Origin of the sequence: Glutamicibacter sp. MCAF14, from assembly GCF_052114325.1 — a bacterium.
GTDB lineage: Bacteria > Actinomycetota > Actinomycetes > Actinomycetales > Micrococcaceae > Glutamicibacter > Glutamicibacter arilaitensis.
The window spans coordinates 341,125-398,795 of the sequence record NZ_JBFREO010000003.1; the positions used below are offsets into that span (position 1 = coordinate 341,125).

48 protein-coding genes and 1 tRNA gene (2 of these 49 only partly in view) are annotated in these 57,671 nt (G+C 59.4%); 18 read left to right on the plus strand and 31 right to left on the minus strand.

The window, feature by feature from the left end:
* The 4 genes from AB4Y71_RS07000 to AB4Y71_RS07015 all read right to left on the minus strand — a co-directional run.
* Positions 1 to 481, minus strand: the 5' portion of a protein-coding gene (locus tag AB4Y71_RS07000) for a 4-(cytidine 5'-diphospho)-2-C-methyl-D-erythritol kinase (protein WP_102598244.1). Its footprint begins 452 nt before the window's first position; the window shows 481 of its 933 coding nt (coding positions 1-481); its start codon is at positions 479 to 481; its stop codon lies off the left edge, out of view.
* 2 nt (positions 482 to 483) lie between these two features.
* Entirely contained in the window at positions 484 to 1,368 is an 885-nt protein-coding gene (rsmA, locus tag AB4Y71_RS07005; protein ID WP_441719059.1) for a 16S rRNA (adenine(1518)-N(6)/adenine(1519)-N(6))-dimethyltransferase RsmA, read from the minus strand.
* Positions 1,369 to 1,468: 100 nt separating this feature from the next.
* Positions 1,469 to 2,632 carry a transglycosylase family protein gene (locus AB4Y71_RS07010; protein WP_441719062.1) on the minus strand — a complete coding sequence of 388 codons (1,164 nt, stop codon included), beginning with the start codon at positions 2,630 to 2,632 and terminating at the stop codon, positions 1,469 to 1,471.
* A gap of 258 nt (positions 2,633 to 2,890) precedes the next feature.
* The gene (locus AB4Y71_RS07015) at positions 2,891 to 3,847 is read right to left on the minus strand and encodes a TatD family hydrolase (RefSeq protein WP_441679588.1); all 957 of its coding nucleotides are present in this window, start codon (positions 3,845 to 3,847) and stop codon (positions 2,891 to 2,893) included.
* A gap of 208 nt (positions 3,848 to 4,055) precedes the next feature.
* On the opposite strand from AB4Y71_RS07015, the gene AB4Y71_RS07020 reads away from it, so the two are divergent.
* Genes AB4Y71_RS07020 through AB4Y71_RS07030 form a run of 3 tightly spaced genes read left to right on the plus strand, consistent with a single transcriptional unit; the run spans position 4,056 to position 8,761 of the window.
* Positions 4,056 to 5,018, plus strand: a complete 963-nt coding sequence (locus AB4Y71_RS07020) for an AAA family ATPase (protein WP_441719065.1) — start codon at positions 4,056 to 4,058, stop codon at positions 5,016 to 5,018.
* 10 nt (positions 5,019 to 5,028) lie between these two features.
* Positions 5,029 to 6,354: a DUF58 domain-containing protein gene (locus tag AB4Y71_RS07025; protein WP_441719067.1), complete on the plus strand. Its 1,326-nt coding sequence runs from the start codon at positions 5,029 to 5,031 to the stop codon at positions 6,352 to 6,354.
* Complete coding sequence (locus AB4Y71_RS07030) at positions 6,344 to 8,761, plus strand: transglutaminaseTgpA domain-containing protein (protein ID WP_441719070.1); 2,418 nt, start codon at positions 6,344 to 6,346, stop codon at positions 8,759 to 8,761. Before AB4Y71_RS07025 ends, AB4Y71_RS07030 begins: the two co-directional genes overlap by 11 nt.
* A gap of 68 nt (positions 8,762 to 8,829) precedes the next feature.
* On the opposite strand, the gene AB4Y71_RS07035 is transcribed toward AB4Y71_RS07030, so the two are convergent.
* Together AB4Y71_RS07035 and rsmI are read right to left on the minus strand one after the other, a co-directional pair.
* Positions 8,830 to 10,317, minus strand: coding sequence for an NAD-dependent succinate-semialdehyde dehydrogenase (locus AB4Y71_RS07035; protein WP_441719072.1), 1,488 nt, complete (start codon positions 10,315 to 10,317; stop codon positions 8,830 to 8,832).
* Between the two features lie 138 nt (positions 10,318 to 10,455).
* On the minus strand, positions 10,456 to 11,316 hold the full coding sequence (gene rsmI / locus AB4Y71_RS07040; protein ID WP_134780783.1) for a 16S rRNA (cytidine(1402)-2'-O)-methyltransferase: 861 nt from the start codon (positions 11,314 to 11,316) through the stop codon (positions 10,456 to 10,458).
* Between the two features lie 68 nt (positions 11,317 to 11,384).
* On the opposite strand from rsmI, the gene AB4Y71_RS07045 reads away from it, so the two are divergent.
* Both AB4Y71_RS07045 and AB4Y71_RS07050 read left to right on the plus strand, forming a co-directional pair.
* The gene (locus AB4Y71_RS07045) at positions 11,385 to 12,995 is read left to right on the plus strand and encodes a dolichyl-phosphate-mannose--protein mannosyltransferase (RefSeq protein WP_441719076.1); all 1,611 of its coding nucleotides are present in this window, start codon (positions 11,385 to 11,387) and stop codon (positions 12,993 to 12,995) included.
* Positions 12,996 to 13,073: 78 nt separating this feature from the next.
* A complete protein-coding gene (locus tag AB4Y71_RS07050; RefSeq protein WP_441719079.1) occupies positions 13,074 to 14,915 on the plus strand; it encodes an AMP-dependent synthetase/ligase in 1,842 nt (613 codons plus the stop codon).
* A 62-nt stretch (positions 14,916 to 14,977) separates the two neighbouring features.
* Here AB4Y71_RS07050 and AB4Y71_RS07055 read toward each other — a convergent pair whose 3' ends face one another.
* Positions 14,978 to 16,501, minus strand: a complete 1,524-nt coding sequence (locus tag AB4Y71_RS07055; RefSeq protein WP_441719082.1) for a TIGR01906 family membrane protein — start codon at positions 16,499 to 16,501, stop codon at positions 14,978 to 14,980.
* A 210-nt stretch (positions 16,502 to 16,711) separates the two neighbouring features.
* Positions 16,712 to 17,113: a DUF3499 domain-containing protein gene (locus AB4Y71_RS07060; protein ID WP_081461091.1), complete on the minus strand. Its 402-nt coding sequence runs from the start codon at positions 17,111 to 17,113 to the stop codon at positions 16,712 to 16,714.
* A gap of 91 nt (positions 17,114 to 17,204) precedes the next feature.
* Between AB4Y71_RS07060 and AB4Y71_RS07065 the strand changes: the two genes are divergently transcribed.
* Positions 17,205 to 17,663: a metallopeptidase family protein gene (locus tag AB4Y71_RS07065; RefSeq protein WP_134780778.1), complete on the plus strand. Its 459-nt coding sequence runs from the start codon at positions 17,205 to 17,207 to the stop codon at positions 17,661 to 17,663.
* A 12-nt stretch (positions 17,664 to 17,675) separates the two neighbouring features.
* On the opposite strand, the gene AB4Y71_RS07070 is transcribed toward AB4Y71_RS07065, so the two are convergent.
* From AB4Y71_RS07070 to AB4Y71_RS07085, 4 genes are all read right to left on the minus strand, one after another.
* Positions 17,676 to 18,566, minus strand: a complete 891-nt coding sequence (locus AB4Y71_RS07070; RefSeq protein WP_441719086.1) for a COX15/CtaA family protein — start codon at positions 18,564 to 18,566, stop codon at positions 17,676 to 17,678.
* Between the two features lie 65 nt (positions 18,567 to 18,631).
* A complete protein-coding gene (locus AB4Y71_RS07075; RefSeq protein WP_441719089.1) occupies positions 18,632 to 21,229 on the minus strand; it encodes a DUF5719 family protein in 2,598 nt (865 codons plus the stop codon).
* The gene (locus AB4Y71_RS07080; protein ID WP_441719231.1) at positions 21,229 to 24,753 is read right to left on the minus strand and encodes a glycosyltransferase family 2 protein; all 3,525 of its coding nucleotides are present in this window, start codon (positions 24,751 to 24,753) and stop codon (positions 21,229 to 21,231) included. Before AB4Y71_RS07080 ends, AB4Y71_RS07075 begins: the two co-directional genes overlap by 1 nt.
* Positions 24,699 to 25,223, minus strand: a complete 525-nt coding sequence (locus AB4Y71_RS07085; RefSeq protein WP_134780774.1) for a WhiB family transcriptional regulator — start codon at positions 25,221 to 25,223, stop codon at positions 24,699 to 24,701. The genes AB4Y71_RS07080 and AB4Y71_RS07085 overlap by 55 nt, the downstream gene beginning before the upstream one ends.
* Positions 25,224 to 25,511: 288 nt before the next feature.
* On the opposite strand from AB4Y71_RS07085, the gene AB4Y71_RS07090 reads away from it, so the two are divergent.
* Positions 25,512 to 26,240, plus strand: a complete 729-nt coding sequence (locus AB4Y71_RS07090) for a TIGR03089 family protein (RefSeq protein ID WP_441719092.1) — start codon at positions 25,512 to 25,514, stop codon at positions 26,238 to 26,240.
* On the opposite strand, the gene AB4Y71_RS07095 is transcribed toward AB4Y71_RS07090, so the two are convergent.
* Positions 26,237 to 26,806: a GtrA family protein gene (locus tag AB4Y71_RS07095; protein ID WP_134780772.1), complete on the minus strand. Its 570-nt coding sequence runs from the start codon at positions 26,804 to 26,806 to the stop codon at positions 26,237 to 26,239. The two genes, AB4Y71_RS07090 and AB4Y71_RS07095, sit on opposite strands and share 4 nt — an antisense overlap.
* Positions 26,807 to 26,982: 176 nt before the next feature.
* Here AB4Y71_RS07095 and AB4Y71_RS07100 point away from each other — a divergent pair, with 176 nt between their 5' ends.
* The 4 genes from AB4Y71_RS07100 (at position 26,983) to manA (ending at position 31,648) form a co-directional block, all read left to right on the plus strand.
* Complete coding sequence (locus AB4Y71_RS07100) at positions 26,983 to 28,143, plus strand: 5-(carboxyamino)imidazole ribonucleotide synthase (RefSeq protein ID WP_441719095.1); 1,161 nt, start codon at positions 26,983 to 26,985, stop codon at positions 28,141 to 28,143.
* Between the two features lie 73 nt (positions 28,144 to 28,216).
* Complete coding sequence (gene purE, locus AB4Y71_RS07105) at positions 28,217 to 28,747, plus strand: 5-(carboxyamino)imidazole ribonucleotide mutase (RefSeq protein WP_102598256.1); 531 nt, start codon at positions 28,217 to 28,219, stop codon at positions 28,745 to 28,747.
* Positions 28,748 to 28,764: 17 nt separating this feature from the next.
* Positions 28,765 to 30,372 (plus strand): LCP family glycopolymer transferase, encoded by a 1,608-nt coding sequence (locus tag AB4Y71_RS07110; protein WP_441719098.1) that lies wholly within the window; start codon positions 28,765 to 28,767, stop codon positions 30,370 to 30,372.
* A gap of 67 nt (positions 30,373 to 30,439) precedes the next feature.
* A complete protein-coding gene (manA, locus tag AB4Y71_RS07115; RefSeq protein WP_134780769.1) occupies positions 30,440 to 31,648 on the plus strand; it encodes a mannose-6-phosphate isomerase, class I in 1,209 nt (402 codons plus the stop codon).
* A gap of 104 nt (positions 31,649 to 31,752) precedes the next feature.
* Here manA and glpX read toward each other — a convergent pair whose 3' ends face one another.
* Entirely contained in the window at positions 31,753 to 32,787 is a 1,035-nt protein-coding gene (glpX, locus tag AB4Y71_RS07120) for a class II fructose-bisphosphatase (RefSeq protein WP_441719234.1), read from the minus strand.
* A 156-nt stretch (positions 32,788 to 32,943) separates the two neighbouring features.
* Between glpX and AB4Y71_RS07125 the strand changes: the two genes are divergently transcribed.
* The 4 genes from AB4Y71_RS07125 to AB4Y71_RS07140 all read left to right on the plus strand — a co-directional run bounded on the left by AB4Y71_RS07125 (position 32,944) and on the right by AB4Y71_RS07140 (position 37,170).
* On the plus strand, positions 32,944 to 33,618 hold the full coding sequence (locus AB4Y71_RS07125; protein WP_189638456.1) for a DUF4245 domain-containing protein: 675 nt from the start codon (positions 32,944 to 32,946) through the stop codon (positions 33,616 to 33,618).
* Positions 33,619 to 33,684: 66 nt separating this feature from the next.
* Complete coding sequence (locus AB4Y71_RS07130; RefSeq protein WP_013348131.1) at positions 33,685 to 34,314, plus strand: carbonic anhydrase; 630 nt, start codon at positions 33,685 to 33,687, stop codon at positions 34,312 to 34,314.
* Positions 34,315 to 34,444: 130 nt separating this feature from the next.
* Positions 34,445 to 35,857: a class II fumarate hydratase gene (locus tag AB4Y71_RS07135; protein ID WP_441719101.1), complete on the plus strand. Its 1,413-nt coding sequence runs from the start codon at positions 34,445 to 34,447 to the stop codon at positions 35,855 to 35,857.
* 122 nt (positions 35,858 to 35,979) lie between these two features.
* Entirely contained in the window at positions 35,980 to 37,170 is a 1,191-nt protein-coding gene (locus AB4Y71_RS07140) for a dipeptidase (RefSeq protein ID WP_441719104.1), read from the plus strand.
* Positions 37,171 to 37,182: 12 nt separating this feature from the next.
* Here the strand turns inward: AB4Y71_RS07140 and AB4Y71_RS07145 are convergent, their stop codons facing one another.
* Together AB4Y71_RS07145 and AB4Y71_RS07150 are read right to left on the minus strand one after the other, a co-directional pair.
* On the minus strand, positions 37,183 to 37,650 hold the full coding sequence (locus tag AB4Y71_RS07145) for an NUDIX hydrolase (protein ID WP_441719107.1): 468 nt from the start codon (positions 37,648 to 37,650) through the stop codon (positions 37,183 to 37,185).
* Between the two features lie 4 nt (positions 37,651 to 37,654).
* Entirely contained in the window at positions 37,655 to 38,158 is a 504-nt protein-coding gene (locus tag AB4Y71_RS07150; protein ID WP_441719110.1) for a prepilin peptidase, read from the minus strand.
* A gap of 83 nt (positions 38,159 to 38,241) precedes the next feature.
* Between AB4Y71_RS07150 and AB4Y71_RS07155 the strand changes: the two genes are divergently transcribed.
* Positions 38,242 to 39,060, plus strand: coding sequence for a hypothetical protein (locus AB4Y71_RS07155; protein ID WP_441719112.1), 819 nt, complete (start codon positions 38,242 to 38,244; stop codon positions 39,058 to 39,060).
* Here AB4Y71_RS07155 and AB4Y71_RS07160 read toward each other — a convergent pair.
* The 5 genes from AB4Y71_RS07160 to mca all read right to left on the minus strand — a co-directional run bounded on the left by AB4Y71_RS07160 (position 39,057) and on the right by mca (position 44,850).
* The gene (locus AB4Y71_RS07160) at positions 39,057 to 40,373 is read right to left on the minus strand and encodes a PhoH family protein (RefSeq protein ID WP_013348126.1); all 1,317 of its coding nucleotides are present in this window, start codon (positions 40,371 to 40,373) and stop codon (positions 39,057 to 39,059) included. The two genes, AB4Y71_RS07155 and AB4Y71_RS07160, sit on opposite strands and share 4 nt — an antisense overlap.
* A gap of 256 nt (positions 40,374 to 40,629) precedes the next feature.
* Positions 40,630 to 41,391: an isoprenyl transferase gene (locus tag AB4Y71_RS07165; RefSeq protein WP_013348125.1), complete on the minus strand. Its 762-nt coding sequence runs from the start codon at positions 41,389 to 41,391 to the stop codon at positions 40,630 to 40,632.
* 117 nt (positions 41,392 to 41,508) lie between these two features.
* Positions 41,509 to 43,623 carry a thioredoxin domain-containing protein gene (locus tag AB4Y71_RS07170; RefSeq protein ID WP_441719116.1) on the minus strand — a complete coding sequence of 705 codons (2,115 nt, stop codon included), beginning with the start codon at positions 43,621 to 43,623 and terminating at the stop codon, positions 41,509 to 41,511.
* 32 nt (positions 43,624 to 43,655) lie between these two features.
* Positions 43,656 to 43,937, minus strand: a complete 282-nt coding sequence (locus AB4Y71_RS07175; protein WP_441719119.1) for a hypothetical protein — start codon at positions 43,935 to 43,937, stop codon at positions 43,656 to 43,658.
* Between the two features lie 46 nt (positions 43,938 to 43,983).
* Positions 43,984 to 44,850, minus strand: a complete 867-nt coding sequence (gene mca, locus AB4Y71_RS07180) for a mycothiol conjugate amidase Mca (RefSeq protein ID WP_441719237.1) — start codon at positions 44,848 to 44,850, stop codon at positions 43,984 to 43,986.
* 241 nt (positions 44,851 to 45,091) lie between these two features.
* Between mca and AB4Y71_RS07185 the strand changes: the two genes are divergently transcribed.
* Together AB4Y71_RS07185 and greA are read left to right on the plus strand one after the other, a co-directional pair.
* Positions 45,092 to 45,511, plus strand: a complete 420-nt coding sequence (locus tag AB4Y71_RS07185; RefSeq protein ID WP_417367196.1) for a DUF4307 domain-containing protein — start codon at positions 45,092 to 45,094, stop codon at positions 45,509 to 45,511.
* A gap of 289 nt (positions 45,512 to 45,800) precedes the next feature.
* Positions 45,801 to 46,298: a transcription elongation factor GreA gene (greA, locus tag AB4Y71_RS07190; RefSeq protein WP_204720858.1), complete on the plus strand. Its 498-nt coding sequence runs from the start codon at positions 45,801 to 45,803 to the stop codon at positions 46,296 to 46,298.
* Between the two features lie 92 nt (positions 46,299 to 46,390).
* On the opposite strand, the gene AB4Y71_RS07195 is transcribed toward greA, so the two are convergent.
* The 10 genes from AB4Y71_RS07195 to AB4Y71_RS07240 all read right to left on the minus strand — a co-directional run.
* The gene (locus tag AB4Y71_RS07195) at positions 46,391 to 47,392 is read right to left on the minus strand and encodes an S-layer homology domain-containing protein (RefSeq protein ID WP_441719123.1); all 1,002 of its coding nucleotides are present in this window, start codon (positions 47,390 to 47,392) and stop codon (positions 46,391 to 46,393) included.
* Positions 47,393 to 47,543: 151 nt separating this feature from the next.
* On the minus strand, positions 47,544 to 48,815 hold the full coding sequence (gene ilvA, locus AB4Y71_RS07200) for a threonine ammonia-lyase (RefSeq protein WP_441719126.1): 1,272 nt from the start codon (positions 48,813 to 48,815) through the stop codon (positions 47,544 to 47,546).
* 3 nt (positions 48,816 to 48,818) lie between these two features.
* Positions 48,819 to 50,150 carry an AI-2E family transporter gene (locus AB4Y71_RS07205; RefSeq protein WP_013348118.1) on the minus strand — a complete coding sequence of 444 codons (1,332 nt, stop codon included), beginning with the start codon at positions 50,148 to 50,150 and terminating at the stop codon, positions 48,819 to 48,821.
* A 179-nt stretch (positions 50,151 to 50,329) separates the two neighbouring features.
* Positions 50,330 to 51,769, minus strand: a complete 1,440-nt coding sequence (locus tag AB4Y71_RS07210) for an APC family permease (RefSeq protein WP_013348117.1) — start codon at positions 51,767 to 51,769, stop codon at positions 50,330 to 50,332.
* 212 nt (positions 51,770 to 51,981) lie between these two features.
* The gene (locus AB4Y71_RS07215; RefSeq protein WP_441719128.1) at positions 51,982 to 52,788 is read right to left on the minus strand and encodes a Bax inhibitor-1/YccA family protein; all 807 of its coding nucleotides are present in this window, start codon (positions 52,786 to 52,788) and stop codon (positions 51,982 to 51,984) included.
* Between the two features lie 299 nt (positions 52,789 to 53,087).
* Positions 53,088 to 53,169: transfer RNA gene (locus tag AB4Y71_RS07220), tRNA-Leu, on the minus strand.
* Positions 53,170 to 53,285: 116 nt separating this feature from the next.
* On the minus strand, positions 53,286 to 54,653 hold the full coding sequence (locus tag AB4Y71_RS07225) for an NAD(P)/FAD-dependent oxidoreductase (RefSeq protein WP_013348115.1): 1,368 nt from the start codon (positions 54,651 to 54,653) through the stop codon (positions 53,286 to 53,288).
* Between the two features lie 190 nt (positions 54,654 to 54,843).
* Positions 54,844 to 56,349: a S8 family serine peptidase gene (locus AB4Y71_RS07230; RefSeq protein ID WP_013348114.1), complete on the minus strand. Its 1,506-nt coding sequence runs from the start codon at positions 56,347 to 56,349 to the stop codon at positions 54,844 to 54,846.
* A 34-nt stretch (positions 56,350 to 56,383) separates the two neighbouring features.
* On the minus strand, positions 56,384 to 57,310 hold the full coding sequence (locus AB4Y71_RS07235) for a Ppx/GppA phosphatase family protein (RefSeq protein WP_441719131.1): 927 nt from the start codon (positions 57,308 to 57,310) through the stop codon (positions 56,384 to 56,386).
* Positions 57,310 to 57,671, minus strand: the 3' portion of a protein-coding gene (locus AB4Y71_RS07240) for a DUF501 domain-containing protein (RefSeq protein WP_441719134.1). The gene runs 340 nt beyond the window's last position; the window shows 362 of its 702 coding nt (coding positions 341-702); its start codon lies beyond the right edge, outside the window; it ends in the stop codon at positions 57,310 to 57,312. The genes AB4Y71_RS07235 and AB4Y71_RS07240 overlap by 1 nt, the downstream gene beginning before the upstream one ends.

Here is a 57,671-nt window from a genome sequence, read left to right on the forward strand (position 1 = left end):
CCAGGCCGATGGCCGCTCCACCCATCAAGGCAAAGGGTACGTCAGCCCCTAGGCGTGCGCCCAAGCGGCCCAGTTCCTCGCGGTCCAGCCCGGTTCCCCACAGCTCATTGCACGCCACCAGGGTGGCTGCTGCATCAGCGGAGCCGCCGCCCATGCCACCGGCAATCGGCACCCGCTTGGTGATGTGCAGGTCCGCTCCGAGAGTACAGCCGGTATGCTCCCGCAGCAGTTCTGCTGCTTGATGCACCAGGTTATTGGACCCCAGCGGAAAGTTCTCCGGTTCCGAGACCACCGGAGAATCAGGCTCCAAGCTCAGCAGCAGTTCCCCATCGGTGCGCAGGGTCGCCTCGATCTGTTCGGTCAGGGAAACCGCCACGTAGAGGCTGGCGACTTCATGGTAGCCATCCTCACGCGGAGGGCCTACCTTGAAATAGCAGTTGATCTTGCCCGGTGCGGTGGCAATGACATGCTGCTTGGACATGCTTATGCCTCGCTCGACGGGGCTTGCGCCGGAACAGCCTGTGCAGCTCGGGCAATGTCAATGTACTGCTCGATATCCAGCTTCTCTCCGCGTTCCTTCGGATCGATGCCGGCGGCAACCAGGATCCGCTCAGCACGAGCACCGGAACCGGCCCAGCCGGAGAGGGCCGCGCGCAGGGTCTTGCGACGCTGTGCGAAGGCCGCGTCGATAATGGCAAAGACTTCCCTGCGATCCGGGGCATCGCTGCGATCCTTGTCGCGGGTGAATCCCACCAGGCCGGAATGGATCTTTGGAGCGGGCCAGAAGACGTTCATGCCGATGACGCCGGCTTTGCGCATGGTTCCGTACCAGGCGCCCTTGACCGATGGGACACCGTAGATCTTATTGCCCGGGGTGGCTGCCATCCGGTCGGCCACTTCATCCTGCACCATGACCAGGCCATTGCGGATGGATGGGAAGTGCTCCAGCAGGTGCAGCACGACGGGCACAGCTACGTTATATGGAAGGTTTGCAACCAAAGAGGTCGGCTCTCCGGGAAGTTCGGTGACCTTCATGGCATCGGAAAGGATCACTGTCAGGTCATCTTCACGGCCAGGGCGGAACTCGGCCATGGTCTGCGGAAGGCGTTTGGCCAGCGGCGGGTCGATTTCCACGGCCACGACTTTGGCGGCGGCATCCATGATGCCCAAGGTCAGGGATCCTAGTCCCGGGCCCACCTCCAGCACCGTTTCAGATGGGTCGACTTTGGCGGCGGCGACGATGCGGCGGATGGTGTTCCCATCGATCACAAAGTTCTGCCCCAGCGTCTTGGTAGGACGGATTCCCAGCTCTTCAGCCAGACGACGGATTTCGGTGGCCCCAAGCAGCGGCAAAGATTCCTTAGACATCACAAATCCAATTCTAGTTCAGCCAGATTGATCCAAACATAACAACGCGACGCATCCACCGTGATGGTGGACGCGTCGCGTTGTTATTCAGCTTTTGTGTTTAGCGCAGACCCAGCTTGGCTGAGCAGTGTGGCCAGTGGCCCCATCCGCCGTTGGCACGCAGCTTTTCAGCGGTCGCAATCTGCTCTGCAGGGCTTGCCTGGTGCGGCAGCGGTGCGTACTGGGTGCCACCTGCTGCGCGCCACGAAGATGCGGAGAACTGCAGGCCGCCGTAGTAGCCGTTGCCGGTGTTGATCGACCAATTGCCACCGGACTCGCACTTAGCCAGTGCAGCCCAGGTTGAGGAAATGTTGCTCGGGGTTGGAGTCTTCTTGGAAGTAGTTTCCTTCTCTTCTTCCTTGGTACCAACCTTGATGACTTCAGCAACCGGTTTCTTGGTGATCTTGGACTTGAGGACTTCTTCCTCGCCCTTCTTGCCATTGCGGGATTCCTGGCGCAGGGTGAGCTCACGCTCGCCCTTTTCGCCTTCGGTCTTGACCTTGGTCTCGCCCTTGTCCATCGAGCTGTCCTTGACCTTCTTGGTCTCGAAGTCGATGTCGCGGGTTTCATCCCAGGTCTTGACGGTTACGTCGATGACCTCGACGGTCGCGTCGGCAGCCAGCTTGACGCTGTCCTTGGCGTTCTTATCGGTTTCACCCTTGATCTTTACGTTGATTTCATCGTTGCCGTCGACTTCGATCTTCTGCTCTGCGAGCAGTTCCTTGACGGTCAATGCGGTCGATGCGATCTTTTTCTTCTTGTCCTTGACAATCAGGGTCATGTCCTTGGGAGTGATGACTTCCAGTTCGTCGCTCAAGGCAGCAAGCTCCATGTCTCCATCGAGGGAAATCTCGGAATCCTTGTCAATATCGAGCTGTGCAACAACGTCGGCAACGGTCATGCCGGTGGTGTGCACGACGCGCTCGGTGCCATCGACGGTTACGTCGATGGACTTGTTGCGCTTGATATCCACCAGCTGCTCATCGGCAAGATCGGAATCCAGTGCGGCGGAGATCTCGTCGCGCTTGGCCAAGTTGATGTCCTGCTGTTCGAGCAGTGCGCCAACGGTAGCTGCACGGGTGGTGATTTCTTCGCGCTGCCCGTCAACGGAAACGACGACCGACTTCTGGCCGGAGATGTAGAAAACTGCACCGGCGATAACCACGGCTACGGCGAGCGCCTGAGCCAGGTATTTCACCCATGTTTTCTTGAGCAAGTGAGTCACGGTAGTAAGATCCCCATCGTTTGTAGGCCCGACGCCGGATGGTCTTTCCGGTTCATTGGTTGAGCCCGGCAGCTTTCGCTGCCTGTTCTTCAATCAAAATTGCGCCGTGTTTCCGTTTGCATCGAGGCGAGAGGATCAGGCTGCCTTGGACGCACCATGCCATTTTCTGGCAGGAACATCTTCGGACATCTCATCCACCGTAACCGAATTGTTATAATTCTTGCAAGTGTCCTGTAACGAGACCCACACCGTCCCGGTCTAGAATTCTCCGTACACTTCGCGGGTATTGGCATCAATCTGGGTGCAGAATTCGGCCAGTTCAATCCCCTTGGTTTCCGCCAAGAACCTAGTGGTGTAGGGAATCATGTAGCTCGCGTTAGGGCGTCCGCGGAATGGGTGCGGCGTCAAGAACGGGGCATCGGTTTCCACCAAAAGCAATTTCGGATCAGCCAGTTCCAGAGCTTCGCGAAGATCATGGGAATTCTTGAACGTCACCGTTCCCGAGAACGACATGTACCAGCCATTGTCGTTGCAGATGCGTGCCAGCTGCGCATCGCCTGAGAAGCAGTGGAAGACCACTTTCTTCGGCAACTGCGCATCCTGCAGCACCCGAACGACGTCGTCATGGGCATCGCGATCATGGATTTGCAGGGCCTTGCCTTGTTCTACGGCTATGCGCAAGTGCTCGCGGAAGGAATGCTCCTGCGCCCCACGCCCCTCTTCACCGGTCCGGTAGTAGTCCAACCCCGTCTCCCCGATGGCACGCACCCGCGGATCCGAGGCCAGCTTTTCGATCCGCCCGATCGCCTGGTCCAGCTGCGCACGCTCAGCAAGGCGGGCCGCATCGTTGGGATGAATGGCTACGGCTGCCAGAATATTCGCATGCTCGTTGGCGACCTGAACAGCATATTCAGATGACTGCACATCGCAGCCAACTTGGATCAGCCCTTTAACACCGACGGCAGCTGCCGCAGCTAGCGCCTCGGAGGCCGATACCTTCACGGTTCCGTCAAGGAAGTCCAAGTGCGTGTGGTTATCGACCACGGGAACTGGCAGCGCCTCGGGCGCTTCCGGGTAGTGCAAATTGCGCTTGCTTCCACCTTTTTCGCTGTCTGCAGCGCGCGCCCGCTCCCCCTGCTGAGCCTGCGGCGCTTCGTCCACAGGGCGGTAAGCTGCTGGAACCAGCGTGAGATCGGTATGTTTCTTCTTGGACACGGTAATCCTTTGCGCATCAGTACTGAGGTCAACCCTGCGGTTAATTGTGGCACCACCTCGTGCATTGGCAATAATCCTGCGCTCACTCCCCGGCAATAAGAGTCTGTTGCTGGATAAAAGAACCCCATATGATGTGATGCAAGACGCAATCGAATGCAGTAACTGCGAATGATCTCGCAGGTGATTCATTCTTCAGAAGGAGCCGCGCATGAGTGCGAACCAAACAGTGCCGTCGCTCGATTCAGCATTCCAGTCGAATTGCCAGCGGATATTCGATGCGGTCCAAAGCGTCATCACTGGCAAGCCAGAGGCCGTAACCAGCGCATTGACCGTATTGCTGGCACAGGGCCATCTCTTGATCGAAGACGTCCCAGGAGTCGGCAAGACCATGCTGGCCAAATCAATGGCGCGCAGTGTCAATGGTTCAGTTCATCGCATTCAGTTCACCCCGGATCTTCTGCCCAGCGATGTCACCGGCGTTTCGGTGTACTCCCCGCAGACACACGAATTCACCTTCCACCCGGGGCCGATCTTCGCCAATATTGTCATTGCCGATGAGATCAACCGGGCAAACGCTAAAACGCAGTCGGCACTGCTTGAATGCATGGAAGAACAACAAGTCACCGTAGATTCAATCACCCACCGGCTAGAGCAGCCCTTCATGGTGGTGGCAACCCAGAATCCCGTTGATTCTGAAGGCACTTTCGCTTTGCCTGAAGCCCAACGTGACCGATTCATGGCACGGCTGTCGCTGGGGTATCCGCAACGCGACGCGGAAATCTCGATGCTTGCCGGCCGGCACCAATTCGACCCCTTGGAAGCACTGCGGGCCGTGGTGGAGCTAGCGGAGCTACGGCACATGATTGAGCAGGTCAAAACGGTCATTGTCACCGAACACTTGGGCTCCTACGTCGTGGATCTGGGCCGGGCCACCCGCGAGCATCCGCAAGTAGCCTTGGGCGCCTCCCCGCGCGCTCTGATCCAGTGGGTCCGCGCCGCCAAGGCCCGTGCCGCAATCCAAGGACGCGACCACGTATTGCCCGAAGACGTTCGCAGCGTAGCCCAAATGGTGCTCAACCACCGCCTGATTCTGACCCGAAGAGCGGTTGCCGACGGTATGGATACCAGTGCTGTGATTCAAGAGCTGGTTGCCAGCACCCCCGTGAACTAGCACAACAGCCATGGAAAAGATTCCCCGCTACGATTCGCGCGATGCCCTGTCGTGGACGCGGACCGAGACAACACCGCCGGCCCTGCGGCGGTGGCATCTTGACCTGTTCACTGTGCGTGGCTGGTGCACGGCAGCGGCTGGCGGACTGCTGGTATTCGTGTCCTACCTGTTGGGACGGCACGAAATGATGGCGCTGGGCCTGGCGCTGCTGACGTTGGCGTTGGCCAGCTGGGCCTTGGCCTTCAACCTGCGTGGACGAACGAATTTGCACCGCGAACTGCTCTCTGTGGTTCCCAGCGTTGGCGAGGTCAGCAGGTTCCGTTTAACCTGTGCCGAACCAGCAACCATCCAAGAGCAACTGCCAGAAGATTTTGGCCCCGGCCCGCGCTTCCAAGCTCCTGGATCCGTTGAATACGAGTTGGTGTTCCGCACGCGCGGAATCCATCTATTGGGGCCTGCCCAGCAAATAGTCGGCGACCCGCTGGGACTTATCCGGGGAATGGTGCGCACCGGGGACGATTTGGAAGTTCCTGTACGTTCGCAACTGCATGCCCTGGATCGGCTGGCCTCGCTGGGCGAACTCACGCTGACCGGCGATGCCAGATTCTCCCGGAGCACCACCGCCGATTACTACGATGTCTCCACCCGCGACTACCAGCAAGGAGACTCCATCCGCCAGGTCCATTGGAAAGCCAGCGCCCGCCACGGCAAGCTCATGGTTCGCCAAGAAAACCACGTCGCCACAGCCCAAGCCCTTCTGGTTCTGGATACTTCCTTGGACCGCTGGATCCACAGCGGATCGGATCTGAAGCTCTCCTTGCCGCAGGCTCGCGCAGAAGCGCTGACCAGCAGCCGCCGCTTCGAGAACGCATTGTCATTGGCCAGCAGCATTGGCCTGCGCTACGCCAACAGCGGCTACCAGCTCGCCTTCCGCAATCTGGACGGAATGCCCTTGGCTGAACGCGACCAGCAGAGCATCTCCGAGCTGGGCGCACTGGATTCTTTTGAAGACTTCCATGCTGCAACGTCGGAATTGGCCTTGGCCAATGATGCAATGCCCGCCAATGGAGCAGAAATCTTCGGCAGTTCCTTGCACAAGGAATTGCTGGGCTACCGCGACGAACCTGTCATCATGATCCTCGGTGAACTCGACACGGCTCAGGCAGCATGGCTGGCTACCCTCGCCCGCACCGTGCGCCACGGTGAGCTGTTCCTATTGGTTAGCAACCCAGAACGTTATCTGCGCGTGCACCAGGAATTGGCACGCACCGGATGGAAAATACACATCCTTCCCGGCAACATGTCCATAGATTCGATGTGGAACGATGAGCGCTGACCTTGCCGCGCGCCTCGCGCAAATTGCAAACCCTCCAGCTCCCACTCCGGAGCCAGGGTACAAGCGGGCACTGCGGTGGTTGCTCGTTCCGATTGCCGCCGCGTGCTGCCTTGCTGTCGCAGTGCTGGCCGGCTCGGCCTCGCTGAGCGGCGTTGTCGAAGGTGCTCGTTGGTTCCCGGCCCTGGTCGTCCCGATTCTTGCCTTGCACTTATCGGCCGCTGTGTTGCGCGCAATCCCCCGCTTGCGCTGGGCTGCTTTTCCCGCTGCGGCGATCGTGGCACTGCTTGCCGTCGCATTCAGCGAAGCCCGCACACTGAACCTGGGGAACTTGCCATTTACCCAGTGGGTCTGGGCGATGTTGAGCGAAGCTGGCATGCAGCTGGCCACTCAAGTTCCGCCTGTGGCCGCTTCCCTGCCCGTAGCCTTCGGCGTCCTGTGCTTCACGCTGGCCATCAGCCTGGCCGTCGAGCTGCTGGCCGGTTCGCGCCGGCTGGCCATGCTGAGCATCATTCCCATAACGCTGGCACCGATTATCGCCTCGCTGTTCAAGCAAGAAGGAGCCGGAATTGGTTATCTGGCGCTGATTTTGCTGGGCATGCTCGGGTATATCGCTCTCATTCCCTATCTCTTCGCCCCGGTATCCGCCAAGCATGCCAGAGTGCCCCTGCCCAAGCCCAGGACGTTGGGAATTCTAGGTATAACCGCCATGGCTTGCATCAGTGTCCTCTTGGCCGCCAGCTTCTGGATGCCCGGGTTCCGCAATGGCATGTTCGCCGAAGGGCAACGGCCGTCGGGAGACTTGCTGGCAAGCAATGTCGACCCGTTGATCAATCTGGGGCGAGACCTGCGTTCAAACAGCGGCGTGCCTATTTTGACCTACTACACGACCGCAGAAAAGGCACCGTATCTGCGCACCCAGGTCATCAAGGACCTCTCCGCTGACCGCTGGGAACCAAGCGAAGACATGCTGACATCCACGCTTAAAGGCACCACAGCAGTTCCGAAGAATTTCAACGAGCTCAACAGCACCAATGAACTGCTTCAAATGAACTGGCCCGGTGGAATCAGCACTTCCGTGCTCCCCCTGCCCAACCGGGCCCACTTCGTGCAGGGCATCGCTGGGGACTGGAATTGGACTTATGAGACTTCCGTCGCCGGTCTCTCCTCCGAGGCCCGGGCATCCACCAACGATATTTCCGTGACCTATGCGGACTTATTCATCAATACCGAAATGGTCCGCAATATCGGCCAGTTGGGAATCAGTGCAGCTGCGCAGCTGCCCGAATATCTGAAGCTTCCCCAAGATCCAGATAATGGGCTGGAACCGTTATTGCAGCAAACTTTGAACGAAGTCTTCGGCCAGGGCGGGATTCCTGCCAATGATATCGATGCCGCCATAGCGCTGCAGCATTTCTTCCGTTCCGGCGACTTCGTCTACTCCGAACGCACGCCCCTGCGCGAAGGCTATGACGGCGCCAATTCCCGTGTCGTCGAAGCCTTCTTGTCCCGGCGCCAAGGATACTGTGTGCATTTTGCCTCCGCCATGGCGCTGCTTGCGCGCAAGGCAGGCATCCCCTCGCGCATCGTAGTGGGCTACGCGCCAGGTGAAGCTACCGGAGAGAGCATCAACTTCAACGACAACATGTCCCGGGGCATGCTGGACCGGAGCGTTGAAGACGGCACAGAGCTCACCGGCTACTCGGTCAGTGGAAAGCAGTCCCATGCGTGGCCGGAACTGTACCTGAACGGCATGGGATGGGTTTCCTTCGAACCGACCCCGGGGCGGGGCTACTCACCAAGCTATGCTCCGGAACCAACGCCTACCTCTACCCCGCAAGAAAGTACTGCGCCCGAGGTCCCCACCGAACGCAGCGTCCCAAGCGCTTCAGCCAGTGCCACGCCAACGGCCCAGGCTGATGCCGTTGGCAATGAAGCTCAAGATTCGCTCGTTGCCTGGCTGGTTCCGGTTCTGCTCGTGGCCGCTTGCTTCGCGTTGATCGTTTCTCCGTGGATCCGCCATCGGCAACGCCAAGAACGGCTGGAGCGGGTGCGCAGGGGCGGGGATTCGGCTGCCCGCGCGCTATTGGCCGAGCTGCAGGCCATTGGCGCGGATTATCGGGAACCAGCAGGCCATCACGAGTCAGCTGGCGACTACACTACGCGATTGAGCGAAAATCATCCGCAGGTGGCCGATGAACTGCAGACGTTGAAAACCGTGGTTCAAGAGAGCTTCTACGCCAACAGGCATCTCGGTGCCGAAGACAGCACGATCTTGCTTGATGCCTTGCGTGCGGTTCAAGAAAACTTGCGCAGCGAACTGAGCTTCATCCAGCGCTGCTCAGCGTTCCTGTTCCCTAATTCGGTGCGCCCTGCCCGCCCAGACAAGCGTCCGCGAATCAATGCCTAGCAGTTGAATTTAAAAAGCCAAGGCCCACCCGGAACGTTCCGGGTGGGCCTTGGCTGTAGCTGAAGAATTTACTTCTTGGCTGCGTATGGATCGGCGATGCCGATGTACTGCACCGTGGTGTACTCTGCCAGGCCTTCTGCGCCGCCTTCACGGCCCAGACCCGACTGCTTCACGCCACCGAATGGTGCCGCGGCGTTGGAGATGACGCCAGCGTTGAAGCCGACCAGACCGAATTCGATCTGCTCCGAAACGCGGAACATGCGGTTGAAGTCCTGCGAGTAGAGGTAGGACGCCAGGCCGTATTCGCTGGCGTTAGCCAGCTTGATGGCTTCGGCCTCGTTCTTGAAGGTGGTCACCGGTGCCACTGGGCCGAAGATTTCCTGGGTCAGGATCGTCGCGTCGTTGGCCACGTTGGCCAGCACGGTTGGCTGGTAGAAGTAGCCTGGTCCGTCTACTGGCGCACCACCGGTGACGGCAGTTGCGCCGGCTGCGACAGCGGCCTCGACCAGTGCGTGGACTTCGTCGCGGGCCTTTTCCTCGACCAATGGGCCAACGGTGGTATCCGGGTCGGTACCGCGTCCTGGCTTCAGGGCCTTCATGGCCGCTGCGAACTTCGCGGTGAATTCTTCGGCTACGTCCTCGTGGACCAGGAAGCGATTCGCTGCAGTGCAGGCCTCGCCCATGTTGCGCATCTTGGCAGCCATGGCGCCTTCAACAGCTGCATCCAGGTCAGCATCCTCGAACACGAGGAATGGTGCGTTGCCGCCCAGTTCCATCGAGGTACGCAGAACCTTGTCCGCGGCATCCTTCATGAGCTGCTTGCCCACTGGGGTGGAGCCGGTGAAGGAAACCTTGCGCAGGCGGTCATCGGCCATCAGCGGGCCGGAGATCTTCGAAGCCGAAGAACCGGAGACCACGTTCAGCACGCCAGCTGGCAGGCCGGCTTCCATCATGGTGGCCGCAAACAGCTGCGAGGTCAGCGGAGTCAGCTTGGCAGGCTTGAGCACCATGGTGCAACCGGCGGCAATGGCCGGGCCGACCTTGCGGGTGGCCATGGCCAGTGGGAAGTTCCACGGGGTGATCAGCAGGCATGGGCCAACTGGCTTGTGGTGCACCAGCACCTTGTTCTTGCCCTCTGGGGTGGTGACGTAGCGGCCGTAGTGGCGCACGGTCTCTTCGGAGAACCAGCGCAGGAATTCAGCACCGTAGGTCACTTCGCCGTAGGCCTCGGCCAGCGGCTTGCCCATTTCAAGGCTCATCAGCAGCGCGAAGTCGTCTTTGCGCGCGGTCACCAGGTCAAAGGCGCGGCGCAGGATCTCGGCGCGTTCGCGTGGTGCGGTCAGCGCCCATTCGGCCTGAACTGCGTCAGCGGCATCCAGGGCCGCCATGGCGTCTTCGCTGGTCGCGCTGGCCAGGGTCAGCAGCTTTTCTCCGGTCGCCGGATCAAGCACGTCGAAGGTGCCGCCATCCGAGGCATCTCGCCATTCGCCATTAATCAAAAGGCCGGTTGGTACCTTGGCAAGCAACTCTGCTTCGCGCTGGGCCGTAATCGACATACGTGCATCTCCTGATAATAAGTAATGAAAACTGATCGTCTTTGATGTCTACGCTATTCCCGGCAGGCCACGAATGTAAATTGCCGTCTGCACGATGAAAGCGAGCATTCATTGTGCATTTAGCCTATGCGAACGCGGCTATTTTTCCGCTTCGTGACGTGAGGCGAGAACAGCCTCGTAAAGCTCACGTTTCTTGGCTCCGAATTTTTCGGCGACGTCAGCCACTGCTTGCTTCATCCGCACGCCTTCATCAACCAACGACGCAACCTTGGGCAACAAATCCTCAATGGAAGCGGCCTCGGCTTCTGGCGCACCGTGGACCACCACCACGATTTCACCGCGCACGCCGTCTTCAGCCCACGCACGCAGTCCGCTCAGCGAATCACGGCGCACTTCCTCGAATTTCTTGGTCAGCTCGCGGGCCACGGCCGCCTCGCGTTCCGGACCGAAAGCCTCAATCGCGGCGTCCAGGAAATCATTGAGCCTGTGCGGGGCTTCGAAGAACACCATGGTGCGATCTTCGTTGAGCAAGGAATCAAGACGCTTCCGGCGTTCCCCGGTCTTGCGCGGCAAGAAACCTTCAAAAGTGAAACGGCCAGTTGGCAAACCGGACAGGGCCAGCGCGGTCAGCACCGCGGAGGGGCCAGGTACTGCAGTGACTCGGATGCCTGCGCTCATGGCAGCAGCCACCAATGGGTATCCGGGATCCGAAACCGCTGGCATTCCAGCGTCGGAAACCACCAGAACCGTGGCACCCTCGGTAGCCAGCTCAAGCACCTCGGTGAGCTTATGAGCCTCGTTGTGCTCATGCAGGCTCATCACCTTGGCATTGATCTTAATGCCCAAGGCATGAGCCAGGTGGTGGAAGTTTCTGGTGTCCTCCGCGGCGATGATATCGGCGGTGGCCATGATCTCCCGCAACCGAGGCGAAGCGTCGGACAAATTGCCTATCGGGGTGGCGCCCAGGACGATTACGCCCTCATTATCTGAGTTCTGCACATTCTTAAGCCTACGCGACGCAGGAAAAGCCTACTTTCTGGACTATCCACCGGTAGCATGATTTGGTGATGGGCACCTCGGTATTGAACACTCCGGACACCGGCCATGTACGCTCGGCGCGACAGGCCTTCACTTTTGAGAGCTTGAAACAACGGCTCCTACCCGTGGTTGCTCCTCGCGGCCCGCTGATATGGATCATCCCGCTGCTCGTCACCCTTATCGCCGGACTCCTGCGTTTCATCAATTTGGCCCACCCGCACTTGCTGATCTTCGACGAAACCTATTACGTCAAAGACGCCTTTGCGATGCTGCAAAGCGGCTATGAGCGTGAGTGGGCTGACGAGAGCGACGAGCAATTCATTGCCGGTGACCCGCAGTTGCAGGACGAGTCATCCTTTGTGGTCCATCCGCCACTGGGCAAGTGGATGATCGGCGTGGGTATGCTGCTCTTCGGCGATTTCAATGGCTTCGGCTGGCGTTTTTCGACGGCGCTTCTTGGCACCCTGTCGGTTCTGCTCGTGACCCTGTGCGCGCGTTTGCTCTTCGGTTCCCACATCCTTGCCGCGATCGCAGGCCTGCTCATGGCCGTCGATGGCCATTCCATCGTCATGTCACGCACGGCACTGCTGGACATCTTCTTGATGTTCTTCGTCATTGCCGCGTTCTATGCATTGCTCAAAGACCGGGCCCAAGGCAGAACCGCACTAGCGCGGAAGCTTGCAGTTCCTGAAGGCAACCGCCCCGATGAATTCTTGCTAATCCACGGTCCGATGCTCTGGTGGCGCCCGTGGCGTCTGGTTGCAGCCATCATGCTTGGTGGAGCGGTTGGCATCAAGTGGTCGGCGTTGTCCTTTGTCGCTGTTTTCTGCCTCATGGCGGTGCTGTGGGACTTTGCCGCTCGGCGCAACGCAGGCATCCACAAATGGCAGTCTGCGGCCTTCACCCGTGACGGCCTGTACTCATTTATCACCATGATGCCGCTGGTCCTGCTGACCTACTTGTCCACTTGGACCGGATGGCTCATCACCCAGGGCGGACGCTACCGTAATTGGGCTCAGGAAAATCCAGGCGAAGGCATCAGCTGGCTGCCCGGGCCGCTGCGCTCCTTGTGGCACTATCACCAAGCCGGATATGAATTCCATACCGGGTTGAACTCCGAGCACGGTTGGCAGTCCTCGCCATGGACGTGGCCCTTTGCCGGGCGTCCGGTGCTGTTCTATTTCGAAGGCTACGACAAGGGCGTCAACGGCTGCGAACTGCAGCGTTGCACCGAGGTCATCACGGACTTGCCTAACCCCTTGATGTGGTGGGCCTGCACCATCAGCATGTTCTTGCTGATCTTGTGGTGGATTGGTGCCCGCGACTGGCGCGCCGGAGCAATCCTTTCTTCGGTAGCTGCAGGCTTCCTGCCATGGCTCATGTACCCAGAACGCACGATGTTCTTCTTCTACACCCTGCCACTGGTTCCGTTCATGGTGCTCGCGTTGACGTATATGATTGGCAGGTTCATTCCGCGCGACCCCCATTCCGGTGCCGTGTACCGCTCACGCGTCATCATAGTGACCATATTTATGGCGTTATTACTAGTCACGTCGGCCTTCTTCTGGCCAATCTGGAGTGGAGAAATGATCGCGGATGACTATTGGCGCTTGCACGTGTGGCTGCCTAGCTGGGGCTAGGCCACCTGCGGCTTAGCCACCTATTTACATGAAATAGGCCACTTAGCTGATCACCGATTTTCAAAGGACAACTCTTCCATGCAAGAAGTCACCGTCGAACTTCTCACTGCTTTAGCACCAGAGGTCAACACGACGAACCTGCTCCTTGACCGCGTGGCACGTGGTGCGCAGCGCCCGCTGTTCAGCGTGCAGCGCGACGGTGTTTGGCACGAGCTAAGCGCCGGCGCTTTCCTCACCGACGTCAAGCGACTTGCAATGACGCTGATCAATGACGGCTTGCAGCCCGGGGACAAGGTCGCGATTATTTCACGCACCCGCTATGAGTGGGCTCTGGCAGAAGAAGCGATCTGGTTCGCCGGCGGCGTGACCGTGCCCATCTATGAAACCTCCAGCGCATTCCAAATCGAATGGATCCTGCGCGATTCCGGTGCCCGTGTGGTGTTCGCTGAGAACCATGAGCTGCGCGCGAATGTCCGCCAGGCAGCAGCCCAGCTCGGCGAATCGGTCCGCACCCATATCTTTGAAGGTTCAGATACTGCCGACAAGTCGCTGATCCCCTCCGCCGGCCTGCATCAGCTGATGGTTCCAGCCTCGCAGGTCGATGAGCAGCTCATCGAGTCCCGTCGCGCTTCCATGGCCCTGGAAGACGTGGCCACGATGGTTTACACCTCAGGGACCACTGGCCGTCCCAAGGGCTGCAACATGACCCACTCGAACTTCGCCATGGTGGCACACAACCTGGCCGAGCACATGCGCGAAGTCCTGGGCGAAGAGCGCCGCACGTTGATGTTCTTGCCGCTGGCCCACGTCTTGGCCCGTGCCGTCCAGCAGACCTGCATCCACGGCGGTTCGGTAATTGCGCATTCCAGCTCCATGGCCAACCTGGTCGAGGATCTGGCAGCGGTCAAGCCTGGCTTCCTGCTGGCTGTGCCGCGCGTCTTTGAAAAGATCCGCACCACCGCCTTGGCCACAGCCGAACGCGGTGGCAAGGCTGAGCTATTCATCAAGGCAGAACAGACCGCCATCGAGGTGTCCAAGATCCGCGACGCTCGTTCGCGCGGGATCAAAGCGCGGATGCCTTTGGGCCTGCGTGCTCGCCATGCCTTATTCAACAAGGTGCTCTATCCGAAGCTGCGCTCGGTTTTCGGCGGCCAATGCGCTTACGCGATCTCTGGAGCCAGCGCCTTGAGCCAGGATTTGGCGCACTTCTTCCGCGGTGCAGGCATTGACTTGCTCGAAGGCTACGGACTGACCGAGACCACCGCGCCGGCCACCGTGAACCAGGCATCACGCAATCGTGTGGGCACCGTGGGCCGCCCCCTCCCCGGCACCTCCATCAAGATCGCTGAAGATGGAGAAATCCTGGTCAAGGGCATCGGAGTTTTTGCCAGCTACCACAACAACCCGGAAGCCACCGCGGCCGTCTTCGATCAAGATGGCTACTTCAAGACCGGTGACACCGGTGTCCTGGATGACGGGGGCTTCTTGCAGGTCACCGGACGCAAGAAGGAACTGATTGTCACCGCAGGCGGGAAGAACGTCTCCCCCGGTCCCCTGGAAGAAATGGTCCGTGCCGGACGCATTGCCGCCCAGTGCGTGCTGGTTGGCGAACAGCGGCCATTCATTTCCGCCATCGTGGCCTTGGATCCCGAAGAGCTGGTGCTGTGGGCCAAGGCCAACGGGCTTGGAACCATGACTCTGGCTGAAGCGGCCATCAACCCGGCTGTTATCGCCGAGATCCAAAGCTACGTCGATACCGCTAACCTGACCGTTTCCAAGGCCGAGTCCATCCGCAAGTTCGTTGTCTTGGAAGATGAATTCACCGAAGCTTCCGGGCATCTGACCAACTCGCTGAAGCTCAAGCGCCAGAGCGTTCTTGATCAATTCGAGGATCACATCGAGGCGTTTTACCGCAAGTAGTACTCAACGCAAAAGCACTGGGGAGCAGTTCATTGAACTGCTCCCCAGTGCTTTGTTATGCCCTAGTTCCCGATGCCGAAGGCGCGGGCTTCCTGGCGTAGCCTGGCAGCTTCGCGACGGCGGCCAGTAGGCCAGCAACTGATCAGCACGGCGATGATGGCAGCCAGTACGAGCACTGCGATACCGATGGCGCTATCGAGCCAGAACTGCTCTGGGTACAACCGGATCAAAGTGTCGCTGACGCTGAAGGTCCATGTGCCTTCTGAGAAGAACAATGCGTGGAACTGGGTGAAGAAGGCGTCCCAGCCCATGATGGCTAAGACCACGAGCGCAGCTATCCCCGCCAAGGTCAGGATTGCCCCGGCGAATAGTGCCCGGCGCACGCCACCGGCATACCGCTTGGCAAGGTACCAAACTCCGATGACCAAGATGATGGCAAGAACAACGCCGAGGATGTAGGCGAATCCGATCAGATTCTTGACGTCCACCATGTGCTGGACTTCCCCGTCGGTAAACATGCTCGAACCGGTCGGGAGCTTCAGACCCGACAAGTACTCCGGACCGGCGAAGTTGTTCAGGTAGTCCACCCCGTAGCTGCCGTAGGTCAGGCGTTCAGGATCGGTGAAGCCAAAGGAGTCGCTTGGGAAACCGGGACGGCCATAGGACAGCGCCAAGAACGCTGGCGTAGCAATCAACCGAATCGCGGCAATCAGGGTCAGCAACGGGAAGACCAAAGCTACGATCACCTGAGCGGTACGGCCCAGGGCCGGCTTGGAATTCAATGCACGCTCGCGTGCGACCCGGCGCTTTACCGCAGCTTCGGAACGTTCTGGCTCTGGTTCATAGCTGCCGAACACACGATTGCGGGCCTGGGCCACGGCTGCCTTGGTCGTTGGCAGCGATCCGGTCTTCGGTGCCACAGACACCGGCGGAACGCTTTGTTCAGCAGTGCTTGTGGTGTCAGCCTTCGCTGCTGGTTGAGCGCTCTTGGCGCCAGCTTCCTTGCCTTTGCTTTGGGCTTGCTTCTCAGCTTCAATTTCGTGCGGTAGCTTGATCGCACGGATGACGTCTTCTACAGGCTCTTTAGCCGTTGGCTTCGCAGCGGAAGCCTTCGCAGCAGGTTTCGCGGCAGCAGCTGGCTTGGCGGTTCCTGGCTTGGCTGCAGCTGGTTTTGCCGCAGCAGGCTTTGCAGCCGCGGGCTTAGCAGCTGCTGGTTTGACCGGTTGCTTGGCGGCCGGCGCTTTAGCGGCCGGGGTTTTGACAGCAGCAGGTTTAGCAACGGCTGCCGCTGGTTTGGCTTCAGCAGGCTTGGCAGCAGCTGGAGGCGTTTTGCTCGCGGCGGCTGCTGGGGCTTCGGCTTCGGTCTTGCCGGACATCGCTCGGCGGATCGCCTCTTTACGCGCGGCTTCCCGTTCGGCTGCGGCATTGGCCTGGGCCTGGTTCTTATGCTCTTCCAAACGCGCAGCAAGCTCTTCAGCTTTTTGGCTCAGGCTGGCCTGTGAGCGCGGCGCATTGCCAGTGGCAGCCGCTGCCGGCTGGCCCGTAGGTCCTTGCCCTCCAGTAGGGTTCTTCGCCGCCTCAGCCATGAGGAGTCCTCCTGCAATTCGCGCGATGGTGTGCTGTTTTGGGGTTACTTTTCAGGCCGCATACGGCCCATGCGCCTTTAGCATACCCAGCGAGCCGAGTCTTCTGACGGATTACCACACCAAAATTGGATTTCAGCTAGGACACAAAAAGGAGCGAAGGACCTGGCAGGAGCGCAGTTGCAGGTTCAAAAATTCGTTGACGAAGACTGCCTAGGTTTCGTCGTCGCCGGCAGGCAGGACCGCCAGGCGTACTCGCGAGTCGAATCGCTGGGTCCGATTATCGCGGGCGCGGACCGAATCTGTCGGCGATTCTGATGCGTGGCGAGGTTCGCGAACCTTCGGTTCACGGTCGCGGACGGCATTGACCAACGCGTTCAACTCATCTTCTGGTTCCAGTACCTCCGGGATGGCACCGCGGATCAGGTTCCATCCGCTGGGAACGGTCAAGCGATTGGCATGACGGGCACACAGGTCATAGCAGTGCGGCTCCGGGTAAGTCGCTAAGGGCCCAAGAACTGCTGTTGAATCAGCGTATACGTAGGTAAGAGTTGCACGAGCCGTTTCACGGCAAGCTGGGCGAGAACAAAGACGAAGACCTTCCACGTCTGCCATTCTACTCGGCTGGCCCGCACTTCCTTGGGATCTTGTGCCTTTTGCGGGCTGATGACCATCAGCACAGTGTCGCAAGGGTTAGGCTGAGTTAATGAACTCCAAGTTGCCTGATCGTCCCAGCGGCCCGCGGCGTAATCGCCATGGGAGGGGACGGCGGGGGCCGCTGATGCCGATGCATCTTCCTGCGTACCGTTCTCGGCCGGAGCGATTCGATGATGCCGTGATGGCCAGTGCGCAAAGACTGGCGCAGCGCTGGCCCGGCAAGATCGAAAAGATCGAATTCCTGATTGATCCAGTCCCCAGTGACAAACTGCTGGATCAGGCCTCGGCACTCGGCGAACGGGTTCCGCTTGCTTCTTCGGTACCTGCTGGTGCTCGCCGCCCGGCACGCATCATCATCTACCGGTTGCCCATTGAGCAGATTGCAGAGAACACCGGTGAGCTCTTGGATCTGGTCCACCAGTGCGTGGTGCACGAGGTAGCGCAGCTATGGATGAAACCCATCTCAGAAGTGGACCCGTCGTATTTTCCCGAGGATCCGGACTTCTGATTCAAGGCATTGCTATCTGGCTGGGCTTTGAGCTTCACGGCACGGCGCATGAGTCGCGATGCCCACACGCACAGCGCCGATCCAAACTAACGCTGAGCCAACCAAGTGCGCGACCACCAGCAACTCTGGAAGGCTGGTCACCGACTGGATCACGCCGATCAGGCCCTGTGCGGCAAATACGTAAACGTAGAGCTTGGCTTTGCGCTCCACCTCAGTGATCTGATCTCGTCGTGCACGGTTCCACAACACCGAGGCAACGCTCAAGGCCCCGAAAGCCACCGATGCGTGCACCACGGTGATCAGCAACCAGTCAAAGCCCATTCGCGGGACCTCGGCCGAATCACCCGCGTGCGGGCCTGAACCGGTCACACCGGTACCGAGAATTACCAGGACAGCACTGAGAACCACCAGCACACTTCCCAGTTTCCTAACCGATTCCGTGCTGAACTGCGGCTCGGTCCTTCCCAGATTCTGGACCTTGTCCCAGGTCGCTGTCGCAGCGGTGAGCAGCAACGTAGCGGCGAGGAAGTGCGCGGCAACAACATACGGGTTCAGTTTCACCCAGACAGTTACCTCGCCGATCACCGCATTGAGCACGACCAGCCAGAACTGGAACCACGCCCAGCGGGTGATCTGGGGAACTGCTTCGCGTTGCAGGCGGGCGGCAATAATGATCCAGCCAACGGTCGCGCAAAGGACAAAGGTGAGCAACCGATTAACGAACTCAATGGTCGCGTGGATTCCCATTTCTGCCGTTGGCGCGATGGAAGCACCGGTGCAGGTCGGCCAGTCTGGACAGCCTAGGCCGGAACCGGTCACTCTGACGACACCTCCTCCGACAATGATCAGAATTGCTGCGATCATTGCCGAAAGCGAAGCGGCCTTGAGCGATTTTCGTTCCAACGCAACTCGCTGAGCAAGCCACGCAAATGGGGTTACCGAAAGTCCAATTCCTTAGTAGCGGTAATTTAGCCGCCGATGTTCACCACGATGCCGTCGCGTCCGGCATTCGCCTGTGGCATGGCCGCCCAAGCAATGGAACGCTCGGAACCGAGAACCAGCTGTGCCAGATATGCGTTGGCATCCGTTGAGAAGATGACCGCTTGGGCATCTTCAGAGACGGACTTCGGATCAAAGACGATGCTCTGCCAGGCGTCAATCTGAAGGTTCTTCGGCTTTTCAAGCTTGCCGTCCTTGTTGACCACCACGGCTTCCACCTCGGAGTCTGATGCCACGGCGGCGATGGTGAATTTGCCGGTGCCGTTAGCAGACAGCGGCATGGCCTGAGTCCCGGACAGCACGTTGGAGCTTGCGGCCCACGCAGTATCGGAGGAATCCTTCGGATCGGAACCGCGAACCATCTTCACCGCTGCGGTGACCGGAGCATCCGATTCAACAACCACCGTGTAGTAACCGCCGGCTAGCTGCGACAGGTCAATGCTCTTCGTGGCGTCCGATTCAACGGCGAGGTTATCCTCGAAGCTGGCGGCAACTTCTCCATCTTCGCCCAAGACCTTCACCTTGAACCCGGCACCTGAGGCGCCGGTTGCGGAGACATGCAGCTGCGGCACCAAGGACTTGTTGTCCTTGCTCAGTTTCGAAAGATTCTCTTTGCTCTCAATCCACACCCCAGGAATCACCTGGCTGTTGGAAGCTGACGCGTTAGCGCCTACCAGCTCAACACCAGAAGGAGTCAACCCGCGCAATGCAGCCTGCTGAACTGAAGCGGTGATCTTTCCACCAATGCTAGTGACTTCAGCTGAAATGGAATTCAGGTCCTGGGCGTAGCCGCCCAACACGATAGCCCGGCTTTCCCCCGCTGCCAGCACGATGTTCTGCAACGTCGAAGTATCAATCAAGCCTTCTGGACCACGAAGCCGCAGGGATACCTGGGCGGTGGTGTGAGTTGGGTTCGACAAATGCATGACGCTCGTGGACCCAGTGCTGGTCTGCAGGCCAGTGAAACGCCAATTCGAGGCCGGAGCCTGGCACGTTCCTGCTGCCAAGCCTGCCAAATCGCCGTCCTTGGCCTGGTAGCTGCGCAAGGTGCTGCCCTTGGAAGCTAGTTCGCCCAGTGGCTGCAAGGAATAGACCTGTGCATCATCAATGTCCTTGAGCGTTGAAATCTTGCTGATGAATCCGGTCAGGCCTTCATCATCGGCGCCCCGAGCTTCAGCAGCTTCGGCGTCATCGATTCGTTCCGTCAGCTCGTGCACGTCACTGCCATCAAGCTTGGACAAGGAAGAACCTGGAATACGCTTAGCGAGATCCGATACGACAACGCTGCGCAGGTTGCTGGAAATTTCCTTGGCTCCCGGAGCGAACTGCGCGTCCGTGCCTTCCACGCCCTTGAGCAATTTCGGGGTTGCCGAGCACACGCTGCTGGAGTCACCTGCAGGCAGGTTGGTCACCGCAGCTGGCAGCGACTTTTCAGCCGGCGCCGGAGCAAAGATCGATCCTGCGCCCACAACAGCGCCGGCAGCGAGTACTGCAGCCAAGCTGAGCAGAACCGCGCCGGTCTTCTTGCGGGTGGGGGCAGAAGCTGCGTCCTTGGACGCGGCGGCGCGAGCTTTATCTAGCTTGAGACGACGCTGGGAGACCTTCCCATCGGCAGGTTCTGCAGCACTTGGTTCAGCAGCGGCTGCTGGCGCAGCGACGGCGCTGGTTTTGGCTGCTTCTTCCTTGGCCGCGTTGCGGGCGCGGACCTTCTCCAGCTTTTGGCGCCGCTTCGCGGCCTTGGGATCCTCGGCCTCGGCTGCCTTTGGGGCGTCCTCCGACTTGGATTCTGCAGACGGCTTCGGTTCGGTCTCTGCCTCCGCAGAGCCCATAGCGGCGCTCGCAGCAGCCGTAGCGGCAACCGGCGCAACGGTGCTGTGCCGTGCCGAGGAATCCTTGGCATCGGACGGCTTCGTTGCAGAGCTCGCTGAATCACCGGCAACCGGTTTCGTCACCGGATCATCTGCAGCCGGTTCCGGGGCTTTGCCAATCGCGGATTCGGGCAGGCTCTTCGCCTTCGCGCTATCGGGGTCCTTGGCAGGCTCAGCGCTCTTGGCTACCGGCTTGGCGACTGCGTCATCTTTGCTAGCGGCGGCTGGGAGCCCCGCTGCAGTTTTTTCCTGTGCTTCCGGGGACTTCGCAGTCACCGAGCCAGCCGCCTCTGGCTTTGGCGCACTTTGGTCTTCAGGCTTTTTGGCGTCAGGTTTTGCTGCGGAGCTGGAATCCGCTGCAGGGCTAGAAGCGTCTTTGGCTGCCGGTTGCGCTACAGGCTTGGGCTGATCCTTGGCTTCTTGCTGCTTGGAGGCCTTGGCCTCGGATTTTGCAGCTTTCGCTGAATTCTTAGCTTCTGCCTTGGCCCGGGCTTGAGCTTCCTTGGCACGGATCTTATCCAGTTTGGCATCGACCTTGGCCTTCGCCTTGGCTGCCTTTTCCTCAGCGCGTGAGAGCGCAGCCGAAACCGGAGCGGAGTCCTTGGGTTCGGGCTGCGCGGCTGCTGGTTGAGGAACCGGAGTCTGTTCAGCGGGCTGGTCAGCAGAATCCGCTGAGTTCACGTTCTTCTCGTCGCTCACTACTTCTTCTCCTGCTCGGCTTCAGCGTCCGAAATACGGTCGCTGAGCTTCGGGGTCAAGTTCTCACGAATCTCGCTGGCGCGTTCGCGTGCCTCTCGGCGGCTTTGCGGCATGGTTCCGGTTGCTGGGCTTTGTACTTCAGCTGCGGCCAGAACCTGTGATCCATCAGCGACTTCTTCAGTTTCGCCGCGTGGTTCACGGAAGCGGTACTCGGTATTCCGGTAGTTGGCGAAACGTCGCGAACTTGGTACTGGGATGGCCAAGAGAACGGTAATCAGCAGCACTATCGCGCTGAGCACCAGAACAGGAATGGCCATGGAATCCTTATGGGTCAAAGCCAGCTTTCCACCTTCGGCAGGAAGCTCATAGGCCTGGGCCCAACGTGTTTCCGAGTCTTGCGGGTAAGCGACCGAACGCAAGGATTCGCCATTGAGGCTGGCGCGCAGCTGCGGATCTGACGCGGTAGCCAGAACCAAGGTGCGCTGCGAATCAGCGGCCGGGATCTCAATGTTAGTGATCTTGCCGCGCCGGGTCGGCAAGATGGTCACGTCGCCATTTTCCGAGACAATGCGGGCAAAGCCTGCGCTCTGCGAGTCTTCGGTGGATTCGTAGTGCACACGCCAGAGCCAGCCGCTGTCGGTCTGGCCGACCGAGGCCAGGCCCGTTGCCGCATCCAAGGTGCGAACGGTCGCTGGGACGGATTCGCCAGTCTCGTTGAGCACGATGTAGCCCACGCCCAAATCACGCAAGGACTCGCGTGAATCCAACGCGGATCCGGAAAGCAGCATGGCCACTGCCTTGCTCTGGACCTGCGCAGTGGCTGATGCTTCATTGCGTTCAGGATCCAGCAGCGATCCGCTCAGCTGCTTGACTAGCGAGTAGCGGCTGATTCCGTCCAGGGTTTCGCCTGAGCCGACAACCAAGTGGCTGTCGATTTCACCGGAGGATCGTGGACTGAGCACCAAGGTGCGCTTCTGGAATTCAGAGCGGCCGGCATCAGCAGCCGTGGCCGGCAACGTGCGAGGCTGGGAGCTACGCACCTGCTGGGCAGAGTTCATGGCGCTAAGCGTCTCGGATTCAGCTGCTGGATTCAGCTGGGCACCAAGCAAGACAGAGCCCGAAGCGAGAATGGTGAGCACGCTGAAAACAGCCATCAGGCCCATAACTGGACGAGCTGCCTGCTTGCGCACCGAACGCAACTGGTCTTCATGGCGCAAGGCAGCCAAAGCGTTGGCGGCCGCGGCCAGCATCGCGAACATTGCGAAGGAAACGAACGGACCGGTGTAGGCGCTCACGCCCGTATGCGAGTCCAGGGTGTACGGGACAAACCCGACAGCCCAACCGGCAGCCAACGAAAGTACAGCACCCCACAGCAGGCGGCGGGAGTTGCGGCGCATGCTCGCATTGTGGCTGAACGAAGAACTCAGGGTTCCAAAAACGGCCAGGCCGATAATCGGCGCGCCAACTAGCAGCGCGGCAACCAGGGCCCATGGTCCTGTAGGCAAGAAGTCCCAGCCCACCAACGACGCGTTCGCGTTGAAGTATTCAGGGAAGCCCAGCAGCATCTGCCATGGAGCAGCTGGCGAGAACGCCTGCGCGGCACCGGGCTCGGTGAACAGCAGTCGCAGATCTCCCAGACCGGCGAACAGCAGTGGAAGGTTCCATACCAGGGCAGGCAGCGGGATCCACCATAGGCTTCGTGCCCGGCGCACCGAGAAGATGGCCAAGACGTAGATCAGGATGCTGGCGGTCAGGAAGAAGGAGACGGAGCCAGCGGAAATCACCCAGAGCAGCAGTGCGGCGCTTGCCGAAGCAGTCCACGCGGAGACGGACTGCTGCTTGGCGGTCTTGGGCTTGGCACCCTCAATAGCCACATGGGCATTCATGGCGCGAATGATCGCCAGGAAGAACAGCGGCAGCAGGATATGGATCAATACCGAGCCGACACGTCCCGAAGCCAGCGACGAGACCAATGAAGGCAGCAGTGCCCAGATCAAGGCGGCAAAGAAACGTACGGCGCGGGAGCGGCTCACCGCGCCAATGCCCCACCAGGCGCTCAAGGCTGCCAGCGGCATCGCGGCGAAGAAGAGGTAGACCGATGCTTCGTTGGCATGGTCGAAAGTCAGCAGCGAGAACAGCCAGAACAAGAGGTCCGAGTTATCTGGTGGTGCGCTCAAACCGGTGGTGGTGTTCTGCCACCAGGACAGGGCGTTAGCGCCGATTTCCTGGTTGGTGTTCGAGAACGGGCGCAGGGCACCGCCGGATAATGCGCTGGACCCGAGCAGGCTGCGCCAAGCGATCATCGAGGCTGCCCCGGAGAGCAACAACGCCAGAATCAGCGAAAGCACCGCGGTGGTGCGTGGAGGGCGGGCGATCCGTACGAAATCTGAGAAGTTGTCACCGCTGGGTTCAACCATCGCGTCGGCACCGCTGCCGTCGCCATAGACTTCGCCTTCGCCGCGACCGGTGGTCACATTGCGCCGGTATTCGCGCACCTGCGCGCCGGTGGCCATGAGCTTTCGAACCTGGCGGCGGGGAATTTCACGGATTTGAGCAACATTGCGGCGTGAAGCGGCCAGCTTGCCCGGGGTGAACAGGCCACGAAGTACCGAGCCCAAATGGCTGAACCCATGGCCTGGGTCCTTGGCCAATAGAGCTACAAGGAAGTGGCCGATGCCGCCGAGCAGCAACCCGATCCACAAAAATGGCAAAGCCAGCGGGGATGCGAACTTCAAGCGCTGGAAGACTTCGGCGCGCTTGGCTTCGCGAGGACCGGCCAGCGAGTCGACTACCTCGACCTGGTGGTACATCTTGGCGCTCGGAACCACAACAACTCGGTGTCCGGCCAAGCGGTTGCGCCAGCAGAGGTCAACGTCGTCGCCGCGGCCTGGGATTGCCGGGTCGAATCCGCCCAGGTGTTCAAAGACTTCACGGCGGATGAACATGCCAGCCGAGGAGACGGCGAAGTAGTCGCTGCGTCCGTCGTACTGCCCCTGGTCGACTTCGTCGATATCGATCAGGGTCAGGCGCTGGGCCTTGCGGTCAACGCTCAAGCCGACTTCGGCCAGGTGGCGCGGGTTGTCGATGTCCAGCAGCTTGCAGCCGGCGATGGATACCGACTCGGATGCCTCGACGGCGCGAGTCAGCTGTTCCAGTGCGTCCGGAGCCGGCATGGAGTCATCGTGGATAATCCATAGCCACTCATCACGGTCCAAACGCGCTTCTGGTAGTTGCGAAACGGCCACTTCCAGCGAGAGTCCCAAGGATCCTTCATCGGCAACCAGCAAGGCTGCATTGGAAGGCAGGTTGGCCTGCAAGACCTCTAGCGAGGCATCAGAGGACGAAGCGTCAACTCCGACAAAGCGTTCGATAGGCCGGGATTGGTTTCGCAATGCGGCCAAAGTGCGTGGTAAAAAGTCAGCGCCATCGTGCGAAGCAACGATGGCGGTGACATGAATTGGCGGACGAATTAGATTGCTCGTTTCCGTAGACGGCGACGTTCGCGCTCTGAGAGCCCTCCCCAGATTCCGAAGCGCTCGTCATTGCTTAAGGCATATTCTAGACATTCTGATCGGACAACACATGCGCCGCAGACACGTTTCGCGTCACGAGTCGACCCTCCCTTTTCAGGGAAGAATGCCTCGGGGTCGGTCTGTGCACACAGTGCACGGGCTTGCCAGCCCAGTTCGCCCTCATCAACTTCTCCGCCAACGCCAAGCCATACAGCCTTGATCGTTTCGCGCACTTCATCATCTTCGTCGAGCTCAGGTGCCCACGAACCAACCGAAGAAATTTCTTCTGGTTCCGATGATGCGTCATGCACTTTCAAGAAGTTGTCGGCCGCGGTCTCCAGATCGGCTGCAACTGCAACCCGTGCGGACTCACCGGCTTGAGGATCGACAAACCAGTCGGATGGTGCGTCCTCCAGCCCGTATTGAGCCGACGCAACAGCCGAGGTCGAAAATTCGGAGTACCCCTGCTCCAGATTCGCCATGGTGATGTTGACCTTTCGATTGGTTTGAGTAGATCAGGCCGTCACTGCTCCCGATCCATCCGGCAGCATTTATTCCATCGAACTAGCGAAAAGTGATGAACATGCTCGGACGCACCATCTAATTACAGCCGTGTAACTCCGCTAGAGTCAAGTGGGGAGGTCATTCTAAGAAGAGTTCTCAGGAAACTCCCGGCACAACACGCCGTCAAAAGACGCATATGAGATGGGCGAGTCCCGTCTTAGCTGAATTCTCGGTGAATTCTCAGTATTTAAATTTAAGGACATTCGATGAGCAATAGCCTACAATCAGGGACTTTTGTGGAGAATCTGCTCTCCCCACGACGCGGCTCGGCCTCGCCTTGGCTCACCTGGTACTCCGTTACCGGGGAACGCATAGAGCTCTCCGGACGGGTATTTGATAATTGGGTCGCGAAAAGCGCCAACCTTTTGGGTGAAGTTTTCGACCTCGATGAGGACTCCGTCGTGGTTCTTGATTTGCCAGCACATTGGAAGTCCCTGGTCCTGGCGCTAGCTGCACTGCATCACGGCGCCACGCTGGTTGACGCTGAGCAGGCTGACGCCCAGCAGGCCTCGGTTTGGGTCACGGCCCAACCAAATGACCCACGCATCCCCAACAGCTCTGAAATCCTCGCCGTGAACCCGGCAGCTCTCGCGCTGTCCTTCGGCTCGGATCTCGGCCCTGTCGCAGAAGACTTCAACGCCTCCGTACGTACCTACGGGGATCAGTTCTATCCCTCGCCAGTTTCTGGTGATACCTCAGCGATCGCAACCAATGGTGACGCCCCCATCGGCCTTGCCGCGCTATTCGATGCCACGGCTAAGGCGCAAGGAACTATTCTAGTCCGTGCCCAGCAGCCCGTGCTCACCTTGCTTCCCTATGCCATTGGCCAGTGGAAAGCAGGAGACGGAATTGTGCTAGTGGAAGATGGATTGGAAGTGACCGAGCGTCTTCGCGAAGGCGAACGCATCACCTCCGACTACCAGCCAGCTGGCTAGCGAACCACCGTTGGGAGGGTGCCGGTATCGGCCTGGGCGGTGGATTTCATCGTGCCAGTGCCGGTATCTGCCCGATTTTTGTCCAGAATCTCGTGGTCATGGGCAAATTTTTCTTCTTGGTCCATTTCCTTGCCGAAGACCCAGAAACGGTAGGCGAAGAAACGGAAGATGGTGCCCAGCACCAAGCCGACGACCGAACCGGCGATGAACACCGACGTTGGATCGGTCAGGCCCAACCAGTACTTGGTCACCCATACGCAGGCGGCGGCAATGCCCAAGCCGATAGCATTCATGATGATGAACATCACCAGCTCGCGCAGCACATTGGCCTGGCGGCGGTGGCGGAAAGTCCAATAGCGGTTGGCCACCCAGGAGAACATCGTCGCGACGATGCCGGCAATGATCTTTGCCTTAACCTGCGAATCGCTCATGGGGCCATGCAGCAGCCAGACGTAGATGCCCGAGTCGATGATGAACGCGATGCCACCGACGACACCGAACTTCGCCACCTCGCGCCACAGCAACGAGATGAGTCCGGCTATTTTGAGTTTAATGCGCTCGAGCAATTGTCCTCCAGGGAATTCTGTTCCCGTCTGGCTAGCAGTAACAACGCGCGCTACATGCTAGGAGAAGCCCGCGATCTTGTTATTTTATCCGTACTTTCTGAAAATTGACCGGATTGTGAGAGTAATCAGACATCGCGCATGCGATTCTCAACGCCGCTTTCGATACCCTAGTACTCGTGAGCTTTCCAAAAATTGGTGTGATTGGTGGCGGGCAGCTAGCCCGAATGATGGCCCCTGAGGCCCTGAACCTAGGTTTTGAATTGCATATTCTTGCCGAGGGTCCTGACGTTTCAGCTGCGCGCTGCGTTCCGGACGCCCCGGTAGGCGACTACAAGGACCTCGAAACCCTGCGCGAATTCGCCAAGGGCAAGGACGTAGTCACCTTTGACCACGAGCACGTTCCCAACGATTTCCTGACGACCCTGATCAACGAGGGCGTCAACATCCAGCCGCGCCCGGCAGCCCTGATCCATGCCCAGGACAAGCTGGTCATGCGTGAAGCCATCGAGCGCCTGGGACTTCCCAACCCGCTGTGGGCCAAGGTCGAGGACGTCGAGGCGCTGATCGCCTTCGGCGAGAAGGCCGGCTGGCCGATTGTCTTGAAGACTCCGCGCGGCGGCTACGACGGCAAGGGCGTGCGCATGCTCGACAATGCGCAGGACGCCAAGGACGCAGCCGAATGGTTTGCCAACGGTCCGCTGCTGGCCGAAGACAAGGTCGATTTCTCCCGCGAGCTCTCTGCTTTGGTCGCCCGCACCCCTTCCGGCGAGGCCAAGGCCTGGCCCGTAGTTCACACCATCCAGGTTGATGGCGTCTGCGACGAAGTCATCGCACCGGCCCAGGACATCGACGATGCCACCGCGGCCACCGCAGCCAATGCGGCATTGCGCATCGCCGAGGAATTCGGCGTTACCGGTGTCATGGCCGCAGAACTCTTCGAGACCCCCGGTGTTGGCGCCGGTTTCGTGATCAACGAGCTGGCCATGCGTCCGCACAACACCGGACACTGGACCATGAACGGTTCGGTCACCAGCCAGTTCGAGCAGCACCTGCGCGCGGTATTGGACCTGCCGCTGGGCGAAACCAGCGCACTGGGCGTCACCGTCATGAAGAACTACCTCGGCGGCGCCAACCAGGATCTGTACTCCGCATTCCAGGCGGCGCTGGCCGCCGCCCCGGAAGTCAAGGTGCATGCCTATGGCAAATCGGTACGCCCCGGGAGGAAGATCGGCCACGTGAACATCGTGGCAAACGCCGGGCAAAGTGTGGATGAACTTCGCTCCCAGGCCAACAAGGTTGCCGCGCTGATCCGCGATGGCGCCGACGCCACCGTCTAGTCTTTATTTTGATCAAGAGCCGTTGCCAGGTGTCTGGCAGCGGCTCTTACTAGAACACTGCAAGGAAAATCTCATGTCTGAAGCACCACTTGTCGGCCTCGTAATGGGTTCTGATTCGGATTGGCCGGTAATGCGCCTCGCCGCGCAGGCCTTGGCAGAATTCGGAATCCCCTTTGAAGCGGACGTCGTTTCAGCGCACCGCATGCCCACCGAAATGATCGACTACGGCAAGAAAGCCCACGAACGCGGGATCCGTGTAATCATCGCTGGCGCCGGCGGCGCAGCGCATCTTCCCGGCATGCTTGCAGCTGTCACCCCGCTGCCAGTGATCGGAGTTCCAGTTCCACTGGCTAAACTAGATGGAATGGACTCCCTGCTTTCCATCGTTCAGATGCCTGCAGGAGTCCCCGTAGCAACTGTTTCCATTGGCGGAGCTCGCAACGCAGGACTGCTTGCTGTGCGTATGCTCGCAGCGGGAACCGACGAGCTAGCCGAGTCGTTACAGGTAAAGTTGCTTCAGTTTGCAGATTCATTGCGAGAGCAGGCCCACGCCAAGGGCGCGGCTCTGCGTGCTGAAGTTGCCAACGAGAATTTCGCTTCCTAGGGAAAGTCCACAAGTACATGGGTTCTGCCAGCCACCGCGCACCAAGTCCGTTGCGCCAGCCGGAGACTATCAGCTCTCCGCAGCGTAGCAAGCGCGCAATGATTTTGGTCTTGCTGACCATCTTCTTCCCCGGAAGCGCCCAGCTGATTGCCGGAAATCGAAAGCTCGGACGGATCGCAGTGTCCATCACGATGCTGTGCTGGCTGGCAATCATCGCGCTGGCCGCCCTGTACTTCATTGATCGTTCGATCATCTTGGGCTGGGTAGCGCATCCGAACTTCCAGCTGTTCTTGATCATCGTGCTCGGCACGTTGGCCCTGGGCTGGCTGATCATGTTCATCAACACCTTGGTGATCATCCGGCCCAAGCTGCTGGCCCCGGGCATGCGAGCCATCGTTTCGGTCTTTACCCTGGCAGCCGTGGTGGCCACCAGCGGGGTATTCGTCTACGGCGCCTCGTTGCTGAACACCGGACGCGAAACCATTACCGCGGTCTTCGACAAAGGCCCGGCCTTCGACCCGATTGACGGACGCTACAACATCGCGGTCTTCGGAGCTGACTCCGGGGACAACCGTGAAGGCGTGCGCACCGACGTTGCGGCTTTGCTTTCCGTTGACGCGAAAACCGGCAAGAGCCTGCTGATCTCGGTACCGCGTAACTTCCAGAGCGCACGCTTCGCAGCTGGCTCTCCGATGGAGAAAATATGGCCGAAGGGCTACGACTGCGGTGACGAGTGCATCTTCAATTCGATCTACCGCAATGCCGAAACCGAACACGCCGATGCGTTCCCTGACACCGTAAAGAACATCGGTGCGCAGGCCGCCATGGACGCTTTGGAAGGCACTACCGGCCTTCCGGTCCAGGGCTACGTCATGATCAACATGGCCGGCTTCGAGCAGTTCGTTGATGCCCTCGGCGGAGTCACCATCAACTCCGGCGGCTGGGTTCCTTACAACGGCAAGTACTACCCGAACAGCACCGTGCGCACCCACTGGTTCGCCCCGGGCACCCACACCTTCAACGGCAAGCAGGCTTTGTGGTTTGCCCGCTCGCGTGACTTCACCGATGACTACCACCGCATCAAACGCCAGCAGTGCTTGCAGCAGGCCATCATCAAGCAGGTCAAGCCGCAAACCATCCTGAGCAACTTCACTTCGATCATGTCCGCTGGCGAACAGCTGGTGGAAACCGATATTCCTGCCGGGCAGCTCGGATCGTTCGTTTCGTTGGCCGAGAAGGTTTCGAATGAGCCAATGACTCGCCTGACCCTTGGCGCACCGGACTTCGAACGCAGCTTCTCCACCTACCCGAACTTCGATGAGCTGCAGGAGCGCATCCAATCCCTGATCGCCAAGCAGAATAAGCCAAAGGAAGACAAGCCGAAGAAGAGCAAGGATTCTTCCAAGTCTGCAGAGTCCGAGGAGACCACGAAGGCCTCTGAAGAAAGTGAGGACAGCACCGATGTGAATAATGCTCCGAAGCTGTCCAATAGCGATGACAAAGAGTTCACCAAGCCAGATGGAAGCCCGATCACCGAGGAATACTTGGTGAATCTGGAAATGGCTGGCTACCGCACCTTGATTTCTGAGATTGCAGCCAACAACGACGAATGTTCGGTTCCATAAACGGTTAAGACCCCCCGACCGCCAATGCGACCCAAATACCGTTCCTGAAAGGCTATGGTCAAACGACGTGTTCGAGTTGAAAAACGCTATCCGCGACTACCATTGGGGTTCTGCCTCGCAGATCTCCGACCTGCTCGATTTGCCTGCGGACACCACCCCGCAGGCCGAGATGTGGCTCGGCGCCCACCCTGGGTGCCCAAGCCGGATCTCCACTGACGGCACAGCACTCAATGACTTCATTGCGCAGGACCCAGAACATATTCTGGGGGCCGGTGTCGCCCAGCGTTATGGACGCCTGCCATATCTATTCAAGGTCCTTTCTGCCACTTCGCCGTTGTCCATCCAGACGCACCCAACGCTGCAGCAGGCAAAGGAACGCTTCGCCCAGGAAACGGCCAGCGGCAAGGCTTTGGACGCTGCGGACCGCAACTACCGCGACGATAACCACAAGCCGGAAATGCTCTTTGCATTGACCGACTTCGTGGCACTGTCCGGTTTCCGCCAGCCAGCGCAGATCGTTGAAGACCTCCAGGTTCTGGAACCGCACCTGCCAGAGCAGTCCCATCGCGTAGTGGGTGAACTGGTGGCCTTGCTGCAGGGTACAGACCCGCTCGCCAGCACCTTCAAGCACGTGCTGACCGCTGGGGAAGAAATTTCGCAGCTGGCACAGCAGATCAGCCACGCGGTGTCAGCCAGCACCGAATTGCAGCGAAATGTGCAGTTTGCCGAGCTGGTTTCCATCAACAAGATCTACCCGGGTGACCCAGGCGTTCTGGTGGCGTTGCTGCTGAATCTGGTCTTCTTGGAACCAGGCCAGGCCATCAGCTTGGGCGCGGGCAATGTCCATGCGTATCTGCGCGGCTTGGGAATTGAAGTCATGGCCAATTCGGATAACGTGCTGCGCGGCGGACTGACCAGCAAGCACATTGACGTTCCCGAGCTATTGGATGTCACCATTGCCCAGCCCTCCCCCGCTCCGATCCTGGAGCCGGTGGCGCTCGATACCCATGATCGCCTCTACAAGCCTGACTTTGAAGAGTTCCAGCTGCAGGTGCTCGATCCTACCGAACCAGGTCTTGCCGCCGATCTGCAGCTGCACGGTGCAGCCGTTGTGCTGTGCACCGCCGGCGAGTTCATGGTCGCAACCCGCGAGGGGGAACGCAGCATCAGCCGCGGGCAGTCGCTGTTCATTACTGCCGCTGAGCTGCCTGCCACCGCCACCTTGCAGGGCACCGTTCCAGGCCAGCTCTTCGCGACCAGCGCGCAGATCGACTAGTACTGCCGGCCCTGCATCTTCACGGCGTTCAAGGCCTTAAACCGAAACTGCGAGCTATGAACCTGCAAAAGGTCCATAGCTCGCAGTTTTAGCGTGAGCTGGTTTTAGCGGGTGTAAGCTTCCCACTTATCCTGCTGGTGCTCACCATCGACGAAGCGGATGGTGCCGGACTTGGCACGCATCACGATCGACTGGGTGTGGATACGGTTGTCCTTGTAGCGAACTCCGCGCAGCAGGTCGCCATCGGTGATGCCGGTCGCTGCGAAGTAGCAGTTATCGGAGGTCACCAAGTCGTTGGTGGTCAGCACGCGGCCCAGTTCATGGCCGGCGTCGATCGCCTTCTGCTTCTCATCGTCGTCCGTTGGCCACAAGCGGCCCTGGATCACGCCGCCCAGTGCCTTGATGGCGCAGGCGGTCACGATGCCTTCAGGAGTGCCGCCAACGCCCATCAACGCGTCAACGCCGGTGCCCTCGCGGGTTGCGGCGATGGCTCCGGCAACGTCGCCGTCCATGATCAGCTTGGTGCGCGCACCGGCTGCACGGATCTCTTCGATCAGTCCAGCGTGGCGTGGGCGGTCCAAGATGGTCACGGTGACCTGGCTGATCTTCTTGCCCTTGGCCTTGGCGATCAGGTGCAGGTTCTGCTTCACCGGCAGGCGGAGGTCAACGAGTTCTGCTGCTTCTGGCCCGGTGACCAGCTTCTCCATGTAGAACACTGCGGAAGGGTCGAACATCGAACCGCGGTCGGCCACAGCCAGAACGGACAGTGCGTTGTTCAGGCCCAGTGCGGTGAGTCTGGTGCCGTCAATCGGGTCTACTGCGACGTCGCATTCGGCTCCGGTGCCGTTGCCGACCTGTTCGCCATTGAACAGCATTGGCGCTTCGTCTTTTTCGCCTTCGCCGATCACGACAACACCGTTGAAGTTCACGCTGGAAAGCAGGCCACGCATGGCATCCACTGCTGCGCCGTCGGCGGCATTCTTGTCACCGAATCCAACCCATGGCGAGGAAGCGATGGCTGCCGCTTCGGTAGCACGCACCAGCTCCAGTGCTAGGTTGCGGTCCGGCTCCGCGTCGGAAACCGACAGTCGCGAAGAAAGGTGGGCATAATTGTTCTTTTCGGTCACGAAAGATCCCATCACTGAGTCGTAGTCATTGCGCCTATGCAAACACCCTCATTCTATCCCCTTAGTTTTTAGCTTTACAGTTCGTGTCGGGCGCGCCTGCACGCAGTCCAACGTGTGGTTGGGCACTCCCGTTCGAAATCCACAGAATCTTCGGGGAGAATGGAAGGCGTGCATCCTGAGAACAACACCGAGAACAACGCGCCGGCAACCGAGAACGCAGCAAGCGGTACCGGCCTGCCTGTTGCATCCCCTCGAAGCCTGGACGATCCCAATGCCACCTTTGAAGATCTGCCGTTCAAGCCGCAGCTGACCGAGAAGCAGGCCAAGCGTGCAAATCAGACCTTCAAGGGCATGGTGCTGTCCATCGGCTTCACCGTTGCCATTCTCATTCCAGTCTTGATGCTCAATCCCGCACCGAAGGACGACGCTTTTGAAAGCGACGTCAACCTGCAGGCCACCGCAGAGCAGACCGAGCAGATTTCCGGTTTTGAAATTTTCGCTCCCGAACTGGGCGAGAAGGAATATGCGAACTTCGCGCGTTGGCAGGCCAACACCGCTCAGGGAGTTCCTTATTGGGAATTCGGCCTGGTCTCGGAAGATAAGAACTTCGTTTGGGTTCGCCAAGCAGCTGAATCCAATCCAACGTGGATCGCCTTGATCACCGACGCAGCCACTCCCACCGAGAAGCGCACCATCGGAGGCACTGAATGGGAGGTGCGGGTCAAGGACCAGAGCACCTACCTGATCGCTGATTTCGCCGACTCCACCGTGGTCCTGTCCAGTGACACTTCCGTTGAGCAGCTGAACAGCGTTGCTGAACAGGTCGCAAACGACCTGAAATAAGTCACTTTCCCGAGCATCCGCAGTCATATATTCGATATTCGAATAACTTCCCGTAGAATCTGAGACATGCTCCCTGAATCAACACAACAGTCACTGACACCAAAAGAGGCCTGGGAAAAACTCAGCTCAGGTAATCTCCGTTTCGTCAGCGAAGACACCCAGCACCCCAACCAGGACAGCGCCCGTCGGCAAAAGCTGATTTCCGGCCAGGAACCTTTTGCGGTCATCTTCGGCTGCTCGGATTCCCGCCTTGCCGCAGAGATCATCTTCGATGTGGGATTGGGCGACATGTTCGTGGTGCGCACCGCCGGGCACGTTTTGGACCCTGCGAGCTTGGGTTCCTTGGAGTTTGCCGTCGATATCCTCAATGTGCCGCTGATCGTGATCCTCGGACACAACTCATGTGGCGCGGTCACCAGCGCCATCAAGGCCAAGGAAACCGGAGAAATGCCCAAGGGCTTCGTCCGTGACTTGGTTGAGCACATCACCCCGTCGGTTCATGCTGCCGAACGCAAGGGCATCACCGATGTGAACGGCACCGTCGTCGAACACGTCAAGCAGACCACCGACCGCTTGGTCGATCTGTCCAGCATCATCGCACTGGCTATCGAAGAGGGCCGCACCGCGGTCGCCGGCGTGGCCTACCACCTGCATGACGGGCGCGCCCAGCTGGTCTCCAGCCTGGGTCTGGACTAAGCGCTCAAAAATTCTACAGAAAGCCTTGTAAAACGGCTTTTATTCCCGTTTCGGCGAAACGTCACTGTTGGTTGTGACCTTTGCGTCAGAGCCCTGTCTTTTGATTGCGGTTCGGGCGTACTCTGGGCTCATGACTAACAGTGACGATTTCCGCATCGAACATGACACCATGGGCGAGGTTCGAGTCCCCGCTCAAGCTCTGTACCGCGCACAGACCCAGCGCGCTGTTGAGAACTTCCCGATCTCGGGAAAGACCTTGGAATCTTCGCATATCAAGGCCCTCGCACAAGTAAAGAAGGCCGCGGCGCAGGCCAATCTGGCCCTGGGCGTTCTGGACGAAGAACGTGCCGCAGCCATCGTTTCCGCAGCCGATCAGGTAGCCACCGGCCAATACGATGAGCACTTCCCCATCGACGTATTCCAGACCGGTTCTGGAACCAGTTCGAATATGAACACCAACGAAGTGCTCGCCGAATTGGCAACCCGTGCGCTGAAGGCTCAAAACAGCGATACCGAGGTTCACCCTAACGACCATGTGAACGCCTCGCAGTCTTCCAACGATGTCTTCCCGACCTCGGTCCATGTTGCTGCCACCGGCGCGCTGATCAATGATTTGATCCCAGCCCTTGGAACCTTGGCCTCGGCGTTGGAGGCTAAATCTGCCGAATTCAAGGACGTGGTCAAGTCCGGTCGAACCCACCTGATGGACGCCACTCCGGTCACCCTCGGCCAAGAATTCGGCGGCTACGCAGCCCAGGTTCGCTACGGCATTGAACGCATCGAAGCAGCACTGCCGCGAGTTGCCGAGGTCCCCCTTGGCGGCACCGCAGTGGGTACGGGCATCAATACCCCAGAAGGCTTCCCGCAGCGGGTCATCGAATTCCTGCGCGAAGACACCACGCTGCCCATCACCGAAGCACGCAACCACTTCGAAGCGCAGGCCAACCGTGATGGATTAGTCGAAGCTTCTGCCGCTTTGCGCACCATCGCCATTTCACTGATCAAGATCGCCAACGACCTGCGCTGGATGGGCTCCGGTCCCAACACCGGCTTGGGTGAAATTTCCATCCCCGACCTGCAGCCAGGTTCATCGATCATGCCAGGCAAGGTCAACCCGGTGATTTCAGAGGCGACCATCCAGGTTGCTGCGCAGGTCATCGGCAATGACACCGCCATCGCTTGGGCCGGAACCAACGGTGCGTTTGAGCTGAATGTCGGGATCCCGGTGATGGCCTCGAATCTTCTGGAATCCATTCGCCTGCTCTCCAACACCTCAACGGTCATGGCAGAAAAGATGATTCAGGGAATCAGCGCCAATGTGGAGCGTGCCCGTTTCCTCGCCGAAGCCTCGCCTTCGATTGTCACCCCGCTAAATAAGCTCATCGGCTATGAGAATGCAGCCAAGATCGCCAAGAAGGCGGTGGCTGAAGGACTGACGGTACGCGAAGCAACCATCGCATTGGGCTTCGTGGAACGCGGTGAAGTCACCGAGGAACAGCTTGATCAGCTGCTGGATGTATCGACCATGGTCGGCAAGTACTAGCCCGCTTCGCCTGTCGAGTATGCCGCTGCCGCGGTTCGATGCTGCACATCGAACCGCGGCAGCGTATCTAACCCCCGAGAAACAGGCTCCTGCTTGGAGGTGGCCTCTGCTACTCTCCGAGTATGACTCGCGCCACATCCCGACTTTTCAAACGCCTCGCGCTGTGGATTTCGAGTACCCTCGTACTCCTCTTGGCCGCATTCTTCATCTTCGCGCCGGGCATCGTAGAAAATACCCGGAACAAAATCGAGGCCAAGGATTTGCCGGTGGTCAGCGAAGAGGCCGCGAAACTGCATTCGCGCTTGGAGATTGCCGATATGCACGCCGACACCTTGATGTGGGACCGCTCGCTGCTCACGCGTTCAACCCGAGGACATGTGGACTTGCCTCGCCTGGAAGAAGGCAATGTCGCCTTGCAGGTCTTCTCCTCGGTTTCCAAGTCGCCTGTCGGCCAGAATTACGAGTCCAACAGCGCCGACTCGGATAACATCACGCTGCTGAGCATCGCCCAGCTCCAACCGCCGCGGACCTGGAACTCTCTGCTGGAGCGCTCGCGCTACCAAGCAAAGAAACTGCGTGATGATGCCGCGGATTCACAAGGAACCCTGCGCACCATTACCAGCACCGCCGAGCTCGACAAGCTGCTCATGGACCGCAAGAACGGCATGAAGGTCACCGGCGGACTCTACTCCATTGAAGGGCTGCACAACCTCGAAGGCGATATCGCAAACCTCGACATCCTCTTCGAGGACGGGATGCGCATGGCAGGATTCACCCACTTCTTCGACAACCCCGTTGCCGGTTCCAAGCACGGAGTCGAGAAAACAGGGCTCACCGACCTTGGACGGGCCGCACTGAAGCGCATGGAAGAACTGGGAGTCATCATCGATCTGGCGCATTCCAGCGACCAGACCTTCGATGATGTCCTGTCCTTGGCGACCAAGCCGGTGGTATTCAGCCACGGCGGTGTCCAAGCCACCTGCGATGTGAACCGTAATCTCAATGATGAACAGATCCGTGCGGTGGCCCGAACCGGTGGCGTCATCGGCATCGGCTACTGGGATGCAGCCATTTGCACCATGGAGGTGAACTCCGTCGTCGATGCAATGGAACACGTCATCAAGGTTGCCGGAATCGAGCATGTGGGTTTGGGCAGCGATTTTGACGGGGCCACGACCGTGGCATGGGATGCCAGCCAGATCGCGGTGATCACCCAAGAGCTGATGAACCGCGGCTACTCGGAAACCGGCATCGAGGCCATCATGGGCGGAAATACGCTGCGCGTCTTCCGCGAGGTGCTGCCAGCAAACTAGCCCGGCTCAAGCCTAGCTAGCGAAGTAGCCGCCGGGCCGCGGATTCAGCGCCCACTGCAGAGCCCGTTCGTGAAGCGGTGGCAGTTCCGGGCGATCAGCCAGCGCGTAGTACCCGACCTCCAAGTTCTCGTCATCGTTGACATTCGCCTCACCCGATAGGTGGCGAGCCTTGAAGACAACATCGAGGTACTGGGCGTGATCTCCATTGGGGTACACCGTTGGAGCAGTCACTCCGACACCCAGCAGGTCAGTGATTTCGCATTCAACGCCGGTTTCTTCCAGGACTTCGCGAACCGCGGTATGCGATGGCTCTTCGCCAGGATCGATAATTCCTGCTGGCAAGGTCCACTGCCCATTGTCAGCGCGCCGCACCAGCAAGACCTTGTCTTCGTGGAGGATCACGACCTTCACCCCAGAGAGCCACAGCAGTTCATGTCCGATACGTGTTCGAAGATTAGTTACGAATTCTGGAGTTGCCATGATTTCATCGTGCCATAAGCAGCGCGATAAACGAGCCGATGAGCATGAAGGGACCGAAAGGGACCGCTGATTTCAGGGTCAGCTTCCGTGCCACCACTCCCCCGATAACCCAGAGCGTGGCAAGTACGAAGGCGAGCAATGTTGCAAAAAACAAGCTGGGCAAGGAATAGTATCCGAGGTTCAATCCCAGCACGCCAGCCAGCTTCACATCTCCCATGCCCATCGCTCCGCCGGAAGCCAGCGTAAGGAGCAGATAGCCGCCGCCAAGCAGCAACAGGCCCAGCAGCCCCATGAGCACACCGTGCAGATCCGACCGCAAAATCCCCAGCAGCGCAATGACTGCCAGGCTGGCCGCCAGCCAAGATGCGACCAGGCGGTTGGGCAGACGATGTGTTGCCATATCTTGCTTTGCCAGAAGGACCCCGAAGCCAAGAAAGCAGGCAAGCTGGAGAAGAACCAGCGCTGCTGACACCGGGCTTTCTTGGGCTACGCTCCAAATTTCTGACATGCATAGAGCATAGGCAGGTAATCGCCTCTGCGGCAGAGCAGTCTTCCTCTTGTGAATAATTCAGCCGCTTCTACAATTAGAGTATGGACGTTCCCACAGCTCCAGTTCTTTTCCCCGGGCAGCCAGCCCCTGACTCGGCGGCCCGCCGTCGCTTCCGCGCCTTAGCCCGTTCCGCGCCGTGGCTGAGCACGTCGTTGCAGTTCCGGATCCAGGTTCCAGAACCCTACGCCAAGCCGTACGAAGGACTGGAAGGAGAACTGACTGCGATACTGCGCCAACGCGAGGCCATTTCCGTGCGTTCGGCCGACGGCCAGCTGGTGTACCAAAAGGAGAAGTTCACTGCGGACCGCAGCCACGGCTATGTCGCTGCCACCAATTCCTCCTGGAAGCTGCCGGCCTCGCTGACCTCGCCGGTCTACACCTCGGACCAGCTGATCTTGCGCCGTCCACAGATTTCCGGCTTCAACGGATTACTGCCCTTGGAGCACTGGGAAGCGATGCTGGATCCGGTGGAGCTTGCCGGCACCGAACCGGCCTCCCATGATCTGGCATTTGGCCACCCCACCTATATCCATGAGTTGGCAGAGATCACTCACGATGATCGGCCAGCATTAGCTGCCGTCCTATCTGCAGGGCATAACTACCAGCCTACGGTCGCCAGCTGCCCGCTGGTTCCGCACGGCACACGCACCTTGGTAGTCCTGGATCGGGCCACCGGTCTGTGCGTGAACCGGCGAGTGCTCCTCGCCGAGGCCCAAGTACCGCCGGCGCCCGAGCTGTCCCTTCAGCTGCTTGCGCATAACCAGTACTACATTGATTCCCTGTTCACTGCCCCAGCCCCCACGCTCACCGACGTGAGAGCGCCGATTCCATGGGAGCTGCGCAGCGAACGCCCCGCCTAAGGCCGGGTTGGCGAATCCAGCAGGTCGGTGACCAGCGCGGCGATGGCCGAACGTTCGGAACGCGTCAGGGTCACGTGCCCGAAGAGCGAGTGCCCCTTGAGCTGCTCAACGACCGCGGCCACACCGTCATAGCGGCCCACGTGCAAGTTATCGCGCTGTGCCACGTCGTGGGTGAGCACGACCTTGGAGTTCTGTCCGATGCGCGAAAGCACGGTGAGCAAGACGTTGCGCTCCAAAGACTGGGCTTCATCAACGATGACGAACGAATCATGCAGCGAACGGCCGCGGATGTGCGTCAGCGGCAGCACTTCAAGCATCCCGCGTTCCACCACTTCATCAATGGCGTTCTTCGACACGATCGAGCCGAGGGTATCGAAGACGGCTTGGGCCCACGGCCCCATCTTCTCGCCCTCGGAGCCCGGCAGGTAACCCAGTTCCTGGCCGCCCACGGCGTAGAGCGGGCGGAAGACGGTAATCTTGCGGTGCTCGCGGCGTTCCAGCACTGCTTCCATTCCCGCGCACAAGGCCAAGGCCGACTTGCCGGTACCGGCGTTGCCACCCAGCGACACGATCCCCACCGACGGGTCCATCAGCAAATCCAGGGCGATCCGCTGTTCGGCGCTGCGGCCGTGCAGCCCGAAGGCCTGCTGGTCCCCGCGCACCAATTTCACGGTGTTCGCATCAATTTTCCGGCCCAGGGCGCTTCCTCGCGGCGAGGTGATGACAAAGCCGGTGTTGATCGGGTGCTCGGCTACCGCAGGGTGGTTCAGAAGCTGTTCGTGCTCGTAGAGCTTGGCCATGGTCTCTTCATCGAGCTCGAGTCCCTGGATTCCGGACCACCCGGTGGAAGCGATTTGATCGTTGCGGTAGACCTCGGCATGGATTCCCATGGCCGAGGCCTTGATGCGCATCGGCAGGTCCTTGGTCACCAGTGCTACGTCAAGGCCCTCATCCAGCAGGTGCTTGGCGACCGCGAGTATGCGTGCGTCGTTATCCCCGGAGCGCATGCCCACCGGCAGGACATCGGGTGCAATATTGTTCAATTCAATGCGCAGCGTTCCACCGGTTTTGGACACTGGGACCGCCTGGGCCAATCCCCCATGGCTGGCTATCAAGTCATCAAGCAAACGAAGGGCTTGACGGGCGAAGAAACCCAGATCAGGATCCTTGCGCTTGTTTTCCAGCTCGATGACGACAGTCAACGGGATCACTACATGATGCTCATCGAAACGGAACATGGCTTTCGGATCAGAAAGCAAGACCGAAGTATCAATGACGTAGGTTCGTACACCCTGTTCGGCAGTTCGGTTCATGGCAGCGCACCCATTCTCGGATCCGGCGTGGGGACTCTCCCCACGCGAAAGTGGGGAATCCCAACACCGGATGTCCAAGGCGATTCCGGTAGCTGTACCGGCTGGCGCTGCAATTGGTCATCTAGTGCGGAACCCTTCGATCAGCCGGAGCTTGTTGCCCTGGCCTTATGATCACCATAGACCTTCAAACGCTACTGGGGGACTACGTTCAGGTAACGATTAGCTGAACAGCTTCAAAGGGCGTGCTGGCTTGGGCTTAGGTGCCGAAACGCCGCTGACGATCAGCGAAATCACGCAGTGCGCGCAGGAAATCCACACGGCGGAAGTCCGGCCACAGGGCCTCGCAGAAGTAGAACTCGGAGTAGGCGCTCTGCCAGGTCAAGAAGCCGGACAGTCGCTGCTCGCCACTGGTGCGGATGACCAGGTCCGGGTCCGGCTGCCCCTTGGTGTACAAGGCGGACTCAATGTCATCGGTGGATAGACTGGATGCCAGTTCTTCAAGCGTGCGGCCATCCTTGGCGGCGTCGCACAGCAAGGCCTTGAACGCATCGAGGATCTCACGGCGGCCGCCGTAGCCGATGGCCACATTCACGTGCACGCCGTCCCGATTAGCGGTTATGGTCTCCAAGGCGGCCAGCTTTTGCGCCAGGTCCTCGGGCAATAGATCCTTAGCACCGACCTGCTGCACCTTTACCCGGTTGGTCTCCCCTAGCCGGTCCAGCGTGGAGCCGATAACTTCCAAGAGATCGCGCAGCTCGCTGGCCTCGCGATTGAGGTTGTCGGTGGAGAGCATGTAGAGCGTGACCATCTGGATGTTCAGGTCCTCGCACCAGTCAAGGAACTCCAGGATCTTGTCGGCACCGGCTTGATGGCCTGCCATCGTCGGGGTGCCTGCCAGCTTGGCCCAGCGGCGGTTGCCATCGACCATTACGCCGATATGGTGCGGAAGCTTGTCGGCAGGAAGTGACTTCGCCAAGCGCCGTTCGTAGTAACGGTACGCAAGGTTGGGAAGCTGCACCTTGACCCTGCCTTTCGATCGTTTCCAAAACTCTAGGTTCTAAATCTACCGCGATTTATCCCCGGGTTTTGGCATCTGCCGCTTCACCACGTTAGCAATCAGCAATTTCCGCTGCGCTCAAGCGTTCTTCGGCGCGCTGAATAATGAGAATAAACCCTCGATCCCCAAGACCGGAAGCTGGCAAAGCTCTTCCCGGCACGGCTGGATCTGCAGGCCCTGGTCCGCATGAGGCAGGGACGGATCATGGCGCACATTGATCCCAAGGCTCATGGCCACCGAGCGCACGCGCTTGGCTTGATCCGAATCCCACTGCGAGATCGCCAGATAGTGTACGGGGCTGGAAATGATGCACTGCACTTCCAACGCGGTTGCTACCTGTGTCGGTGCTTCGCTGGCTAAGGCCAGGGCATGGGCAGAAAGCCCTCGGGCGCTTTCCAGTGCTGCCGCATCCGCGTTGGTGTATTCCCCGGCTGCCATGGACTGCAACGCTTGGACGGCCAGCGCCTTGGCGTAGAGCGCTCCAGAAGCTGGCGTGGCATCGTCCAGGACTGTCACGGCAGCGATGCTGCTGCGCTGCGCGGTGATGCGTGCATCGGATTGAACCGTGTCCCGTGGCACCCCTGATTCTGGATCGACAAAGTCAGCGGCGCGGCCCAGCAAGTCCTTAGCTCGCTGCGCCCACTGCTGCTGGCCGGTGGCTTGGTGCAGGGCCAGGAAGCCGAGGGCCAAGGCCGAGTAGTCCTGCAAGGTGCCTTCATTGGCGTGCGTGGCTGCGCCGGCGAAGCTGACCCGGGCCAACCGCCTATTTTGCTGATCCCACTGCATCTGCCACACCGATTCGGCGGCCTGGACCGCCAGCTTCAAGGCATCTGGTGCTTCCAGCAGCAGCGCCGCTTCGCACAAGGCTTCAATAGCCAGGCCGTTCCAGCCAGCGATCACTTTTTCATCGCGGATCGGCATGATACGCGAGCGGCGCAGGGTGCGCATCTGCTCACGCAGTTCTTGCAGTACCTCCAGTTCGCTTGCCTCAGGTGTGCGCAACAGCGAGAAGCAGAAGTTCTGCGGGTCCTCGGCTACCGGGGCGAAACGAAGCAAGCCCTTAGGCAGGCGTTGGATCAGCGGATCGGTGACCTGTGCGATTTCTTCGCGGTTCAAGGTGTAGTAGGCCCCTTCAACCTGGTGTCCGTCGCGGGAAGAATCTGCGTCCAGCGAGGCAGCAAGGGCTGGCGTCGAAGAGGAATTGGTGAGCAATTCTTCTTCGAGGAAGGTGATGATGCCTTGGGCGCTGCGCTGAGCCAGTCCAGCGAGCTTCTGTGCACGCTGCGCGGTGTCCCCTTGGCCCTTGAGTGCCATTTCGGCGGCCAGAACGCTGGTTCGCGCCGCGAGGGAGAGCAATCCGGCGTTGTCGTAGAGCATTTTTTCAAAGTGCGGGACGGACCAATTCGCATCTACGCAGTACCGGGCAAAACCACCATCGACATGGTCTTGCAGGCCGCCCAGGAAGATCGCTTCGAGGTGGGTTGCAGCAGCTTCAAAGGCTTCCTCGGCCCGTTGCGGCTCGGTGATCACTGCACGCGACAGGGTTTTCAGCGCCCAGGTGGGCGGGAATTTAGGCGCCGGGGTGAAGCCGCCTTCAGGTTTGCCGGCGGCAATCCAGCGATCCAGTGCGGTGCTGAAAGCTTGGTCGGCTGGCTGCTGGGACTGCAGGGACAACAGCGCGCTTTGCCGGCTGCCCAGTTCGGCAAGATGCTCGGCGAGCATTTGAGCCTGTTCTTCGAGCCCGGCACGTTTGGTTTCCCAGGCTTCGTGGACGGCATTGAGCACTTGGCTGAAGCTCGGAGTCTTGCCGCGAGGTTCCTTCGGGTAGTACGTGCCGGCATGCACGGTCCGTCCATCGGGAAGGGTGAAAATCGTCATCGGCCAGCCGCCTGCGCCGGTCAGCGCCTGGGTGGCCAGCATGTAGGTATCGTCTACCAGTGGATGCTCTTCGCGATCCACCTTGATGGCTACGAAGTTTTCGTTGAGCAGCGCAGCGATTTCTGGATCGTCAAAAGACTCGTGGCTCATCACGTGGCACCAATGGCAGGCGGCATAGCCGATGGAAAGCATGACCGGCACGTCACGAAGCCGTGCCTGTTCAAATGCTTCATCCCCATAGGGGAACCAGTCAACTAGTTGATGGGAATGCTGTCTGAGGTATTGGCTGGATGAGCCAGCGAGTCGTTGAGCCACGCAATCATGCTATCGCGCAGCCCACAAAGCGCCTACTGCTGCTCGTCGGTCTTCGGGTCGTGCGGCGCATCTGGTTCCTGGAGATTGCGCGCTTCGCCCTTGTCTACCAGTCCCTGCTGCTTTGATTCAGCTTCCGAGGTGTAGCGCACGCGGCGGACACGGCGGATCATGTCGCGGATCAGGAAGATCACGGCAACCACCAATGCTGCGGTGAAAATGAAACCGAGGAATCCTGGGCCGTAATCGCTGGCAGTCTCCGTGCCGAAACCCAAGGTCGAGGAAGTCAGAGCCAAGGATTCAAAGATCGTATTCACGTTGTAAAGACAACTCTCATTTCTAGTACTGGAAAAGCGCTTAGTACTATCTTAGTCCGGCAAACAGGTCGGTCTCGGGCAACTCGGTGGCTACCTTGGAGGAGATCAGCGTGTAGTCCTCCCACGGCCAGTGCTCGGCGTAGACGTGTTCCGGCACGGCGAAGAAGAAACCTTCCGGATCAATCTGGGTTCTATGCGCCAGCAACGCCTGATCGCGCTGCGAGAAGAAATCGGCGCAGTCGATCTGGGTGGTCGTGGTGTGTGGGGAAACCCACTTAAACATCTGGTTGTCCTGGTCTTCTTCCCACATCGCCACACGCTCGGTGTATGGGGATTCGTACCCGGCTTCCAGCATGGCGTAGTGCAGGGTGCGGAAGCGGTCCGGTGCGAAGGCACGGTCGTAGTACAGCTTGCTCACCGACCATGGCACTCCGAGTTCCGGGTACATTTCCGGGTTGGCGGCATGCTCGAATGCGAAGGTGGACACCTTGTGGCAGTGGATGTGGTCCGGGTGCGGGTAGCCGCCGTTTTCGTCGTAGGTCGTAATGACGTGTGGACGGAATTCACGGATCAGCTTGATGATGCCGGCAGCGGCAATCTCTACTGGCTGCAAGGCAAAGGCGCCAAATGGCAGCTCGGGCAGCGGGTCGCCTTCTGGCAAGCCGGAGTCAACATAGCCAAGCCAACGGTGCTTTACGCCCAGCACCGCGGCTGCTTCAGCCATCTCGGTGCGGCGGACGCCGGCCAGGTCGCGGTGCGCGTGAGCCAGTTCGCCAGCGGCGGCATTGAGGATGTCCCCGCGTTCTCCGCCGGTGCATGACACAACCATCACTTCGGCGCCGGCATCGACATAGGCGGCCATCGTCGCAGCACCCTTTGAAGATTCATCATCCGGGTGCGCGTGAATAGCCATGAGTCGCAGACCCTGCGAAGGAGCAATTTTCTTCACGTCGTGAATCTCCACTTATCTTCTTTCCTTATGCCGCATTCTCTAGATAGGCAGGAAGCATCAAATCTGTCCGCCATCCTTATCAACTCACAACCGACCACCGGTTATTCCCCCATGCCGAAAGGCAGTAAACTGGAAGAAAGAACCAATGTTCGGCATTCCCAGTTCCAATGCCGCCAGGCAAGAGAGTGGTGCAAGGCAAATAATGTCTGATCCAAGCTTAACGGCTCGCTACAACAACCCCAAGAAACGCAATCTTTCTAAGAAATCGCGTAACTGGCTCATTGGTGCAGCGCTCTCCCTCGGCGTTGCCGGAGCCGCCTATATCGGCTTCAGCAACTACAGCTCCATTGGCTCCCAAGACTTGGAGTTCGAGGTCATTTCCGCGACTCAAGCCAAGGCCGTTGTCGCCGTCGAATACAACACCAAGCTTCGAGTGCAATGCGACATTCGCGCGATGAACGAGTCCAAGGCCATCGTCGGCTACAAGACTGTTCTGCTTGATCCAGGAGAAGCGACCGGGCATATCACCCAGAACCTGGAAATTGACCTGCATACCGATAACCTTGCAACCACCGCCGGGGTGGAGGACTGCTACGAGGTTCCGCAGGAATACAAGGGGTAACATTTCAGCTTCTTGCTCTCCTAGAAGCTGAATCCATTGGGCTTAATCCGTTTTGGCGACTACTATCATTGAAAAGATACGTTTCGCCCCGCATCGGCGCATGGTTCTAACCGAGCATTAGGACATGAGGCTGGCGGGGTCTTTGCTTGCATCGCCAATAACGTGCAGGCCCGCAGATCCGTACCGAATCCGACTTCGTCGACGCCACCGTTTCGGTGGCTTTCGGCTTTAGGACCACTTATCGGTCCCAAGGCCAAGCGAAGTCCTAACTGACCAAAGGAAGTACAACGTGAGCACCAACAGCAACGAACCTGTCGTTTGGCTGACTCAGGAAGCCTACGATCGGCTCCAGGACGAACTGACTTTCCTCTCAGGCCCGGGACGTGCCGAGATCGTTGCCCGTATCGAGCAGGCACGTTCGGAAGGTGACCTGAAGGAGAACGGCGGCTACCACGCTGCTCGTGAAGAGCAGGGCAAGGCTGAAGCCCGCATCCTCTACCTGAAGGATCTGCTGCGCCGCGCCGACGTAGGCGACGCTCCAGCCGACGATGGAATCGTTGAGCCAGGCATGCTGGTTGTCGCCAATATCGCTGGCGATGAGACCACTTTCCTTTTCGGCTCCCGCGAAGTTGCTGGCGACACCGATCTGGAAGTCTACTCCGAGCAGTCCCCAATCGGCGTTGCCGTGCACGGTGCCAAGGTTGGCGACAAGCTGTCGTATCTGGCTCCAAACGGCCGCGACATCAAGGTCGAGATCATCTCCGCCAAGCCTTACGGAGCAAAGTAAGCGCCTGAGCAAAAGAAATCCCCAGACCAGCTTCTCCAAGCTGTTCTGGGGATTTTCTGCGTTCAGGACGATTACCACCCGGTTCGCCGCGTTTACGAAATCACGTTCAGCCTTCGATCGCCGAACAGATCGAACCACCGAACCAAGAAGGCGGCTGTTTCAGCACGTGTCGCCTTGGCGAAAGGCTTGTACTCTACATACCATTCTTCGTATTCGCCGAAGTCGGTCAGCCAGCCCGTTGAGATTCCGGTAGCACGCATCCATTCGATTTCGCGATAGAACAAACTGGATTTAGCTACATCCCGAAAGCCGCTCTCCGCGAGGGGTGTAAATGAATAGACCGATTTTGGAGTCATCCGGTACAACATCGCCGCCATGGCATCGCGCAATATTGGAGCCAATGGCCGGAATGTGCCGTCTGGCCATCCATTCGCGATGCCTTGGGCATGTAGCCAGCAAATCTCCTTGTAGAAAATGTTGTCTCGCGCAACGTCCTTGAATGGAGAGGCATTAGGCGGAGTGTAAGCAGGCGACCCGTTGATGCGGTAGCAGAATGCGGCGAACGCATCACGCAGTACAGGTGCCTGCGGGCGGAAGGTTCCGTCGGGCCAGCCATTAGTAACTCCCAGCTTGGAGAGAATCTCCACGTACCGGTACAGGTCATGGCTTTCCGGCACATCTTTGAAAGTGTTCGTTTCCCATTCAGCTGATGGGTGGATCGTTTCCGATCCTATAAAATCTCCGCCCGACCAATAAGTTGTTACGCCGGTAAATTCCTGATAGTAGGAGCCGTTGCTTTGATAACTAATATCATCTGTGGGGAAACCGAATGATGGACGCCAAAGCTTAGCCATGGCGGCTTTCGATTTACGGGCCATCGTCAGTCCGCGTCTAGTGACAGCTATTCCGTTTTCATAGATTTTTGCGGAAAGTTCGCCGGTAAAGAATTGCCTTCTATCGACTTCAGGATTGATCTCCAATACCAAATCGCCGAACTCCGAGGTTTGGGCCAATGCGGATGGAGCGCTTGCTGTAGCGATTAGCGGAACAGCAATCGCCGCCGTTAGAAATGACCTGCGGGAAAGACAATCCATGAAATCTCCTCGATATGCACGGTGGAACAAGGACCCTGGGCAGAGCCCCATTTTCAAATAAAAGTCTAATTGATTAATGGGAGTATAGACGAACAAATCCCCAGACCAGCTTCTCCAAGCTGTTCTGGGGATTTTCTGCATTCAGCGGCCTTTAGGCCACGGAGCCGCCGGCGTTGTTGGTGATCTGCGGGTCGAAGCCTTCGGCCCGCAGGTTGTTGAGCACCTGCTTGGAGTGCTCATGGCCCTTGGTTTCCAGATCGATGGTGATCGCCACGTCGCCCATGGACAGCGAACCGCCGATGCGGGTGTGGTCCAAGCGGGTCACGTTCGCATCCGATTCGGCAATGATGTTGGAGATCTGCGCGAGCGAGCCGGGGCGGTCTGGAAGCATCATGCGTATGGTCAAGAAGCGGCCGGCCGCTGACAGGCCACGCTGGATCACCTTGAGCATCAGCAGCGGATCGATGTTGCCGCCCGAGAGGATGACCGCGGTGGTTGCCGGGTTGATGCCGTGCTCTTCCAGACGGTTCTCCAGCAAAGCTGCCACGCCCACCGCGCCGGCAGGTTCCACCACGAGCTTGTTGCGTTCCAGCAGCACCACCAGGGCGCGGGCCAGCGCATCTTCGGACACGGTCACCACGTCATCGACCAGTTCCTTGATGATGGCGAAGGGCAGCTGGCCCGGCTTGCCCACGGCGATGCCGTCGGCGATGGTGTGCACGGTATCCAGCGGCACCAGCGCGTCAGCGGCCAGCGATGGCGGGTAGGCTGCGGCGTTCTCCGCCTGCACGCCGACTACCTTGATCTCGCGGCCCAGTTCCCGGGCTTTTTCCTTCAGCGCGATGGCCACGCCGGCCAGCAGGCCGCCGCCGCCCACGCCCATCAGCACGGTGTCCACCTCTGGAAGCTGCTCAAGCAGTTCCAGGCCGATGGTGCCCTGGCCGGCGATGATGTCCGGGTGGTCGAAAGGATGCACGAAGACCGCGCCGGATTCATCGGCGAAGCGCTGGGCTTCGGCCAATGCCTCGTCCACGGTGTCGCCGAAGAGCACGACTTCAGCGCCGTGGTCGCGGGTAGCGGTCAGCTTGGGCAGCGCAACACCGCGCGGCATGTAGATGCGTGCCTTGATTCCCAAGTGGCTGGCTGCCTGCGCCACGCCCTGGGCATGGTTGCCTGCCGAGGCCGCGACCACACCACGGGCCTTTTCCTCGTCGCTGAGCTTGGACATGCGCACATAGGCGCCGCGGACCTTGAAGGAGCCGGCGCGCTGCATGTTCTCGCACTTGAGGAAAACTTCCGAGCCCAGGTGCTGGGAGAGCACGCGAGAGTGCTCTACTGGCGTGCGGGCAATAACCGGTTTGAGAACCTTCGCTGCGGCTTCGATGTCAGCCAAGGTGACCGGCAAAGTAGTTTCAGTGCTCATGGATTATTCCTCATCTGCTTTTGTTTCAGGATGCCGGAGCTCCGGCGAAGTTTGCGGGGTGGCAGCCGGGCTGGCGATATCGGCCGGCGGGACTGCTGGGGCTGGGTTCTTTACCGGCGGATTCTTTGCAGAACCCGCCTTGATAATCTGCTCGCCGTAGAGCTTGATGACGTGCGCATCGGTTTCCCATGATCTGTGCGAGAGATACCTGATCACGGCGTTGAGCACGGCCAGCAGCGGAACAGCGAACAGCGCGCCCGGGATGCCTGCGAGCATCGTGCCGCCGGCTACCGCCAGCACCACGGCCAGCGGATGCAGACTCACGGCCTTGCCCATGATCAGCGGCTGCAGGATATTGGATTCGGCCTGCTGAACCAGCAGAACCACGGCGAGCATGATCAGTGCGTTGATCCAGCCGTTGGCCACCAGGGCCAGCAGCACTGCCAGTGCGCCGGTGATCAGTGCACCGACGATCGGGATGAACGAGCCGATGAAGACCAGCACGCCCAGCGGCATGGCCAACGGGACACCGAGGAAGAACGCGCCGAGCCCGATGCCGATGGCGTCGATCATCGCCACGACCATCTGCACGCGCACGTAGCTGACCAGCGAGGCCCAGCCTCGGGTCAGCGCGCCATCCATCGCGGGACGGGCCCGGCGTGGCAGCAGGTTGATCAGGAAGAGGCCGATCTTGCGGCCGTCGAGCAGCAAGAAGATCAGCGCGAAGATGGCCAACAGGGTTCCGGTGAGGATCTGGCCAATGGCCGAGGTCCAGCTGATCGCTTCGCTCAAGATGTTCGTGGCGTTGCCGCGCAGCTGCGCCAGCGTGTCGTCGAGCACCGATTGCAGGTCGTCGTTGGTCAGCTTCAGCGGACCGTTGAACAGCCAGTTCTGGACCTGCTCGATGCCTGCCAGCGCTTGGGTCCACAGGGCGTTGAAGCCCGCGGTCAGGCGTTGTCCGGCCAGCGACAATCCGGCGGTCACCAACGCGAAGAACCCGATCAGGGTGATGCCCACGGCCAGTCCGCGCGGGACTGCAAGCCTTGAATTCATGGCATTGACTACCGGAGAGAGCAGCCCGGCGAGCAATGCGGAAACCAGCACGGGGATGACCAGCAGAGAAATCTTGGACAGAGCCCATACCAGCACACCCAGAGCGGCGACGACGATCAGGAAACGCCACGCCCAGGCCGCGGCCATGCGCACGGCATAGGGCATGTCTTCGGCGCTTTGGAAGTCGGTGCTGTCCGCGCGCGGCACATCAAGTGCATTTGCTGGCTTGCTCGGAAGCGAGACGCGCAAGCGGCGTAGTCGATCGAACCGGCTGCTCTTCATGGAACTACGCTATCGCGTTTGCCAAGCCGCCTATCGATCCATGTCACGATTGTGACATAAAACGAGGAGCAGTGCCCGATATGGGCACTGCTCCAGAAAATCACGCTCAATATGTGTGCCTGCCTTTAGTGCAGGTGGCCAGATTGCGCAGAATATGCCATTGAAAGCGGTACGTGCTGCTACTTGCGGCGGCGGCGCACAACTTCGAGCACCCTGTGTTCCGCGTCCTCGCCAGGCTTGATACCTGCCGGAACCTTGAAGTAGAACGCCGCGCCCAGCAGCCACCAGACACCGAAGATCGCCCAAGGCTCCCAGCTCAGCGAGGCGGGCATGCCCGGCATGTACAGGCTGAACAGCGCCGCGGTGAGCAGCACCGAAACCCAGCCGATGATGACCCCGCCATTGTTGTTGCCGCCCACGCGCAGTGGACGATCCATCTGGGGCTCGCGCTTGCGCAGCACCAAGAAGGTCACCGAAACCAGGAAGTAAGCCACGATAATGCTCGGTGCCCCGGAGTCCACGAGCCAGCCGAGCATCTCGGCACCGAAGAACGGGGCGAGCACGGAGATCCCGCCGATGAATAGCAGCGCGTTAGCCGGAGTGCTGTATTTGGGGTGCAGCTGGCCGAACCATGAAGGCAGCATGCCGCTGCGGGCCAGCGAGTAGACCAAGCGTGAAGCTCCCAGCAGCAGGGAATTCCACGAAGTCAGGATGCCGGCAATGCCGCCGGCGATCAGGACCTTAGCCATCAAGTCCGAATTGAACATCGCGCCGAAGGCATCCGCGGTGGCGATATCTGCACCGGCCAATTCACCTGCTGGCATTGCCGAGGCGGTGGTCAGCACGACCATGACGTACCACAAGGTGGCCATGATGACCGAGACAACGACAAGCTTGCCGATCTGCTTGGCTGGGATGTTCACTTCTTCCGCCGACTGCGGGATGACGTCGAAGCCGATAAAGAGGAATGGCACGGCGACGAGCACCGCGAAGAATCCGCTGATGCCCGGGGTGAACAGCGGTTGCATGTTCTGCACTTCACCACCGCTGAAGGACCCGAAGATCAGCAGCGCGCCGATAGCGAGCAGGAAGAGGACCACGAAGGTCTGCAGGACACCAGCCTGCTTGACCCCGCGGATGTTAATCCAGGTGATGAGCACTGCGGCGAGCACGCCCACCAGTGCCCAGGTCAGGTTGACTTCGAATCCGGCTACGGTCCACAGCGGAATCTGGCTCATGCCCGGGAAGATGTATTCCACGGTGCGCGGCAGGGCCACCGCTTCGAAGGCCACGATGGTTACATAGCCGCCGGTGATCGCCCAAGATCCGATGAACGATGGACGAGCACCGAGCGCGCGCAGGATGAAGTTATGCTCGCCGCCAGCCTTCGGCATGGCGGCGGTCAGCTCCGCGTAGGTCAGTCCGACCACTGCCATGATTCCGCCGCCGACCAGCATGGCCAGCATGGCGCCCATGGTGCCGGCGTTGCTCAGCCAGCCTCCGGTCAACACTACCCAGCCGAAGCCGATCATGGCGCCGAAGCCCAAGGCCAGCGCGTCAAGGTTGCCCAGCGACTTCACCAATCCCGGTGATTTGCCTGTTGATTCGTCGATGCTCATTGCGTCCTTCTTGCCATCTTGGATGTGCGTCGAGTAACGATATTGCTACGGAAGAATCTAACCAAGATTCTTCAAGACAGCCCAATCAGTTGTCATATTCATGGGTCTTGGGAGCGCAACAATACGTCAGGCAGGACAACGCTACAGGCGATTAAACATCTTGGACCAGCACCCGATATGGGTACTGGTCCAAGCAAGCAGGAGGCGTAGAACTACTCGTCGCCACGCAGGATAGCCAGGATACGCAAGATCTCGGTGTACAGCCAGATCAAGGTCATGGTCAGGCCGAAGGCACCGCGCCAAGCCATAATGGCCGGAGCACCCTGGTTCGAGAGTTCCTCGATCATGGTGAAGTCAGCAACCAAAGCGTAGGTTGCAAGCAGAACGGCAACGACACCGATAACCAGGCCGAGCACGCCGCCGCGCATGCCGAACATGCCGTCGATAACTCCGGTGAGCATCAGAACCATGTTGAGCAGCGAGAAGGCGATCAGGCCGATCATGCCGATCATGAACATCTTGTTCAGCTTAGGAGTCATGCGGTACTTGCCCGAGCGGTACAGCGCCAGGGTAACGCCAGCAACACAGAAGGTCGCCAGTACAGCCTGGACGGCGATGCCCTTAAGATTATCCTGGCTTTCCAGGAAACCGGAAAGGCCACCGAGGAACAGACCCTGCGCCGCTGCGTACAGGAGGATCAGTACCGGCGATGGGCGCTTCTTGAAAGCATTAACCAAGCCGAGGACAAATCCAACCAGGGCACCTGGCAGCATCAGGGCTGGAATGGTCCAGCCAATTGCAGCGCCAATGACAACCAAGGCGAGGCAGATCGCGGTCTTGTTGATCGTTCCGCCAATGGTCATGCGGCCGGTATCAGCGCTGGTTGCAGCAGGCTGCTGGTACATCTGCTGCAGCTGGTCTGCGCTCATATTTGCGGTGTCACGGAATCCAACAGGACTTCCTGGCTTGGTTCCCCAAGCATCAGAGCGGCTGCTGGAGCCAAAAATTGGGTTGCCCAATGTCATTCCCCTATAGGTTGCGATGGTGCTGGCACGTAGCTAGCAGAAGATCGTTTGCTTAATCCTATTGAATGTTGCTGTGAAATCACTCAGTCAGAAGGATGATTCGGCCCATTATCCGAGAAAAAAATACTCTCTGAGCGATATTCTTGAGAGTTTCAGTATCAGCTTCGCGATTCACGCCGTTTCGCCCAACAACAGGGCCAGCGACCGGCGCTGTGCCTAACCTGCACACTTCCACGGCAAGAGAAAAGACCGTCGCGGACCGGTCACCCCGGACCCGCAACGGTCTTATTCCGTACCCCCAGTGGGACTCGAACCCACAAGCCTTTCGGCAGCTGATTTTAAGTCAGCCGTGTATGCCAATTCCACCATAGGGGCAAGACTCTCAAATCTTACGCGATCGAGAAAGCAAATTGAAAATCCGCTCCACATGATTGTGCGAGGGACCGATCTCTCGGTCCCTCGCACACTAGTCGATCATCTGAGGCCTGTGCCTACTTCTTTGGCTTGGCCGACTCTTCGAAAGCAGTGCGTGGTGCTTCGAGGTTGTTCAGCTGCAGTGCGTCGCGCTTGAAGAACAGCGCAACCAGCCAGTCGCCTACGACGCGGAACTTGCGCTCGAAGGTTGGCATTGCCATGCCGTGGTAGCCGCGGTGTGCCATCCATGCTGGCCAGCCCTTGAGCTTCAGGCCCATGACCTTGGCGACGCCCTTGTTGCGGCCGAAGCCTGCAACTGCACCGAGGTTCGAGTGCTTGTATTCCTTGATGGTGCCAACGCCGTAGCGGGCAGCATACAGGTTCTTTGCCAAGAGCTTAGCCTGGCGTACTGCGTGCTGTGCGTTGGGAACGCAGGTGCCATCTGGCAGGCCGCCGGTAACGTCCTTGACTGCCGAAATATCGCCAGCTGCCCATGCGCCTTCCAGTGGATCACCGTTGGCGTCCTTGATGCGCAGGTCGGTGCGGGTCTCGATGCGGCCGCGCTGCTCGATTGGGAAATCGGTGGAGCGAACCATTGGGTTGGCCATAACGCCAGCGCACCAGATCAAGGTGTCGGCGCCGAACGAGCCCGCTGGGGACTTGTCAGCCATGTTGATCAGTTCCAGGTTGCCTTCTTCTGCGCTGTTCAGCGAAGTGTTCAGCAGAACCTCGATACCGCGGCTGCGCAGGTGCTCGACAACCCACTCTGCCTGCTCGGCGGTAACTTCTGGCATGATGCGGCCCATTGCCTCAACGAGAACGAAGCGTGCTTCCTTCGCGTCGATGCGGTCATTGAGCTCGATCAGGTGACGAGCCATATCTTCAAGCTCGGCGATGGTTTCGATACCGGCGAAGCCGCCACCGACAACCACGAAGGTCAGTGCGCGCTTGCGTGCCACTGGGTCAGTCATGTTCGAAGCGGACTCGATGCGCTCGGCAACCTTGTTGCGCAGGGCCACGGCCTCTTCGATGGTCTTCAGGCCAATGCCGGTTTCAGCCAGACCGGTGATTGGGAAGGTACGGGTGATCGCACCAGCGGACATCACGATGTCGGTGTATTCCAGCTCGAACTGCTCGCCGTTCACTGGGGCAATAACAGCCTTCTTGCTGGCATGGTCGATGCTCAGCACGCTGCCGTTGACCAGTTCGGAGTGCTTCAGGTGCTGGCGGTGCGAGACCACTACGTGGCGTGGTTCAATCTGGCCACCGGCAACTTCTGGGAGGAATGGCTGGTAAGTCATGTATGGGTTTGGGTCGACAACGGTGACGATGCCGCCGTGTGCCTTGACCTTCTTCTGCAACTTCATCGCGACGTACAGGCCTACGTAGCCACCGCCAACGATAAGAATGCGCGGACGCTTCTGGGAGGATTCGATGATCGACATACTGTTGATTCTACGCGGATTTCCCGAGTTAGTGAAAACATTCACTAAGTGTTTCCGTTCGGTATGTCACGTCTGGGCCATATGCGAAGGATTCGCACTGAGACGTTTGAGCTCCCATTATCGAATTAAGTATCGGTAGGCACGCAAAAGCGGAGTGGAACTTCAATTTCCACCCCGCTTCGGACGCTATTTACTTCTCTTCTTCGGGAATCTCATCAAACAGATCCCGCCCCTCAGCTTGTTTTGGGACTTCCAAGGAGCTCAGGGAAGCCGAGGCCAGGTTTTCCGTAGCCCGCTCACGTCGACGGCGCACCATCGTTTGGGTACCACCAGCAACGAGCACCAATAGCAGCAGCACTCCTCCACCGATGATGAGCACCGGCTGCAGCACAGGGGCCTTGCCATCAGGAAGAACTGGCTTGGGGGCCGCGACTTGCTTCAGGTCCGATTTCTCCATGGAGACCCCCGGTGCCGGAGTCTCGGTCTGAGACACGGTGTTCCGGCGGTGGACGCGGATCCATTCTTCAATGGTCCCCAAAGGGTTCTTGGTCACGGCTGGTACTTTTGCGGTCAGCGCCGCATTGGCATCAATAATTCCGTAGCCGTAGAGGTTGTCCACGCCAGCAGCTCCGGTATCCTTGGCAGTCTTCAAGATTCGGTTGATTACCTCAGGAGCCTTCATATCCGGATACTCGGAACGGATCAACGCAGCGACTCCAGCTACCAGCGGGGCGGCACCAGACGTACCGGACCAGCGGGCATATCCATCGCCAGGCAAGCCGCCAACCAGCTGCTCAGCAGGGGCGGCAACACCAATGGAAATGCCTTCTGTCGAAGAATCCTGCGAAGCCTTGCCGCTGGCATCAACGCCAGCGACCGTTAGTACTCCTGGGATAGTTGCCGGTGCACCGACCTGGCTCATGCCACCAGAACGGTTGCCAGCCGCAGCAACGATGACCACGTCATGGTCCTCTGCATATTTGAAAGCGTCATCCCAGCTTTCTGGCCACGCCGGGCTAGTTGAGCCAAGAGACATGTTGATGACTTTGGCACCAGAATCCACTGCCCATTTCACCGCTCGCGGAATCTGGGTTTCCACTGGAATCTTGGACGGATTGCCTTCGCCCATCCACAGCGATACAGAAAGCAGATCTGCTGCCGGGGCAACACCCAGCACTCCATCACTGCCACGGGTCAGTTTCGGAACCTTTTCGTATTCAGGTTCTTCGGGAATGTCCTTGTCGTCGTCCTCAGCAGTCTTCTTGGCTTTCTCCCACGCGGTCTTCAAGCGTTCGTTTTCGGATTTAACCCGGTTGATTTCGCTCTTGTTATTGCCGCGTCCCGCCAGCAAGGTGGCCACCAAGGTGCCATGTTCACTCATGACGCCAATTGGCTTGTTGCCCTTTTCTCCGCCAGAGCCGGACATATCGGTACCCCCGACAATGGCGCCCTTCAGATCAGGGTGCGAAGTATCAATACCGGTATCGATGATGGCGACTTTAACGCCTTCGCCCTTTGTTGTCTTATGCGCTTCGGTCACGCCGAGGGAATCCAGCCAGTACTCGGATTCACGCATGTTGTCAGCATGGGCCGGTGCACCAATACTGAGCGAGGTAAATGCCAATAGCGCCACCACAAGCACAGTGCTGAACTTGAAGATGCTTGTCTTTTTCCTGGCGCGCAAAGCTGAGCTCAAGACAACTCCTTGGGTCGGTGGCTGGGTGGCAAAATTAGGCAACGGCAGCTGAGGCCGCGATTCCGTCGAGGATATCGTGCTCGGATGCAATCAAGAGCATCTCGCGGTTCGCACTGGTCTTTTCCAGGTAATAAAGGATGCGCTGCACAATGGCTGCACCTGCTTGAATCACGTCTACACGGCCAGGGTGCATGAAGCCCAGCGATGCGCGCTCCTCACGGGTGTAGGAGAGCATGCTGTCAGTTGCCTGTCGCATTTGGGCAAAACTCAGCTGTGCTCCATGGATCTTTTCCGACTCATAAGCCTTCAGTCCCAGGGCCTGGGCTGTGAGCGTCGTGAACGTCCCGGCCACCATGATCACGGCATCGACCTGTGAAACGTCCACCGCACCGGTCAAGGTTTCCAAGGTGCTGTCCATGAAATCCAGTGCCGCATCAGAGCGCAGTCCAGCTTGGTGGAAACGCTCGGTAACCCGAACGCAGCCCATGTCCAGGCTCTTGGCAGCCAGCGGGCCGGTTTCGTCGCCCAGCACGAATTCGGTAGATCCTCCGCCAAGGTCGATCACCAGGCTCTTGCCGCTTTGACCGGCACGGACCGAAGCGGCCCCGGTGAAGGACAAGGATGCCTCTTCCTCACCGCTGATCACTTCTGGGGCTACGCCCAGGATCTTGGTAATCTGCGCAGAGAAAAGTTCACGATTCGAAGCGTCGCGTGCCGCCGAGGTCGCCGCGAAGCGAATGGCCTGCACCTGATGCTCATCGCACAATTTCTTGTACTCGCGGGTGGCGGCAAAGGTGCGTTCCAGGGCTTCGGGAGCGAAGGCCCCGGTGGCGTCTACGCCCTGGCCCAAGCGGACAATGCGCATGGTGCGCAGCACGTCGACAAGCTGGCCTTCAGCATCCACGTCAGCGATGAGCAGGCGGATGGAGTTAGTTCCGCAATCGATACCGGCAACGCGCATTAGGCATCATCCTGATCAGAGCCCTGGGCTGCTTCACGCTGGGCACGCTTGCGGGCGCGTTCTGCACGCTTGGCAGCAGGGTCCTGCATTTCCTGGGTCTTCACATGGCGCGAACGGTCGCGGCTCGGAGCCGCAGACTCGGTATCCCACGCGCCCACGCAGTAGCACTTGTCCTTGGTCCACCACTGGGAGATTGCTTCCAATGCTTGGTCGCCCAATGGGTTCACGCCTTCACCGGCAGCCAGCGAATGGCCTACCAGCACGTGCAGGCACTTGACGCGGGTTGGCATGCCGCCGGCGGAGACCCCTGCGATTTCCGGAACGGCGCCGGTGCCCGAACGTGCGCCGATGGCGTCGCGGT

What these genes read in the sequence shown, in the direction of transcription:
- rsmA (WP_441719059.1), bottom strand. Translation starts at nt 1,368, where the DNA reads ATGTCTAAGGAATCTTTGCCGCTGCTTGGGGCCACCGAAATCCGTCGT.
- AB4Y71_RS07020 (WP_441719065.1), top strand. Translation starts at nt 4,056, where the DNA reads ATGAGTGCGAACCAAACAGTGCCGTCGCTCGATTCAGCATTCCAGTCG.
- AB4Y71_RS07025 (WP_441719067.1), top strand. Translation starts at nt 5,029, where the DNA reads ATGGAAAAGATTCCCCGCTACGATTCGCGCGATGCCCTGTCGTGGACG.
- AB4Y71_RS07030 (WP_441719070.1), top strand. Translation starts at nt 6,344, where the DNA reads ATGAGCGCTGACCTTGCCGCGCGCCTCGCGCAAATTGCAAACCCTCCA.
- AB4Y71_RS07035 (WP_441719072.1), bottom strand. Translation starts at nt 10,317, where the DNA reads ATGTCGATTACGGCCCAGCGCGAAGCAGAGTTGCTTGCCAAGGTACCA.
- AB4Y71_RS07045 (WP_441719076.1), top strand. Translation starts at nt 11,385, where the DNA reads ATGGGCACCTCGGTATTGAACACTCCGGACACCGGCCATGTACGCTCG.
- AB4Y71_RS07050 (WP_441719079.1), top strand. Translation starts at nt 13,074, where the DNA reads ATGCAAGAAGTCACCGTCGAACTTCTCACTGCTTTAGCACCAGAGGTC.
- AB4Y71_RS07055 (WP_441719082.1), bottom strand. Translation starts at nt 16,501, where the DNA reads ATGGCTGAGGCGGCGAAGAACCCTACTGGAGGGCAAGGACCTACGGGC.
- AB4Y71_RS07060 (WP_081461091.1), bottom strand. Translation starts at nt 17,113, where the DNA reads ATGGCAGACGTGGAAGGTCTTCGTCTTTGTTCTCGCCCAGCTTGCCGT.
- AB4Y71_RS07065 (WP_134780778.1), top strand. Translation starts at nt 17,205, where the DNA reads ATGAACTCCAAGTTGCCTGATCGTCCCAGCGGCCCGCGGCGTAATCGC.
- AB4Y71_RS07085 (WP_134780774.1), bottom strand. Translation starts at nt 25,223, where the DNA reads ATGGCGAATCTGGAGCAGGGGTACTCCGAATTTTCGACCTCGGCTGTT.
- AB4Y71_RS07090 (WP_441719092.1), top strand. Translation starts at nt 25,512, where the DNA reads ATGAGCAATAGCCTACAATCAGGGACTTTTGTGGAGAATCTGCTCTCC.
- purE (WP_102598256.1), top strand. Translation starts at nt 28,217, where the DNA reads ATGTCTGAAGCACCACTTGTCGGCCTCGTAATGGGTTCTGATTCGGAT.
- AB4Y71_RS07110 (WP_441719098.1), top strand. Translation starts at nt 28,765, where the DNA reads ATGGGTTCTGCCAGCCACCGCGCACCAAGTCCGTTGCGCCAGCCGGAG.
- glpX (WP_441719234.1), bottom strand. Translation starts at nt 32,787, where the DNA reads ATGGGATCTTTCGTGACCGAAAAGAACAATTATGCCCACCTTTCTTCG.
- AB4Y71_RS07130 (WP_013348131.1), top strand. Translation starts at nt 33,685, where the DNA reads ATGCTCCCTGAATCAACACAACAGTCACTGACACCAAAAGAGGCCTGG.
- AB4Y71_RS07135 (WP_441719101.1), top strand. Translation starts at nt 34,445, where the DNA reads ATGACTAACAGTGACGATTTCCGCATCGAACATGACACCATGGGCGAG.
- AB4Y71_RS07140 (WP_441719104.1), top strand. Translation starts at nt 35,980, where the DNA reads ATGACTCGCGCCACATCCCGACTTTTCAAACGCCTCGCGCTGTGGATT.
- AB4Y71_RS07145 (WP_441719107.1), bottom strand. Translation starts at nt 37,650, where the DNA reads ATGGCAACTCCAGAATTCGTAACTAATCTTCGAACACGTATCGGACAT.
- AB4Y71_RS07150 (WP_441719110.1), bottom strand. Translation starts at nt 38,158, where the DNA reads ATGTCAGAAATTTGGAGCGTAGCCCAAGAAAGCCCGGTGTCAGCAGCG.
- AB4Y71_RS07155 (WP_441719112.1), top strand. Translation starts at nt 38,242, where the DNA reads ATGGACGTTCCCACAGCTCCAGTTCTTTTCCCCGGGCAGCCAGCCCCT.
- AB4Y71_RS07160 (WP_013348126.1), bottom strand. Translation starts at nt 40,373, where the DNA reads ATGAACCGAACTGCCGAACAGGGTGTACGAACCTACGTCATTGATACT.
- mca (WP_441719237.1), bottom strand. Translation starts at nt 44,850, where the DNA reads ATGGCTATTCACGCGCACCCGGATGATGAATCTTCAAAGGGTGCTGCG.
- AB4Y71_RS07185 (WP_417367196.1), top strand. Translation starts at nt 45,092, where the DNA reads ATGTCTGATCCAAGCTTAACGGCTCGCTACAACAACCCCAAGAAACGC.
- AB4Y71_RS07195 (WP_441719123.1), bottom strand. Translation starts at nt 47,392, where the DNA reads ATGGATTGTCTTTCCCGCAGGTCATTTCTAACGGCGGCGATTGCTGTT.
- ilvA (WP_441719126.1), bottom strand. Translation starts at nt 48,815, where the DNA reads ATGAGCACTGAAACTACTTTGCCGGTCACCTTGGCTGACATCGAAGCC.
- AB4Y71_RS07205 (WP_013348118.1), bottom strand. Translation starts at nt 50,150, where the DNA reads ATGAAGAGCAGCCGGTTCGATCGACTACGCCGCTTGCGCGTCTCGCTT.
- AB4Y71_RS07210 (WP_013348117.1), bottom strand. Translation starts at nt 51,769, where the DNA reads ATGAGCATCGACGAATCAACAGGCAAATCACCGGGATTGGTGAAGTCG.
- AB4Y71_RS07225 (WP_013348115.1), bottom strand. Translation starts at nt 54,653, where the DNA reads ATGTCGATCATCGAATCCTCCCAGAAGCGTCCGCGCATTCTTATCGTT.
- AB4Y71_RS07235 (WP_441719131.1), bottom strand. Translation starts at nt 57,310, where the DNA reads ATGCGCGTTGCCGGTATCGATTGCGGAACTAACTCCATCCGCCTGCTC.